This window comes from Streptomyces sp. NPDC012794 (genome assembly GCF_042901085.1).
GTDB lineage: Bacteria > Actinomycetota > Actinomycetes > Streptomycetales > Streptomycetaceae > Streptomyces.
On sequence record NZ_JBIBCI010000012.1, the window covers coordinates 1 to 57671 of the forward strand.

At 71.3% G+C, this 57671-nt stretch carries 34 protein-coding genes and 5 pseudogenes; 28 read left to right on the plus strand and 11 right to left on the minus strand.

The features are described from left to right. The first annotated feature begins 980 nt into the window (after positions 1-980). Complete coding sequence (locus ACFY7H_RS22030; RefSeq protein WP_388940396.1) at positions 981-1622, plus strand: hypothetical protein; 642 nt, start codon at positions 981-983, stop codon at positions 1620-1622. A 716-nt stretch (positions 1623-2338) separates the two neighbouring features. On the opposite strand, the gene ACFY7H_RS22035 is transcribed toward ACFY7H_RS22030, so the two are convergent. Continuing rightward, positions 2339-5035 carry a hypothetical protein gene (locus tag ACFY7H_RS22035; protein ID WP_388940398.1) on the minus strand — a complete coding sequence of 899 codons (2697 nt, stop codon included), beginning with the start codon at positions 5033-5035 and terminating at the stop codon, positions 2339-2341. A gap of 63 nt (positions 5036-5098) precedes the next feature. Here ACFY7H_RS22035 and ACFY7H_RS22040 point away from each other — a divergent pair, with 63 nt between their 5' ends. Continuing rightward, on the plus strand, positions 5099-5665 hold the full coding sequence (locus tag ACFY7H_RS22040; RefSeq protein WP_388940399.1) for a hypothetical protein: 567 nt from the start codon (positions 5099-5101) through the stop codon (positions 5663-5665). A gap of 6 nt (positions 5666-5671) precedes the next feature. Here the strand turns inward: ACFY7H_RS22040 and ACFY7H_RS22045 are convergent, their stop codons facing one another. After that, positions 5672-6739 carry a hypothetical protein gene (locus tag ACFY7H_RS22045; RefSeq protein WP_388940401.1) on the minus strand — a complete coding sequence of 356 codons (1068 nt, stop codon included), beginning with the start codon at positions 6737-6739 and terminating at the stop codon, positions 5672-5674. Positions 6740-6747: 8 nt separating this feature from the next. On the opposite strand from ACFY7H_RS22045, the gene ACFY7H_RS22050 reads away from it, so the two are divergent. The 4 genes from ACFY7H_RS22050 (at position 6748) to leuE (ending at position 10909) form a co-directional block, all read left to right on the plus strand. Further along, complete coding sequence (locus ACFY7H_RS22050; RefSeq protein WP_388940403.1) at positions 6748-7050, plus strand: hypothetical protein; 303 nt, start codon at positions 6748-6750, stop codon at positions 7048-7050. Positions 7051-7483: 433 nt separating this feature from the next. Beyond that, positions 7484-7702 (plus strand): hypothetical protein, encoded by a 219-nt coding sequence (locus ACFY7H_RS22055; protein ID WP_388940405.1) that lies wholly within the window; start codon positions 7484-7486, stop codon positions 7700-7702. A gap of 999 nt (positions 7703-8701) precedes the next feature. Continuing rightward, complete coding sequence (locus ACFY7H_RS22060) at positions 8702-10192, plus strand: B12-binding domain-containing radical SAM protein (protein WP_388940406.1); 1491 nt, start codon at positions 8702-8704, stop codon at positions 10190-10192. 60 nt (positions 10193-10252) lie between these two features. Further along, entirely contained in the window at positions 10253-10909 is a 657-nt protein-coding gene (leuE, locus tag ACFY7H_RS22065; RefSeq protein WP_388940407.1) for a leucine efflux protein LeuE, read from the plus strand. A gap of 931 nt (positions 10910-11840) precedes the next feature. On the opposite strand, the gene ACFY7H_RS22070 is transcribed toward leuE, so the two are convergent. Continuing rightward, the gene (locus ACFY7H_RS22070) at positions 11841-12008 is read right to left on the minus strand and encodes a hypothetical protein (RefSeq protein WP_388940408.1); all 168 of its coding nucleotides are present in this window, start codon (positions 12006-12008) and stop codon (positions 11841-11843) included. A gap of 769 nt (positions 12009-12777) precedes the next feature. Here ACFY7H_RS22070 and ACFY7H_RS22075 point away from each other — a divergent pair. The 4 genes from ACFY7H_RS22075 (at position 12778) to ACFY7H_RS22090 (ending at position 19895) form a co-directional block, all read left to right on the plus strand. Then, positions 12778-14709 carry an ATP-binding cassette domain-containing protein gene (locus tag ACFY7H_RS22075; RefSeq protein ID WP_388940717.1) on the plus strand — a complete coding sequence of 644 codons (1932 nt, stop codon included), beginning with the start codon at positions 12778-12780 and terminating at the stop codon, positions 14707-14709. Positions 14710-14781: 72 nt separating this feature from the next. Further along, positions 14782-16278, plus strand: a complete 1497-nt coding sequence (locus ACFY7H_RS22080) for an NUDIX domain-containing protein (protein WP_388940410.1) — start codon at positions 14782-14784, stop codon at positions 16276-16278. 631 nt (positions 16279-16909) lie between these two features. Continuing rightward, a complete protein-coding gene (gene ltrA / locus ACFY7H_RS22085; RefSeq protein WP_388940412.1) occupies positions 16910-18667 on the plus strand; it encodes a group II intron reverse transcriptase/maturase in 1758 nt (585 codons plus the stop codon). A gap of 187 nt (positions 18668-18854) precedes the next feature. Continuing rightward, positions 18855-19895, plus strand: coding sequence for a phosphotransferase enzyme family protein (locus tag ACFY7H_RS22090; RefSeq protein WP_388940414.1), 1041 nt, complete (start codon positions 18855-18857; stop codon positions 19893-19895). A gap of 267 nt (positions 19896-20162) precedes the next feature. On the opposite strand, the gene ACFY7H_RS22095 is transcribed toward ACFY7H_RS22090, so the two are convergent. Then, on the minus strand, positions 20163-22403 hold the full coding sequence (locus tag ACFY7H_RS22095) for a polyprenyl synthetase family protein (protein WP_388940416.1): 2241 nt from the start codon (positions 22401-22403) through the stop codon (positions 20163-20165). 239 nt (positions 22404-22642) lie between these two features. Here ACFY7H_RS22095 and ACFY7H_RS22100 point away from each other — a divergent pair, with 239 nt between their 5' ends. Together ACFY7H_RS22100 and ACFY7H_RS22105 are read left to right on the plus strand one after the other, a co-directional pair. Further along, entirely contained in the window at positions 22643-23251 is a 609-nt protein-coding gene (locus tag ACFY7H_RS22100) for an ABC transporter ATP-binding protein (protein WP_388940418.1), read from the plus strand. Further along, positions 23248-24099, plus strand: a complete 852-nt coding sequence (locus ACFY7H_RS22105) for an ABC transporter permease (protein WP_388940419.1) — start codon at positions 23248-23250, stop codon at positions 24097-24099. Before ACFY7H_RS22100 ends, ACFY7H_RS22105 begins: the two co-directional genes overlap by 4 nt. Before the next feature lie 208 nt (positions 24100-24307). Here the strand turns inward: ACFY7H_RS22105 and ACFY7H_RS22110 are convergent. The 5 genes from ACFY7H_RS22110 to ACFY7H_RS22130 all read right to left on the minus strand — a co-directional run bounded on the left by ACFY7H_RS22110 (position 24308) and on the right by ACFY7H_RS22130 (position 29606). After that, positions 24308-25125 (minus strand): IS5 family transposase gene (locus tag ACFY7H_RS22110; protein WP_388940720.1). Its coding sequence is split into 2 segments (ribosomal slippage): positions 24308-24777 and positions 24777-25125, totalling 819 coding nucleotides; the frame shifts between segments, so codons are not numbered across the junction. Between the two features lie 54 nt (positions 25126-25179). Beyond that, positions 25180-25473 (minus strand): hypothetical protein, encoded by a 294-nt coding sequence (locus ACFY7H_RS22115; protein WP_388940421.1) that lies wholly within the window; start codon positions 25471-25473, stop codon positions 25180-25182. Positions 25474-25733: 260 nt separating this feature from the next. Then, positions 25734-27128 (minus strand): MFS transporter, encoded by a 1395-nt coding sequence (locus tag ACFY7H_RS22120; protein ID WP_388940423.1) that lies wholly within the window; start codon positions 27126-27128, stop codon positions 25734-25736. A gap of 55 nt (positions 27129-27183) precedes the next feature. Continuing rightward, positions 27184-27927, minus strand: coding sequence for a 3-hydroxybutyrate dehydrogenase (locus ACFY7H_RS22125; protein WP_388940723.1), 744 nt, complete (start codon positions 27925-27927; stop codon positions 27184-27186). A gap of 251 nt (positions 27928-28178) precedes the next feature. Beyond that, the gene (locus ACFY7H_RS22130) at positions 28179-29606 is read right to left on the minus strand and encodes a 3-hydroxybutyrate oligomer hydrolase family protein (protein WP_388940424.1); all 1428 of its coding nucleotides are present in this window, start codon (positions 29604-29606) and stop codon (positions 28179-28181) included. A gap of 333 nt (positions 29607-29939) precedes the next feature. Between ACFY7H_RS22130 and ACFY7H_RS22135 the strand changes: the two genes are divergently transcribed. Both ACFY7H_RS22135 and ACFY7H_RS22140 read left to right on the plus strand, forming a co-directional pair. Beyond that, positions 29940-30305: a hypothetical protein gene (locus ACFY7H_RS22135; protein WP_388940426.1), complete on the plus strand. Its 366-nt coding sequence runs from the start codon at positions 29940-29942 to the stop codon at positions 30303-30305. Positions 30306-30478: 173 nt separating this feature from the next. Then, positions 30479-30943 carry a hypothetical protein gene (locus ACFY7H_RS22140; RefSeq protein WP_388940428.1) on the plus strand — a complete coding sequence of 155 codons (465 nt, stop codon included), beginning with the start codon at positions 30479-30481 and terminating at the stop codon, positions 30941-30943. Positions 30944-31229: 286 nt separating this feature from the next. Here the strand turns inward: ACFY7H_RS22140 and ACFY7H_RS22145 are convergent, their stop codons facing one another. Beyond that, a complete protein-coding gene (locus ACFY7H_RS22145) occupies positions 31230-31835 on the minus strand; it encodes a dihydrofolate reductase family protein (RefSeq protein ID WP_388940429.1) in 606 nt (201 codons plus the stop codon). A 359-nt stretch (positions 31836-32194) separates the two neighbouring features. Here ACFY7H_RS22145 and ACFY7H_RS22150 point away from each other — a divergent pair. From ACFY7H_RS22150 to ACFY7H_RS22160, 3 genes and pseudogenes are all read left to right on the plus strand, one after another. Next, positions 32195-32454, plus strand: a pseudogene (locus ACFY7H_RS22150) (IS630 family transposase); the annotation flags it as partial. Positions 32455-32465: 11 nt separating this feature from the next. Beyond that, positions 32466-32591, plus strand: coding sequence for a hypothetical protein (locus ACFY7H_RS22155; RefSeq protein WP_388940742.1), 126 nt, complete (start codon positions 32466-32468; stop codon positions 32589-32591). Between the two features lie 45 nt (positions 32592-32636). Next, positions 32637-33504, plus strand: a pseudogene (locus ACFY7H_RS22160) (IS5 family transposase). 172 nt (positions 33505-33676) lie between these two features. On the opposite strand, the gene ACFY7H_RS22165 reads toward ACFY7H_RS22160, so the two are convergent. After that, positions 33677-34180, minus strand: coding sequence for a hypothetical protein (locus ACFY7H_RS22165; RefSeq protein ID WP_388940431.1), 504 nt, complete (start codon positions 34178-34180; stop codon positions 33677-33679). Between the two features lie 358 nt (positions 34181-34538). Here ACFY7H_RS22165 and ACFY7H_RS22170 point away from each other — a divergent pair. The 11 genes and pseudogenes from ACFY7H_RS22170 to ACFY7H_RS22220 all read left to right on the plus strand — a co-directional run. Next, positions 34539-34916 (plus strand): annotated as a pseudogene (locus ACFY7H_RS22170) (helicase); the annotation flags it as partial. A 328-nt stretch (positions 34917-35244) separates the two neighbouring features. Continuing rightward, entirely contained in the window at positions 35245-35667 is a 423-nt protein-coding gene (locus tag ACFY7H_RS22175) for a hypothetical protein (protein ID WP_388940433.1), read from the plus strand. A gap of 61 nt (positions 35668-35728) precedes the next feature. After that, positions 35729-36028 (plus strand): annotated as a pseudogene (locus ACFY7H_RS22180) (transposase); the annotation flags it as partial. Between the two features lie 389 nt (positions 36029-36417). Beyond that, positions 36418-36982, plus strand: a pseudogene (locus ACFY7H_RS22185) (transposase). A gap of 473 nt (positions 36983-37455) precedes the next feature. Further along, the gene (locus tag ACFY7H_RS22190) at positions 37456-39390 is read left to right on the plus strand and encodes an amino acid adenylation domain-containing protein (RefSeq protein ID WP_388940435.1); all 1935 of its coding nucleotides are present in this window, start codon (positions 37456-37458) and stop codon (positions 39388-39390) included. Between the two features lie 11 nt (positions 39391-39401). Beyond that, the gene (locus tag ACFY7H_RS22195; RefSeq protein ID WP_388940436.1) at positions 39402-47288 is read left to right on the plus strand and encodes an amino acid adenylation domain-containing protein; all 7887 of its coding nucleotides are present in this window, start codon (positions 39402-39404) and stop codon (positions 47286-47288) included. After that, a complete protein-coding gene (locus ACFY7H_RS22200) occupies positions 47285-48640 on the plus strand; it encodes an MFS transporter (RefSeq protein WP_388940438.1) in 1356 nt (451 codons plus the stop codon). Before ACFY7H_RS22195 ends, ACFY7H_RS22200 begins: the two co-directional genes overlap by 4 nt. After that, a complete protein-coding gene (locus ACFY7H_RS22205; protein ID WP_388940440.1) occupies positions 48637-49692 on the plus strand; it encodes a threonine/serine dehydratase in 1056 nt (351 codons plus the stop codon). The genes ACFY7H_RS22200 and ACFY7H_RS22205 overlap by 4 nt, the downstream gene beginning before the upstream one ends. Then, positions 49679-56242, plus strand: a complete 6564-nt coding sequence (locus ACFY7H_RS22210) for an amino acid adenylation domain-containing protein (protein ID WP_388940442.1) — start codon at positions 49679-49681, stop codon at positions 56240-56242. The genes ACFY7H_RS22205 and ACFY7H_RS22210 overlap by 14 nt, the downstream gene beginning before the upstream one ends. A gap of 23 nt (positions 56243-56265) precedes the next feature. Next, entirely contained in the window at positions 56266-56499 is a 234-nt protein-coding gene (locus ACFY7H_RS22215) for an MbtH family protein (protein ID WP_388940444.1), read from the plus strand. A 9-nt stretch (positions 56500-56508) separates the two neighbouring features. Beyond that, positions 56509-57600 (plus strand): P1 family peptidase, encoded by a 1092-nt coding sequence (locus ACFY7H_RS22220; RefSeq protein WP_388940446.1) that lies wholly within the window; start codon positions 56509-56511, stop codon positions 57598-57600. Positions 57601-57671: the final 71 nt, after the last annotated feature.

Genomic DNA, 57671 nt, shown 5'->3' on the forward strand with positions numbered 1-57671 from the left:
GATCCGGAACAGGCGCCGAACATCGAAGCCCGCCCCGGACGACACCCCCCCCCCGGCCCCCCCCCCCCCCCCAGCCCCCCCCCCCCCCCCCCCCCCCCCCCGCCCCCCCCCCCCACCCCCCCCCCCCCCCCCCCCCCCCCGCCTCACCCCCGCCGAAGCCCACCGCACTGTGTGCCTGCTCCGCCCACCAGCCCCAGGGCATCCTCACCTCCACCTGGGAACGCACCACAACCCTCATCGCCCTTACCGTCACCACCGGCCACGGCCTGGCCCGCCTCCACCCCATGACCGTCGACGACCTCAACCTCGACCGCCCCTCCCCCGCGCCCGCGCCCGTGCCCGCCGCACCCTCGAAGCCGCCCACCGCCGCCTGGTCACCCTCGCCCTCGGCACCCCCCTCCTCCTCGAAGAGTTCTGCCCCACCGACCCCACCAGCCCCTGACACCCTGTATCAGGAATAGCCGTTCGGAGTGAAAGCGGCCCAGACAATGCACCGCGCATCGTCTTCCGTGCGACCGTCCCGTCATGAAGAACACCGCGATGCTGCTCTCACCGCTCGCCGCCGCGGTGCTGCTCGCGGGCCCAGCCACCCGCCCACACCGGGCCCTACTGGAACAAGGCCGTCAAATGCAGTGCGACCGATCCTGACGGCCGTAAGATCCCCACACGCCTGGGCAACGGGGACTTCGGCTGGAACCACTTCTCCGGCGCCCACAACATCAGGAAATGCCCCCTGGTCGACGTCCCGCTCCAGGGCAACGTCGACAAGGCGGACGGTGCCGACATCCAGTACTGGGGCTGGGCCACCAACCGCGCGTACGGCCGCGTCAAACTGGTCGTCAAGGCGCGCTACGCGCGCAAGACGGCGGACAAGCGGTACGACGCAGGACCCGGGAACGTGATCGGTGTGATCACCGCCTACTGCAACGGCATGCAGAAATGCCCCGACTGGGTCAACGAGTGAGCGAGCGAGGAATCCGGTGAAGAAAGACGACGACATCGGGGACTTCCAGGCGGAGGTGGCTGCCCTCCTGCTCGACCACGTCCGCGCGCCCCTGCTGAAGGACCAGCACGTGCGGGGAGTCCTGCCCGCCCCCGCCGGGGCGGCGGCGGTGCGGGTGGTCCTCGGCGACCGCGACGTGAGCGACCCGGCCCGCCTGACGGCGTACGAGATCCCCCGCGGCGGCGGCGAGGAACCCCGCACCGCCCACGACGTCGTCGCCCTGCTGCGCACGCTCCACACCGGGACCCACATCTACCCCTCGGACCGGGTCACCTCCGTCATGGGCATGGACCTCTACCTCGTCGACCCGGCGCAGGTGAAGAAAGCCCCCTTCACCACGGACGACTGGGCCGCCACCCTTCTGCGGTGCCTGGCGCAGTTCTCCCAGGAGCGGCCTCCGCCACGGCTGCGCGGATTCCTGTTCCGTCAGGGCGGCCTGCTGCGGCTCTACATGGACAGCGACGAGGTGCCGGGCGTGATCGCCGCCGACGTCAGGCCCGGAGGGGCCCTGACCGCTCTCCTGGCCGCACTGCCTTCCCTGCTCGGCGAGGAAGGGCAAACGCCCGGGAAGACGGAGGGTCCCCACTGCCGCTGTCTCGTGGACCTCACCCACTGGTGAGCGGGCAGGGTCACCGTCGCGGGGCCGGCCCGGCCCGCGCCCTCCTCCAGGGGGCGACAGCCGGACCCGGCTGGTGACCCGCACCGGGGCACCGGCCGGGCGGTCGGCACCAGGACGCCGGACCAAGGAATCCTTGCGAACCGGGGAGGTGACCACCGCCCTGATCGTGGCCGTCTTCCCGCCGGTGACCATGCAGTCCACCTCCGCCTCGGAGACGCCGGTGAAGTTCTGGTCGGGCATGGCGTGGTAGACCGTCACCTTGCCGCGCGCGTCGACCGGCATGCCCTGCGCGCCGCCCTGGGCCGGGAAGGGGCGGCTCCAGGGGGGCGGCCTCGGCGTCGACCGTGAAGCGGATGTCGTGCTCCTTGGGCACGTACGGGTAAGACACCGTCCCGCCGCCGTGCACCGAGGCGGCCCTGTGCGCGGTGGGAGTCGCGGGGGCCGGAGTGGCGGCGATCAGCGTCGCGACCAAGGGCGGCGGAGCCGGCCAGGGCGAGGGCGCCCGTACGGTTCTTCATCATGGACTCCCGGGGTGAGCAGGGTTTTTCGGTGACGGGTACAGCCTCACCGGGAGCCCGCCGACAGGGTGTTGGCCGCTGGACCGACATGTGCGAGGGCCCCTCCCCCGTTCGGGGGAGGGGCCCTCGGTACCGCGGACTACGGACCCGGGCCGGGCGAAGGAGAGCCGCCCTTGCCGATCCCCGACCCAGGCCACCTCAGTCCCCGTACCCGACTCCCGGCCCCCGCGGCCCGGCCTCCGGCGGCGGGGGCTGCGGAGCTCGCTCCGGCCCGGGCGCGGCCCGCGGCAGGCGCCCCCGCAACGGCGGTGCGCCGAGCGTCCACAGGTGTGCGTTGGGGGCGCCTCGGCCCGGAGGCGTCCGTTCGGGCGCCGGTACCTCGACCGCCGGCGCCGTGACCTCGGCGGGGGCAGGGGCGGGGCGCGCATGTTCCTGACGCTTCCAGCGGTCCGGTACGGACGGCAGCTGCCGGACCGCCCCCGCGTCCCCGTCCCGCTCCTGCGCGACGGCCCGCGCCCGCAGTGCGCTCTGCCTGGCGATGGGGGCGAAACCCGGTGCGGCGTTGCCGGTCTCCGGGGGCAGCGCGCGGGCACCCATCACGTTCAGTTCGCCCTGGAGCCCTTCCTCCGGCGGGAACACCTCGCGCGGCAGCTGCCAGGACGCGGCGCCGTCCACGTCGACGTGGTGTTCGGTCCCGTCCACGGCGAATCCGAGCCGGTAGCCGAGGTACTGGTCGTCCCGGTCGAAGAGGAGGCTACCGCTGACCCGCCCACTCCGGTCGCGGACCTCGTCCGCGAGCACCTGCACGGCGGCCGGCAGCGGATTCGTCCGGCCGAGGCACGCCACATAGCCGTCCGCCTCGACCGTCTTCGTCACCATGGCCCCGTCCTCGCCTACCGTCGCGTACGTCATCAGGAAACAGGTCCGCCCGTCCTCGCCGCGCACCGTCTCGACCTCTCCGACATCGGCCCTGCCGAACTCGAGGCGGCCGTCCCCCTTCTCGCGGCCGTACAGCTCCTCCATCGCACCGAACTGCACCTGGTGGCGCAGTGCGGCGGGAGGCTCGTTCCGGCCGATCAGGGTCACCCGCGCCCGCGGGTTCTTCCGGAGGATGATCTCGGCGTTGGCCGCCCCGGTCCCGCCTGATCCGGCGATGATCCAGTGATCGGCGTCGTTCGCGTCGAACCGGTTCTCGGCCACCTCGTCGCCCATCATGGTGCGGCCCGGAGCCTCCGTGCGAGCGGCCTCCCACTTCCGGGTCGCCTCCAGCGTGGTGAAGCAGTTCTCCAGGCGCACGGCGGGACCGCCGTCCGGGCCGGTGCGCAGGAGGTCCTTCAGCGGCGAAGCCTCCAGGGCACCCAACACGGCCTCGGTGTCCACGCCACCGCGTTCGGCCCCCGTCAGCACGTCACGCAACTGCGCCGCCCCGGCGACACCCTCCCCGTCGAGCTCCCGCAACCGGTCCCCGAGCAGCCGTACGGCCTCGGCGCGGCTCTCCACGCCGTTCCGGCCGCGGACCGCGCCCGGCACCAGCTCGGGGGGCAGCCCGGTCGCAACGCTGGGCGTCCCGTCGCAGGCCACCCTCAGCGGCCCGCCGCCCGTCACGGAGTTGATCTCCGCGAGCAGCTCCCCGCCGCGGCCCAGCCCCAGCCGTGCGTGGCCGTTCACCACGTCGCCCTGCGTGGCGAGCTGGTCCTCCCACACCCGGACCGCCTCGATCGGCACCCGGTCGCGCGGGTCGGTCACCGCCGCGTAGGGGTCCACCCCCATCCAGTACGCCAGATCCCGGTCCTGGTCCGCAGACTGGACGATCCCCTTGCCGGGGTCGAGGTGCCAGCGGCCCACCGCGTCGATCAGCAGGGCCTCCGGGTCCCGGCCGCTGAGACTGGCCCCGCCGCCGATCGCCACCTTGCGCCGCGGGGTCGTCCCGGCCGCGAGCTGCTCCCGCAAGGTGTGCTCGGTCCGCTCGTGGACCTGGTTCCGCCATGCCGCCCACTGCTGCTCGGCATCCGCCCCCAACGCGTCCCGGGGCAGCGGCAGCCCGTTCTGGTCGTACCCGGGCAGCGGCATGGTGACCTCCCGCCGCCCGAGGAACGCCTCGACCTGCCGCTGCGCCCGCATCGCGGCCTCCCGGGAGGCATGGAGCGCCGTGGCGTCGGCGGGGGAGAGCTGCTCGATGGGGCGGGCCAGGTCGCGCAGGAGGCGCTTCGAAACAGGGGACGCGGAAGGGTTGGTAAGCCGGAGCCGGAGGTCAGCCGCTTTTCTTTGGGAGAGATACGTTGCCTGGTCTTGCCGCGTCGCGGTCGGGCGCAGTCCGTACAAGTCCAGAAGAGCAGAGAACTCCGTGCGCGCGAATTCCTGTTGCTCCCTTGGCAGGTCGGGGTTCGAATGCTGTGCCGCCAGCCAGTCGAGTTCTGCGATGCGCCCCATGTCAGCGGCGGACAGCTCAAGGTCGGCCGGAAGCTCCGCGCTGTGGCGAAGAAGGTCCTCCCGTACCGGTGCCAGGCCCTCGGCTGCGCGCTCCCGCACGGCGGTGAGCTCACCGAGCTCACGGGCGAGTACCCGCTCCAGCATTGATTCGGGCAGGCGGTCGCTGATCCGGACGACGTAGTTCTGCGAGGTCGTGTTCGTCGCGGTGTCGGCGATCCTTCCCGCCTCCAGGGGAATGGCATCCAGCCAGATCGTCGCGTGCGGATCCTGGCCTTCTCCAACGGTGAAGAACTGGCGGCCGTCCTGGTCACGTCCCGCCCGGAGGGAGCCCAGCCTCTCCCGCAGCACACGCGCGGCCACCGGTCCCATCTGCCGTTCCGCAACCGACACCAGCTGCTCCCCGCGGCCCTGGTGGTAAGGCGGAAAAGCGCCGGGCGCCGCCCACGGGTACATCGACTGGTCCATGTGATGCCCTCTCCCCCGGGCCGCTCCATGGGCAGGCCGCATAACCGACCTTATGATCATGGCATGTTGAAAGCCCGTTCCTCCTTGGAAGCGCACCTGTACATGGACCTGCACCCGTGCGAGTGCGGTGGCAGCGGCGGCTTCGAGCGCCGGCACCATCTGGAGCAGCATGGCGAGGACCTCGTGGCGGTGTACGAGGGGACGTGTCGTGCCTGTGGGCGGGACAGGCGCTTCGCCTTCGTGATGGACGAGGAGATGCCGCCCCCTCCGCCCGCCTACGGCGGGGCCAAGCCGTCCCAGATCATCGATCCGGGTGAGTTCGCGGAGGTCGCCTTCCGATACGGCCGCTGGGCCTCGCTCGGGGCGCTCAACGCTCCCGAGTCCGAGCGTTACAAGTACCGGGGTGCGATGGTGGCTGCGCTGGCCGCCGAGGAGGAGGTGCTCAAGTTCATTCCGGAGGGCCAGGACGCGGTTCCTGCCTCCGCCTTCACGTCCCAGCGCGGCAGGGCCCTTTACGAGAAGGAACCTGAGAACTTCAGCCGGGACATCCTTGAGTTCGACCTGGAAGTCACGCAGAGGGCCCTCGCCGCGATGGAGGGCGACCCGCCCCCGGCCGCCGGCGAGGAGTGACGACCGCTAGAAACCGCCGCCTGAGCGGGCCCCTCTCGGCGTTGCAGGTCCGGGCCGCGGACCGGGATGTGAACTCGGAGGCGTTCGCCTTGTCCTTGAGCCAGCCCTGGACGTCCAGCTCGTACGGCTTGGCGGCGACGGCCTCGGTGGCGGCCAGGTAGTAGGGACCGTCGTGAAGCATGAGGCGGGCGAGGGATTGCGCGGCCAGGACAGGTCCGGCGACTGCGGTATCGCGTGGCCGGTGGCGCCGTGGCGGCCGTCCTCGCGGACGCGTCGCTCCCAGTAGCGCTCGTACCAACCCGCTGCGTCGATTTCGGGGGGCGGTGACTGGGGCGCATACACCTCGAAGCGCATGCGCAGCGTCAGGGGCCGGGCGACCACCTCGCGGACGGGCAGCCCGCGGACCGCGGCCTCCAGCAGTACGCCACCGCCTTCGCCCGGACGGTGGGTGGGGCCGCGGGCAGGTAGTGCGGGCAGTACGTGGGCGCGCTCCAGATCCTCGCCGCCGCGGAAGTCGCCCGTGTGGAAGACGACGTCGGACGGCGTCCTGCCCAGGAGGTCGTGGAGGGCGGCGCTGTCGCGCGTACGGCAGGTCGGGGCGAGCGGTATGCCCCGTTGCTGGCAGACGGCGACCGCCCGGCGCAGCACGCTGCGGCCGCCCGCGGCGTGCAAGAGCAGGTCCGCGGTATCGAGCAGTGCGATACAGCCGGGTTTCAGGCTGAGCTCGAAAGACTCCAGGAGCTGGTCGCCCTCACCCGGGGTGAGCAGCTGCTCGGCCCTCAGCAGGACCGGCCGGAGCTCCGCACCCGCACGGAGCTCGTCCGAGGGAAGGCCGGTGCGCGTCTCGGCGGGCGGGGCCGCCGCCCGACGGCCGTCGAGGAGGCCGGTCAGGTACCAGAGCAGGCTCGACTTGCCGGTGCCCGCTTCGCCCAGCACCACCTGGACGGGCTGGCCCGGGCTGCCGGCCAGGGCCTGCTGCTGCAGGACGCGCGCCAGGCGCTCCTTGGTGCCGCGGCGGACGTACCGTCCCGCAGGGGTACGGGCGGGGCGTCCGCGGAGCCGTGGTCGAGACACAGCATGTCGTGACGGGCCCGTTCGCTGATCTCGTCGGCCAGCTGCCGGTGCGCGCTGCCGTCGTCGCCGGCCCGTCGGGCGGCGAACAGCCACAGCTGCCGCGCGGCCCTATCCAGTCCGAGGCGGAGCCCGGACGGCAGCGTGCACTCGGGCTCACCGAGGTGCGCCAGTGCCTCGACGGCCCCCTGTCGGTCCTGGGTGATCGGCCTGTTGAGGAAGACGCCGGCCGGTGGAACTTCGTGTACCGGTCGGGCGCCGTACTCGCCGCGGCCCGCAGGTCCCGCTCCGTCTGGCGGGCGGTCCGCGCGTGAACGTGCCGCCACAGGGGGAGTCTGCCGGCCGCCTGCGCGACTCGCCGGAGCGGGGCAGCGGCCGTCCGGACTCCCGTCAATCCTTCAGGTCGCAGAGCAGGCACAGGGCCCGGTGCAGGTACGTCCGCACTTCCTGCGCGACAGCTTCCTCGGCCGCATCGGCCCCTCCCCCAGTGACGGATCGACAGGCGGCTCAGCGTAGGGCACACGGCCGGGCCCCGTAGTCGTCCCGGTCCGCCTTCGTAGCAGACGAGACCTCGCGGGAGTCCTGCACGAACCGCCTCTGCCCCGCGGTTCCGCATTCCTCTCACCGGATCTCACGCAGGAGTTCGGGGACCCCACCGCACCGGACGAATCTGACTGCGCACGCCGGCAACCCCGGGCGCGGGCCCGCACCTCACCCGTCTCGAGAACGGTGAGGTGTCACCACACCATGCGTCACGTCCCTTCGGCGATCGACACCTTCATCGACCACGCACTGCACGCCACGGGCGCCGCCCTGTCCTGGCATCCGAGCCCCGAGGTCCACTTCCTGGGCCAGGTCGTCCACGACCTGGCGTCGAGCGAAGCGGTACGTCTGTGGGTACGCACGGCCACCCGCGTGCACTGGACCCGTCTCACGGCCCGGCTGAGGCGCGGGCACGATCGCTAGAACTGCCCCCTCCCTGGTCCCGTCCGCCGGTGGCCGGCCCGTGGATGAACGGCTGCCGGCCGCTGGATGCCCTCCAGTCCCCACGCCGTACGAGCCGTAGTTATCCTCATCGGCCCGGTACCTCTTCCTCCGCTGCCCGACAGGTCTGGGTCGCGAGGCCGGACGGGCCACCGAGGTGGAGGAGGCCACTGGCTCCGGTCACCAGACTTCGCCTACCTCGGTCCTCGGCCGGAGAAGAAGGCCGCCGTTCCTCCGCCCGTACCCCGGCGCCGGAGAACACTCGGGACACCCGGGTCGTGGTGCCGCCGCATCGCCGAGGTCGCCGGCTTCCGCAGCTCTTTCAAGACCGCCGTCGGCCAGCGGGGCGAGGCGCTGAAAGTTGCCTGCCGCGAGTGCAGGCGCCTCTACGACGAAACCAGGGGCGACGACTGCGCCGAGAAGATCGACAACCGACACCTCATCGGCGGCGGCCGGTCCACCCGCGCCAAGCGTATGGTCGTCGCCCTGCCGTCCTGCACGTCAATCCCGAGATTGCTTGGCCTCCGGACCTCGAAGCCGAACGCATGCAACGAGCCGAGGCTGAAGGAACTGAGCGGCCGCGACACGGTTGCCGGCGCTTCCGGCGCCACCAAGCAGGTTTGCCCTGAGCCCAGGCCTGCTCTGGCCCGCTGGCGCAGTCGGCCGAACACCCGCTTGAGATCCAGACTGGGGCTTAGAACGTCTTCGCCAGCGCCTGGTGGAGGGCGGAGCCTCGTTGGGCGTGGGCACGGTGTGGAGAGGGACTGCGCTGCATCACGCGACACCGCGTCAGCGTCCGGTCGGGAAGCCCGTCTGTACAGAAGCTCACGGTCAAGAAAGTCAGGATGTCCGATTAGAGCGCCACGCTGGCCGATTGGTGCCTAGTACACGCACATCACCCGTGCAAATCTTCATGATCCGTACGGATGCGCCTCCGTCGGCCGTCCGTGTCGATCCCCTGCATCAGGTGGTGGAATTCCCATGAAGCTACTGCTCGCGAACGCCCCCAACCCCACGGAAAACCGCAACGCCTCCAACTACGCCTGCTACCCTCACATCGGCATCGTGCAGCTGGCCACGGCCACACGGGAGGCATTGGGCGACCGCGTCGACATACGAGTGGTCGACGGCGGCATCAGCAACACCGAGACCGTCCAGCAGACCGTTCGGGATTTCGCACCGGACATCGTCGGCATCAGCGCCTTGACACCCACCTACTCCGAGGCGCTGAAGATCGCCGAAACGGCCAAGGCATGTGGTGCGCGGGTTGTCATCGGCGACGATCATGCGATCTTCTTCCCCGAGATGATTCTCCGCAACCGGCCAGAGATCGACTACGTCATAGCCAATGACGGCGGCGAGATTCCGTTCGTGGAGCTGATGCGCGCCTTGCTCTCCAACAAAGGAAACTTAACGGAGGTTTCCTCTCTCGCCTACCGGGACGGCGCCGGGATTCGCATCAATCCTGCCCCGAAGTACGCGCTCTCATTGCGCAACACGATTCCTGACCTTTCCTTCATCGACAACGTTCTCGACGTCTACGCCGAGAACTACCGAGCCCAGTTCGGCCACCTCCACGGACACCAGGTGCGACCGGTGACCGTGAACAACGCACGCGGCTGCGAGAACGGCTACAAACGCTGCACCTACTGCTCCATCGCGGACCTGACCGTCAATACAGGAGACCCCCGAGGGTTCTGGAAGACGATCGACCAGTACAACCGCGACCACGGCATCAACCTCTTCTTCGAGGTCTATGACAGCTTCACCGCCAGCCCCCGTTACGTGGACGCCCTCATCGACTCCACCCCACCCCACCTGAAGCGCCGCATCGACGACGGCGAGCTGCAGGTCATGGTCTACGCACGTGCCCTCGGGCTGACCAAGCGCAACAACGTCGACAAGCTGCGGCGACTCGGCGTCACCCGTGCCAACATCGGGCTGGACGCCGCCGATCCCGAAATGCTCGAGGCGCAGCGGAAGAACAAGACGACCGGCGAGACCAACCTCGAAGCCATCCGCATGCTGAACAAGGCCGGCATCTCGGTCCATGCCTCGTACATCGCCGGCGCTCCGGGCGAACGGCCGGAGACGCTGGACCGCACCATCGCCGGCATCCGGCAGATGCTGGGCGAGGTCGAGCTCTCCTCGGTGGAGTTCTCCCGCTTTATTCCGTTGCCGAACAGTCCCGCATGGGATCTTCTGGTCGACTACGAGCAGCCGAACTTCTTCAAGAGCAGCGAGGAGATCGACCGCTATCTGACTGCGCTGGGCATCACCCCGACGCGGGACGACAGGGAGGAGATGTTCGCCAGGTTCGGCGATCAGGACTTACTCGACATCGACGAGCTGGGCGCCTTCTGGGCAGACAACTTCACCCACATCAGCGAGAAATACGCTCTCGAGCGGATCAGTGAAGTCGACGAGATGGTAACCGCGCACAACGTGCGCACGGGGAACAACGTCGGATAACCGCGCTCCTGCAGTGCGGTCGCCCCGTCGCGCAGGGGCGGGGGAAAGAAGGGTGCCGAAATGCTGGGAGTGCAGAATCTAACAACCTACGCGGTGGGAGCGCTGCTGATCATTCTGCTACCGGGGCCGAGTTCTCTGTTCACGCTGTCGATCGCCGCACAGCTCGGGGTCAAGTCCGGCTACCGCGCCGCGGCCGGGATGTTCCTGGGGGAGACTCTGCTGATGGTGGCGACGGCCGCCGGCCTGGCATCGCTCCTGCAGGCCAACGAGCTGGTGTTCGCTGTGGTGAAGTACGCGGGTGCCGGCTACCTGACCTGGATCGCCGTAGGCATGATCCGGGCGGCCTGGGCCATGTGGCGACGCCGGGACGAGAAGGCTGTGGAGGATGCCCCGGCCGCTTCAGACCTGCCGAAGGGCGGAAGGCTGTTCCGGCGGTCACTGGTGATCACGGTCCTGAACCCGAAGGCAATCTTGTTCTTCCTCTCGTTCTTCGTCCAGTTCGTCGACCCTCAGTACGCGTATCCGGGGTTGTCCTTCGCCCTGCTGGCCGCCGTCTACCAAGTCATCAGCATCGCGTACGTCACCGTACTGATCTTCAGCGGAACGTATCTCGCCGCCCAGTTCCGACGCCGCCGGAAGCTGTCTGCAAGCCTCACTACAGGGGCAGGAGCCGTATTCCTTGGCTTCGCAGCGAAGCTGGCCACGACGAGCAATTGAGGGTGTTGGCCGGCCCAGGGATTCCGGGCAGGTACCGAGGGCGTCGAGCACCGTGCGCAGCTCGGGACCATCCCCGTACGAGCCGGCCGCCCAATTGCCTGACCCCGTCGCCCCGCCCTCGTAGGGTTACGTCTACGTGATCATCGGCGGCAGGAGCGCGGCGGAGTGGGCTCGTGGGGTACTGCGGGCGGGCGGTTGAGCTGTTCAGCCCGCAGAAGGTGCCGGGGCTGTCCGTACGGGAGCGGGTGTACCCCGTCGAGGCGGACCGGCCCCTGCACCGGGACTCGGGACATCCCCTGCGGTCCGGCCCCGCTGGAGCCGGGGTACGGCTGGCAGCACGTCGTCTACGGCGGGACGCTCGCCCTCAGTGCCGTACGCGACACCCTGTTGCGGGTGTTCGGTGAGAGCGGCGAGGACCACGACGGCCGGATGGACGGCGAGAGTGCGCTGTTCGCCCTCACCGTGAACGACGAGGGGCGGCTGCTGCTCGAGTCCGCCCGTCTTCTCCTCCAGCGCCTGGGCCACCGGCCGTACGATCCGCCCCTGCCCCGGCCGCCGGGGCCGGCTCGACGGGTTCGTGGAGGAGGCCGACGCCTGGAGCGCCCGGGCCGCCGCGCTTGGCGAGCCTGACGGGTCCGCTCCGGACACGGGTGAGGCAGAGACCGACGAGGAAGAGGCGGCCCCCGTCGGGGCGGGGGTGGTCACCGCCGTGGGGTTGCTGGAGTTCACGCGTGAGCTGGCCGCCTCTTGGGGCGTGGCGGTAGCGCTGGATCCCGTCGGGGTGCGGGTCCGCAGCGTCGCCGTGCGTCTCGACCACGCCGGTGCCGCCGACCAGCAGGACTTCCTCAACAGCTTCATCGCCGCCGGCCTCGATAGAGCGTCGACGGCGCGCTCGCGCGGCAGGACCCCGGGCCCGGGCTCGCCGCCTACCTCACCCCCCGGGGCGGCCTTCGGCCAGGCCCGCCGCGTCGACCTGCGACTGCGCCCCGAGGCCGCCCTCGCGGGCGTGGCCCCAGCCCGTACCCCGGCGGGCCGCTGGCCGGCCGAGGCGGAGCACCCGCTCGCGCTGAGCCAGCAGTTCGCGGTCAACGCCGTGCACACCGAGCTCGCCCCCGCAGCCGGGCTGTTCGCCGTCAGCGGCCCGCCTGGCAGTCCGAGGCCCCGAGGCTGGCTGAGCCGGGGCAACTGGGACTTGCCCACGGGAGGGCCCTTCGCGCCGCCCTCGTCGTCACGAGGAACCACGAGGAACAAGGCACTGCTGGGCCACCTTGGGCGCGACCGGTTCGAGCCGATGGCCATGACCGGCGATCCCGTCGACGAGATTGTCATGCTCCTCTACGTCTCCTCCTCGCCGTCACGGACGCCCCCCTTCGAGCAGTCCGCGCGCCACCACCAGCCCGCGCACACACCCCCACGCCGTCCGTGTGCTCGCCTGCGGCTACCACCAGGAAGCCCGCGAAGTGGGGCTGACCGGCCATGCGGTTATGACGCTGGGCCTGGGCTGCAGTCCACCCCAGGCGGACAGGGTGATTCCCCCGGCACGAGCTCTGGCTGACCGCTTACCCCCCGCAGCGCCCGAACGTCGGCGTTTCGGCCAACGGCCGTCGAGCGCGTGCCCTTGCGCGGCAAGGGTCGGTGCACCGCGCACCTTCGGAAATCCGCTGAATCACAGGGTGCACAACCCGTCCGAAAGGAACAGGTGCTCGAAATCGTGCGGCGTCGTTGAACACGTCGACGCCACCACCACGTCCACAAGGGGGAACACGTTGACGACAGCCGGACCAGACAACGGCAAGACCGGGAGCGGCCCGAAGGCCGGGGCCACGGACAACATCTCGGATGCCGAGCGGGAGCTGTACGGGGGCAGGCTGCGCTACGACCAGTCCTTCGTTCGCCACGAAGGTCCGCTGACCAGGCTGAAGTTCGGGCATATGGCAGCCGCGCTGCCGCGGATGGTGGGCATGGTGCTGCGCACCGGCTGGAAGGCGGACCGGCGCGCACTGATGGGGGTCGTCGCGGCCGAGCTCGGGCAGGGCGTGACGGCCGGGTGGGGTCTGGTGGCGGTGAACGGCGTCCTCGCACAGTTGTTCGCAGACGGCCCGACCGTGGACAAGCTCCGCGACGCTCTGCCGTCCCTGGTGGCGCTCGCGGTTGCGGCGGTGGCCGGCGCCGTCCTGTCGGCCTGGTCGACGGCCATGTCCGGCCGGCTGGAGCCCCAGGTGGAGCGGGCCGTCTCCGCCCGCTACTACACGGCCGTCACCGGCGTGGAGGTGGAGGCGACCGAGCGGCCGGAGGTCCAGCGGATCCTGGAGGCGGGGAAGTTCGGCACGGACTCGGCCCGCAGCATGCTGCGGCTGTCGGTCGGCGTCGGCAATGTGGTGATCGGCATGGCGGCAGCCGCGGTCGTGCTCGCGGCGCTGCACTGGGCGCTGCTGCCGATGCTGCTGGCGATCGCCCTGCCCAAGGGGTGGGGCGCGGTCCGCTCGGCCCGCCGCGACTATCTCTCCCGGATGGCCTGGGTCGATCACCGCAGGGCGATCGCGTCCCTGCTGGCCTACCTGACCCGCCCGCACGCTGCCGGTGAGCTCCGCGTGCACGCCGCCGGCACGAAGCTGCTGTCCAGCTACGAGGAGATGTCCAGGCAGACGGAGGCCGAGCAGCGGCGTCTGGCCCGGGCCCAGGCATCGACGGACCTGGTCGCGGGCGGGTTCGCCGGCGCGGCGTCGCTGGCCTGCTACGGGGTGCTGTGGTGGCTGTTGTCGAGCGGCGGTCTCCCGCTCGCCGTCGGCGGGACCGCGGTGATCGCCATCCGTACCTCGACGGCGCGGCTCACGTCGCTGGTGCAGCAGGTGAACCGGCTGTACGAGGAGCTGCTGTTCCTCACCGACACCGAGGACGCGATCAAGGTCGCCGGGGAAAACGCCATCCCCTCTTCCGGTGCGCCGCTGCCGGCCCAGGTGCGGGAAGTACGGGTGGAGGCGGTGTCTTTCACCTACCCGGGCGCTGATGGCCCCTCCCTCAAGGGTGTGAGCGTGCGCGTGCCGCGGGGGAAGGTGACGGCCCTGGTGGGCGCGAACGGGTCAGGGAAGACCACACTCACGAAGGTGCTGGCCGGGCTGCTGCTGCCGGCCGAGGGAGACGTGTGGTGGGTGGGTGAGTCGGGCGAGCGGGTCGGGCTGCGTGAGGCGGACCGCGCCCGGGTTTTCGCCGAAGTCGGTCTGCTGGCTCAGGACTTCCCGCGTTGGGAGATGACGGCGGCCGCGAACGTTGCCATCGGCGCCGGTGACCGCCCACGGGACATGGACCGCGTCCGCAAGGCCGCCGGCGAGGCGGACGTGCTCGAGCTGGTCGAGGGCCTGCCACATGGCTGGGACTCGATCGTGTTCAAGGGTTACGAGCGCGGTGTCCAGCTCTCGGGAGGCCAGTGGCAGAAGCTGGGGACGGCTCGCACGAGGTACCGGCAGGCGCCGTTCCTGCTGGTCGACGAGCCGACCAGTGCGCTGGATCCCCATGCGGAGATCGCCGCGTTCGAGGGGCTGTGGTCCCTGGCCGAGGAGGGGCACGCGGTCATGCTGGTCACCCACCGGCTCGCCGCGACCATGCACGCCGACCACATCTACGTCCTCGACAAGGGGAGCGTCGTCGAGGACGGCACCCACCAGGAACTCATGGCCCGCGAGGGCGGCCTGTACCAGGGCATGTTCACCGCCCAGGCCGCCCAGTACGGAATCACGCCGGCAGCCGACGGCGTTCCCCGCCCCCGCGGCGCCCAGCCGTCCGGCCACGAAACGGCAAGCTGATCCACCGGAGCGGCTTTCCCCCAGCCCGGCCCGCCACCCGGCCCCCACTCCATCGAAGGCGAGGCACCGCCCATGCCACCCAGCTCCACCGCGATCCGCACGACCGTCGAGGCGTACCTCGGCAGGCACCCCGGCGAGCGTGACGCCCTGGCCGCGCTCCTTGCCGCGCTGGGCCGGCCCGTCGACGCGACCGCCCGGACGACGCTGCCCGGGCACGTCACGTGCAGCGCCGTCGTCATCGACCGGCAGGGCCGGGTCCTGCACATCCGGCACCGGGCCACCGGCGGCCTCGTCCTCACCCCCGGCGGCCACATCGAACCCGGGGACCGCACGCTGCTCACCGCGGCGCTGCGGGAGGTGTCGGAGGAGGCCGGGATCGCGCCGGGCGCCCTGTGCCTGACCCGGCAGCTGCTCGGCTCTCCGATCGACATCGACGTCCACGACATCGACGCAAGCCCGGCGAAAGGGGAACCGGCCCACCGGCACTACGACGTCCGCTACGTCTTCTACCTCGCCGGGGAGGAGCCGCCCGCGATCGTGCTGCAGGACGAGGAGGTGTCCGCCGCCCAGTGGCTCCCCCAGCCGGAGGTCACCTCGCCGACACTGCGCGCGAAACTCCTCGCGGCGCGGCTGGACGGCCGGCCCGAGCCGGTGAACGCTTCCGCACTCATCCACGACGGGGCCGGCCGCTACCTGCTCCATCTGCGCGACCACAAGCCGGGCGTCATCTGGCAGTCGGGGGCGTTCGCTCTTCTCGGCGGAGGCCGCACGCACGACGACCAGAGCCTGGAGGACACGATGTTGAGGGAGCTGTCCGAGGAGGTCCCCGACCTCAGCCTTGAGGACGTGAAGCCCTACGCCGTGGAGGCCGCCACCAGCGTCGACGGCCTCAGCGTCCCCGTCCGGGTCTTCGCCGGCCGGTGGCGTGGCAACCCCGACCGTCTCGCGCTGCACGAGGGTGTGCTGCTGCGCTGGTTCACACCCGATGAACTGGACCGGCTGCGCCTGAGCCCCGCCACCCGGGACCTGATTCGCCGGCACGCGGCCGAGAACCCTCCGGACAACGGGCCGGACGCGGCTCCCGCCGTGTGGGATGGGGGCAGCCGGACGGTGCTGAACGGCATCGGAGTCCACCTCCACCTCGAAGACGCCGAAGGCCGGGTGCTCCTCGGGCTGCGTCACCCGGACTCGAAGTACGCGGGCGACACCTGGCACTACCTCGCCGGGAGGTGCGAGCAGGAGTCCGCCCTCGCCTGCCTGGTCCGAGAGGCGAGGGAGGAGGCCGGTCTCGTCATCGACCCCGTGGACGTGGAGCTCGCGCACGTCGTCCACGTCGTCGACACCGCAGGCGCGCTGCCGTTGATGCAGCTGGTCTTCAAGGTCCGCCGGTGGGAGGGAGTACCGAAGGTCCTTGAGCCCGACAAGTGCCTGACCTGGAAGTGGTGGCCGCGGCATGAGCTGCCGGACAGGATCGTCCCCTACACGCGAACGGCCATCGCCTCGATCGCCGAAGGCCGCCCCTACTCCCAGTTGGGCTGGGTGCGACACGAGGTCGCTCACGACAAGTGAACTCTCTGCTGAGGAAGGAAGGTTGAGCAGGCAGTTTCGGACCAGTGTCCAAGGTCCGTCCCCACGTCCGCATGCTCCGCTGGTAACGGCGGGGTGTGAAGCCGGACGGGTCAAGCCCAAGAGCGGCCCACGCCATCGGGCGGCAACAGGCGAAGGGGAAGACTGGCCGGGCTAATGCGAATGAACTCCCATTGACGCCTCGTGATCTGGACCCTTCCGATGGCGAGAAAAAACAGGAAGGACAGGACCTGTGTTGCAAGACACAAAGTGGCTCCGGGATTCCAGCCGCCCGGAGCAGGACACCACTGGTCCCGGGGTAAAGGGAGAGCCCAACACCAGTCGCATCTTGTCGGAGCGGAACGTGGAAACCCCGTCAGAGTCCGGACGGTCGTCCGGTAAGCCGGAGGCAACGAAGGCCCAATTCTCTGGCGGGAACAGGATGGTCCAAGAAGCGAATGCCGACCGGGCGAAAGCCCAGGGGAAACGGCAGGGAACCTCGACCCTGCCACATAACCCGTCGGATACGGGTGGATGCCCGGCTCGAAAGAGAGCTGACGTGGACCAGGTGGACCTGTGAAGAAGAACAGCAAGGACGCCATCACCAAAGGGCAAGTTAGACACGGAGGTGAGCGTGACGGCAGTATATGAGACGGCGGTGGCGATCACCGACGTGAACGGACCGGAGGGCTCCGCTGAATACTGGAACAGCATCGACTGGTCCTGTCAGGAGGCGGCGGTACGGCGACTGAGGCAGAGAATCTTCACGGCCTCACAGGAAGGGGACCTCAAAAGGGTCCGCAACTTGCAGAAACTCATGCTGCGCTCGCACGCGAACACGCTGGTTAGTGTGAAGCGGGTAACGCAGCAAAGCCAGGGGCGTCGGACGGCCGGGATCGATCAGGAGACGGCGCTCAATCCGCGGGAGCGGGGAAAGGTGGCGATGGAGATTGCCACTGAGCGGGATCCTGGAAGAGCTCAGCCAGTTCGACGCGTGTACATCCCGAAGGCCAATGGGAAGCGGAGGCCGCTCGGTATCCCTGTGATTCGCGACCGGATCAGGCAAGCCCGAGTCAAGAACGCATTGGAGCCAGAGTGGGAGGCCCGGTTCGACCGGAGAAGCTACGGCTTCCGGCCGGGGCGGGGCTGTCATGACGCGATCCAAACCATCTACAACGTGCTCCGGAAGAAGACCTCCCGGCGCCTGTGGGTGCTGGACGCTGACCTGACGGCGGCTTTCGATCGCATCTCACACGAACACCTGATGACAAGCCTCGGCGCCTTCCCAGCCAGGGAGGCGATCCGGGGGTGGCTGAAGGCCGGCGTGATGGAGAACGGTCGTTTCGCACCGACTCTTGAGGGGACTCCTCAAGGCGGTGTAATCAGTCCGCTTCTGCTGAACATTGCTCTGCATGGCATGGAAGCCTCTGCTGGCGGCACCGATGAAGGCACAAGTTACCGTGCCCGAAAGGATGCGCCAATCCTCGTCCGCTACGCAGACGACTTCGCAGTGTTTTGTCGCAGCGAAGAAGAAGTATGCGAGGCAAAGGAGCGGTTAGCCCGCTGGATGGAGGGCCGAGGGGTCGCCTTCAACGACGAGAAGACATCGATTATTCACGTCGACGAAGGGTTCGATTTCCTTGGCTTCAATGTCCGTCGGTACAACGGCAAGCTACTTATTAAGCCAAGCAGAGAGGCCATCAGGAGGGTCCGGGAAAGGCTTCGAGCTGAGGTCCTGGCACTACGCGGGTCCAACGCTCGGGCCATCATCAGGAAGCTCACCCCGATCATCAGGGGATGGGCAACCTACTACCGGACGGTGGTTTCAAGCAAAGTATTTTCGAATCTGGATCACTACGTGTGGACCCTCACATGGAAATGGGCCAGGTTCAGCCACCCGAAAAAGTCGTCGTACTGGCTCAAGGACAGGTACTACGGCCAGTTCCGCTTGAATCGGATGGACAGGTGGGTGTTTGGCGACCGGGAAACCGGCGCTCATCTCTACAAGTTCCAGTGGACCAAGATCCAAAGGCACGTGCTCGTCAAGGGGAGTAATTCTCCGGACGACCCCGCGCTTGTCGACTACTGGTCCAGCCGCCGACGCAAGTCGGTCCCAACGACGCTCGACAGTACGTCGATCACGTTGGCCGCCCGCCAGAAGGGGATGTGCCCGCTATGCAAGCAGGCGCTGATCTCCGGGGCCGAGTACGAACCCGACAGCCCACGCGAGTGGGCCACCTGGTTCTCGGCCGTGTCGAAGACGCTGCACAAGCACCACTTCGTCTATCGGCGGGACGGTGGTTCCGATCAACGGACCAATCTTCGCCTCGTACACGCTGATTGTCACCGCCAGCACCACGCTGGCGATCACAGGAGGGCCCAGCAGTTGTGACCTTTCATCAGGGCCATAAGGGTCTGCTTGAGCCGGATGCCGCGATGAGTGGCATGTCCGGTTCTGAGGGGGCCGGGGTGCGGCAACGCACCCCGGCTACCCGACTGAGCAGGGTGAGCACACCTGCCGGGAGCGGGCGGCGAAGCCAGTCCGTCCGCAAGCCGGCACTGTCAGGGGCGGCGGTGAGATGAGTACCGAGTCCGACGCCATGGTCGTGGCCGGGGTCCTGGCGCTGCTGTACCGGATCACGCCGGCCGCGGTCGGCGAGGGCCCGGCGGGAACGGCGACCCGTAACTACGTGGCCGAGGACGGCGAGGGCCGACGGTGGTTCGTGAAGGCATACCCCCGTGGGACCGACCTGGAGGCGGAGCGGCAGGCATTGGCCCTGGGTGAGGCGGCCAGGGCGGCCGGGGCTCCGGTGCCGGCCGTGCGGCAGACGGTGACGGGCGAGATGATCGCGTCGGCCGACGGGCTGGGGGTGTCCGTGATGGAGTACATCGCGGACGCGGAGACGGCCGAGGGCGGGTTGTCCGGCGGCCGGTGGAATGCGGTCGGCGAGGCCGTCGGCCGACTGCACCGGGCCCTGGCCCGCCACCCTGTCGGACCGCCACACCCGGTGGCAGCCCGCGAGGTGTGCGACGTCGAGCGGGCCGAGCGGCGGCTGGAGGAACTCCTCGCACGATGGGCCGCCGCGCCGCCTGCCCCGGGAGGATTCGCCGCCTGGGCGTACCGCACCGCGGCGGGGCGTCTTGCCGCCCTTCCCGAGGTGGCAGCCCGCCTGGAGAAGCTGCCGGCCACGCTGACGGCGCAGATCGTGCACGGGGACCTGGCCTCCCCCAACCTGCTGCTGCGCGGCGAGGAGGTCGCCGCGGTGATCGACTTCCGGCCACCGGGACATCGCAGTGCCGTCTGGGAGCTCGGCCGGATCGTGCTGGACCCTCGCACCGTGCTGGCCCGCCCGGACGAATGGATCCCGGGCCTGGCCCGCGCGGTTGATGCCTACCGGGCGGCGAACCCGGAGCTTCCTGTCGAGGACCTCCTCGCCGTGCCGCGCGTCGCCGCCGGGTACCTGGCGTGCTCGGTCTATCCCCTGTCCGAGCCGCTGGACGACCCTGCCTGTCTCACTCCGGCCCTGGAGGCGTACGGGCGCGCCCGCCAAGGGGCCGCGGGCGTGCTGTGGGAACGCCTGGAGGAGGCCGAGGAGGTGCTCCGTGACGTCCTGCGCTGAGCCCACCGCCACACCCGCTCCGCGCCGCGAGCGCTGCGGCACATGCCGGACCAGCCGCCACGCCGCGCCCGGAGCAGTCGGCGACCCCGTACCGCCGCCGCCCCCACTACGGAGGGCTCCTGCGGCGTACCCACGCCCCCACGTACGGAAGGCGCCCGTCACGACCGCTCACCCGGTGGCACCGGCGGAACCGCGCGATCGGCCTGTCGCCGGAGTGCCGCCGCGAACGGCGCCCAAACTGCGGCGGCTTTCGCGGCGGACTCGCGGTCAGGCGCAGCCGGAACCTGGTGTGGGCCGCTCGGTCGGGATGTGATCGTTTCCGGGACCGCGCTGGGCGGTGTACCAGCCGAGAGCGCGCACCATCGCCTTGTGCAGCGTCTGCGGGAGCAGTGGGTCAAGGGCGCCCCAGGCCCGGTCGACCAGGTCCCGGGCTTCGGTGAGGCAGACCTCCAGGGCGCCGCTGTCCATGAGGAGTTCGGCCGCCTGGGCGGCATCGGCTTCGGTGCGGGCGTGAAGGGCTGTGGCCAGGCGTCGGCGGTCGTCAGCGTCGAGGAGGGCGAGGGCGTGGGCCACGGGGTAGGTGACCGTGCCGTTGGCCAGGTCGCGGGCGGGCGTGCGCACGAAAATGCCCTGCCGGTAGTCGTCGGCGGTGGACATGCCGTACAGGTCGGCGACATCGTCGCTGATCTGGTAGGCGACGCCGATCGTCTCGAAGTACCGGCAGATCGCCGTGAGTTGTGCGTCGTCTGCGCCCGCGAGAATCGCTGTGATCTCGGCGGTGCTGCGCACAAGCATGCCCGTCTTGAGGCGGTGGGTGGTGCGGATCTGTTCGAGAAGCGCGCCCGGGTCCCCGCTTGTGGCGGCGCTGTCGAAGGTGGTGCGGTATCCGGCCAGGTCGAGGGCCTGTCCGGCGTGCGCGGCGCGCATGGCGCGCAGGTAGACCTGGTAGATGCGCAGCATGGTGGCCGCATCGGCTTGGGGAACGCGTTGGAGCAGGGGGTCGAAGGTGTAGTAGCCGAGCGTCCCGGCGGTGATCGCTGCGGGAATGCCGAAGACCTCGTGGACGCTGGGCAGTCCGCGCCGGGTGGGGGAGCCGTCCTGGATGTCGTCGATGATCAGTGCCGCGGTGTGGAGGATTTCCGTGACCGCGGTGAGCGGGCGGTAGGGCTCGGGGTCGGTGTCCAGGAGACACAGGACCGACGTCGCCACGAAGGGGCGCCAGGAGCGTCCCGAGGTGTTCAGCAGGTGCAGGACGGGCGCGGCGAGGGCCTCGTGGAGCCGGGCGTGGGCCGTGGCGTCCAGGAGTGTGCCGTCGTGGGTGCCCGAGAGGAGATCGACGCCGACGGTGTCGGCCGGGGTGGCCGGGTAGACGGCTGCCGCTTCCGCGCGGGCGATGCCGTGGCTGCGGCGCATGTAGCGCTCGATGTCACCGATGGTGTTGTCGGGCAGGGTCTTCAGGACGGCCATGGCGCTCACGGAAGCGCCCTGCATGGTGCCGCGCGCGGTGGCGGGGCTCTCCCAGAAACCGCGGCCGACGGTGAGGGTGCGGATCTCCCGCGCGGCGGCGGGCGCGGTGAGCTCGACGTCCAGGTCGAGTGCCGGAACGTGAACCCGTACCGCGGTGGGATAGGTGTTGTAGGTGGCCAGAGAGGTCCAGTGCCGGGTCGGCTGCCAGGTCAGGTCGTGGTGGCTGACGCTGCCGTCCGGGGCGACGGCGATCGCCCGCGCGAGGACCGAAGGGCAGGCGACCGAGCTGGAGCCACCGGTGCTCATGTGAAGGACGCTGATATCCCAGCCATTGTCGAGGTGCAGGCCGGCCCACCCCCAGTCGAGGTTCGACGGACCCAGCGTCTGCGCGCCGCCGGTAGGGATCGCGCCCCAGCCGTGCTGGAACCAGGCTCGGCCCGCTACCCTCTTCGCCGTCCCGTCGCTGGTGAGCAGCGTGCCGCAAGCCTCCAAGCGAGGCAGGACGGACGAGGTGAGCCCCGCCGGGCCCTCTGTGATCGGGGGCGCGCAATCGAACTGCGGCACCACCGGCTTGAGGGGAGTAAGCAGCAGGTCGAAGTGTGCCTGCTCCTTGAAGACCAGGTGGAAGCTCCCGTCGCCCTTCCGACGCAGCGCCATCACCTCGCCCGCGGTGAGATCCAGCGTCCCGGACTTCTCCGTCACCGGCCCCGGCAGCAAGCGGTCGGGAAGAAAGGGGCCCTGCGCCAGGGCCTCGGTCATCGCCGCGCGGACCCGCGGATCCATGCTCTGATCCGAGCTGATCGCCTGGCGGAGCGCCTTGAGGGCAGAGGGCGTGATCCATGTGCCGTACGACAGGCCCGCCGGGCCGTGGTGCGCCACGTACACGCAGTGACCGGGCCCCGCGGCCGGGTCCTGCGTGTCGTGATGGCGCAGCACGCCGGCCGACCAGGTATGCGCTTCGCCGTCCTCGTCACGCAGGTGCCCCGTCAGGTGCCAGGTCTCGACACCGGCCGACATGCGTGCGCTGCCGAAAGGCAGCACTTCAGCGATGGGACGTGGTGCCGGTGCGGGCACCTGAGATGTGGGGGTGGAGACAGAGCGGGTCATTGCAGCGAACCTAGAGGCTTTCTGACGCCCGACCGGTAGCGATCACACTGCTATCCACTGCATTGGATGAAATATGAAAACGATCACGACCGTTGGCGTGTCTTCCCACTTCACAAGGCGTTGGACGAAGGCCAGTTCGTCTCTGCGTTCATGACACCGGGAGGAAGCCCTCGATGGAGGTCCGCGATGTCCGCCACGCCTACCGCAGCCGCGTGGTGCTACGGGGTGTCGACCTCGACCTGCCCCGGGGAACGCTGGCCGGCATCGTCGGTGAGAACGGTGCGGGCAAGACCACCTTGCTGAAGATCCTCTCCGGTGAACTCCGCCCCGACCACGGCGCGGTCCATCACGGCGGCAGGTTCGGCTACTGCCCCCAGAGGGTCGTCCTCAACGACGCCCTCACCGTCCAACAGCACCTTCACTTCTTCAAGGCCGCCTACGCCCTCCCCGACCTCCGCCGGGCCGAGGAGTGCATGGAAGTGCTCCACTTCCGCGAGTACGCCGATGAACGGGTCAGCGTCCTGAGCGGCGGAACCCGGCAGAAGCTGAACCTGACGCTGGCCCTCATGCACGATCCGCAGGTCCTGCTGCTGGACGAGCCCTATCAGGGCTTCGACTGGGACACCTACCAGCGCTTCTGGGACCTGGCCACACGGCTGCGCGAGAACGGACGCTCCGTCCTCGTCGTATCCCACCTCGCCTACGACACCGAACGCCTCGACGTCCTGTACCGGCTGGACGACGGACTCCTGCACGACCGGGCCAAGGAGCGGGCCTCATGAAACGCCCCACGAGCCGTCACCGGACACTCTTCGCCACCGCCACCCGATACGCGCTGACCGAGCACCTGCGCAACCGGTTCGCCATGGTGCTCGTAGCCCTCTTCATCCCGGTCTGGACCGCGCTCGCATTCCTGTCCGTCCCCAGCACCAAGGTCCGCTTCCAGCTACGGGCGACGGGCGAGACGCTGATGCCCGGCGGCAACCAGCTCACCGAGATCACCGGAGCCCTCAACGCTGTCACCCTGATCATCGGCTTCATGATGTTCGCAACGTCCTTCTCCAGCGGACACTTCGACCGACGGCTCGCCATGGCCGGCTACCCCCGCGCGCACCTCATCCTCGCCAAGATCACTTCCCTCGCTTTGGCCTCCGGCGTGGTCGCCCTGTACGCGACCGCCTTCACCTGCCTGTTCCGCATCCCCGACCAACCCATCCTCTTCGCCACCGCACTGTTCTGCGTGGGACTGACCTACGGAGCGCTGGGCGTGGCCTTCGGCTCCCTGCTGCGCCGCGAGGTCGAGGGCATGTTCGCCATCGTCATGATCAGCGTCATCGACCTCGCCCTGCAGAACCCGCTCTACAGCTCCGGGTCCGACAGCCCCATCGTGCGCTACCTCCCCGCCTACGGGTCCATGCAGGCCAGCACCGGCGCCGCCTTCTCCGACGCCCCGCTCACGCGCTACCTCGCCATCCAGCTCCTGTGGTTCGCCGCGGCAGCCCTGATCGGCCTGCTCGCCTTCCACCGCCGCACCCGCACCACCCTGCCCCCAACCGGGCAACCCCAGCTGGTCCCCCCTCAGCAGTCCCAACCCACACAGCAACCGGAGCGCACCAAACCCTCGGCCTGACACCCGACGGCGTCGGAACGTCGGGCACCGCGTCACCATCAGGAGGGCGACCGGTACGCGCCTGACACGCCCGGGCGAGCACCACACACCGGACGAACGCCTATTCGGCGGGTGATCATTCGTTTCTTCTGTTGCTCGGCCGGCGTTCTTCAAGTGAGCAGTGGTCTGCACCGAGTCAGCCGCTCACCCGCCTCGCTTAGACCGTGTCCTATGTGGTGAGGCGGACGAGTCGCTTGTAGCAGCACAGGGCAGCCGCGAGGCCGAGGAAGGCCAGGTAGTGGTGAGGTTGGCGCTCGTAGCGGTGGTTGAGCCGGCGGTAGCCGGTCAGCCAGGACATGGTCCGCTCGATCACCCACCGGCGCCGCCCGAGCCGCTCGGAGGACTCGATTCCCTTGCGGGCGATATGGACGCCGATCCGCTTGCCGCGGAGCCACTTCCGCAGTTCAGGGACGTCGTAGGCCTTGTCGGCATGTAGACGTTGGGGCTTGAAGTGACGCCCGCGGTGGGGGTCGTGTCTCGTTCGGTTACCGAGCACCATGGGCTTCAGCGCCTGGCTGTCGTGGGTGTTGGCGGCCGAGACGCCGACAACGAGGGGCAGTCCGTTCGCGTCCGACAGGACGTGCATCTTGGAACCCGCCTTGCCCCGGTCCACGGGGCTCGGACCTGTGAGTTCGCCCCGTTTTTCGCGCGGACATGGGCAGAGTCGAGGACCGCTCGGGAGAGGTCGAGGAGGCCCGCGTCGTCGAGCCGGTGCAAGATCTCCTCGTGCAGCCGACCCCAGACTCCGGCCCTCGACCAGATCAGGAACCGGCGATGGGCCGTCGACTTCGATATCCCGAGGCAGGGCGGCAGAGCCCGCCAGGCGCACCCGCTGACCAGGACGTAGATGATTGCGGCGAACAACGTCTCGTCAGGCGTGTCGTGCGTTCCACCGCCCTGCGGCCGCACTCTCGACGGAGGGATCAGCGGCTCCGCGATCTCCCACAACCCGTCCGGCACAATCCAACTCCAAGTACCCTGCCCGATACCGAGGCCAACGATGCCTCACCACATAGGACACGGTCTAAGAGAGGGCGGCATTCACCATCGGCCGACACCGGAGCCAAGGCCGGGGTGTGCTGGGTAGCGGCCATCGGAGCCGTAGCGTTCGGCGAGCAGCCGCTTGCGATGGCGTCTGCGGCGGATGGCGGTGACGAGGATGGTGACGGCGCCGATGCTGAATCCGAGCGTTGGGAGAAAGACGGCCAGTACCAGCCAGCCTGCAAGCGCGACAAGCCCTCCGGGGTCCCCGATGGCGTACCGGGAGATTGCTTGGGACGAGCAGGTGACCTTGTAGTCGCCTGCCCGCGGCACGTCGACGGTGTAGAGCGGCACCCAGGTGCCGGCGTGACGCCGAGCGCAGCGAGCCGGGGCTGCTTGGCGTTCAGCTGCGCCGCTCTCGAATGCCCATGGGGCCCACGATGGTGGCGGTAAAGCCCCAGCCCGTGCCGCCGTTGGACAACCTTTCGACCCGGTGTGTCCGGCCTGGCCGCCTGTGAGGTGCGGATTTCGTGTGAGGTGCGGCTGCAACCGAACGTGCTTCGGCCGCTGCCCGCCGCGTTCCTTTCGGCTGCGGCGGGCGGCGGTTCGTCAGCTCACACCGTGTCCGTGCCGGCCGCTGCCCGCTCCGGCCGACGCGCCTCGCGTGGGGACCCGGCCGCCATGTCACGGGCGAGGTCCCGCCCGCGGGTCTCCCTGGCGAGGGCGACGGTCACTGTGGTGATCACCGCTGCCAGGCAGAGGTACAGGGCCACGGGGGTGGCGGAGTCGTACTCCCTGAGGAGTTCGACCGCGATGATCGGCGCCAGTGCGCCGGCCACGATGGAGGCGAGCTGGGAGCCCATCGACGCGCCGGAGTAGCGGACCTTGGTGTCGAACATCTCGGAGATGAAGGCGGCCTGCGGACCGTACATGGCACCGTGCAGCAGCAGGCCGACGGTCACCGCCAGGGTGATGACGGTGAACGACTTCGAATCGACCAGGGTGAAGAAGGCGAAGGCCCACAGTGCCATGCCGGCCGAGCCGATCAGGGTGACCGGCCTGCGGCCGATGCGGTCGGAGAGCGCGCCCCACAGGGGGATGGTGACGAAGTGGACGGCGGACGCGATCAGTACGGCGTTCAGCGCGGTGCTCTTGGGCAGCCCGAGGTGGGTGGTGACGTAGACGAGGAGGAAGGCGGTCAGCACGTAGTAGGAGATGTTCTCGCCGAATCGGGTGCCGATGGCGGTGAGGACCTCCCTCCAGCTGCGGCGGAACACCTCGACCACCGGCGCCTTCTCCTTGATGCCCCGGGCGGCGTCGGCCTGGGCCTTGGCCTTGGCGGCGAGGAAGACAGGGGATTCGGAGACGGACACGCGGATCCACAGGCCGATCAGGACCAGGACGCCGGAGAGCAGGAACGGGATGCGCCAGCCCCAGGAGGTGAAAGCTTCCTCCGACTGGACAGCGGCGAGCAGCGCGAGGACGCCGGTGGCCAGCAGATTGCCGCCCGGGGCGCCCGCTTGCGGCCACGAGGCCCAGAAGCCGCGCTGCTTGTCGCCTCCGTGCTCGGACACGATGAGCACCGCGCCGCCCCATTCGCCGCCCAGGGCGAAGCCCTGGATCAGGCGGAGCACGGTGAGCAGGATCGGCGCGCCGATGCCGATCGTCTCGTAGGTGGGCAGCAGGCCCATCGCGAAGGTGGCCCCGCCCATCATGAGCAGGCTGATGACGAGCAGCTTCTTACGGCCGATCTTGTCGCCGAAGTGGCCGAAGACCACTCCGCCCAGGGGCCTGGCGGCGAACCCGATCGCGTAGGTGATGAAGGCGATCAGAGTGCCCACGAGCGGATCGGCGGTGGGGAAGAAGAGCGTGTTGAACACCAGCGCGGCGGCGGAGCCGTAGAGGAAGAAGTCGTACCACTCGATGGTGGTGCCGATCAGGCTCGCGCTGACGATGCGGGCGATCCCGGGCGAGCGGCCGGGAGCGGCGGTGGCCGGGGCGTCGGACATGTGTCACCAGTTTCGTGTGCGGGAAATGGCGGGGGGCGGAGTGGGGGGCAGCGGGTCAGTTCGCTCCCCAGCCGCCGTCGAGTGACAGCGAGGTTCCGGTGATGTAGCTGGTGTGCGGTCCGCACAGCCACAGTGCGGCGGCGGCGACCTCCTCGGCCTCCAGGAGCCGCTTGACCGGGGCGCGGGAGAGCATGACGCCGGAAAGGACATCGCCGGCGCTGATGCCGTGCGCCGCCGCCTGGTCCTGGATCTGGCTCTCGACCAGAGGAGTACGTACGTAGCCGGGGTTCACACAGTTGCTGGTCACGCCGTGCGGAGCGCCCTCGATGGCGGTGACCTTGCTCAGGCCCTCCAAGGCGTGCTTGGCCGTGACGTAGGCGGACTTGTACGCGCTGGCGCGCAGTCCGTGGACACTGGAGATGTTGATCACGCGGCCCCACCCGGCGGCGTACATGTGCGGCAGCACGCGTCGGATCAGCAGGAACGGAGCGGTGACCATCACCTGCTGCATGAGCGCGAAGCGCTCCGGCGGAAACTCTGTGAGGGGAGCGACGTGCTGCAGCCCGGCGTTGTTGACGAGGATGTCGATCTGTGCGGGCAGTGTGTCGATGACGTCCGGGTCGGCCAGGTCCGCGGTATGCGCCACCCCTCCGATGGCGGCGGCGACGGTCTTGGCCTTCTCGGCGTCCAGATCGACCACGTGGACGTCCGCGCCGGCGGCGGCGAGGTCGGCGGCGCACGCCATGCCGATGCCGCTGCCGCCGCCGGTCACCAGTGCGGCACGGCCGGACAGGTCCACGCCCCCTGCGGCCGAGAGGGTCGAGGCCACCGGCGCCGACGAGTGCGAGGATGCAAATTCCCTGGTCATGGCCGGAAACAGTAGAGTCACCTTCACTGGCTCTCCTATGGGAACCACCACCACAATGGCCGGCCGGAAGGTGGCGGTCACTCCCACGCCCACGCTTGAAGTGGGGGTTTTGTCCACACCGATCGGTATACCTGGCCCCTCCAGGGCCCGCTGGAGGCGTCGCTCGCGGCGGGCGTGGTGTCTCAGCGATCGAGGGGGCAGGTCGTCAGGAGCGTCGCCGCGTCGGCCGTGGGAGGACGGGCCACGGTTCGGCTGGCCGGTGGCAGCGGGGAGTGGGCGAGCCAGCCCTCCAAGGCGGTGAACGCCGAGCGGTGACACGGGACCAGCGGCCGCAGCCGGTCGGGGAAGGTGTCCACCAGGGAGTCGGTGTGGGTGCCGCCCTCGATGCGGTAGTAGCGGTGCAGTTCGCCGCGGCCGGTCTGGCGCACCATGCGGGCGTACACGTCGGAGTCCTGGGCGATGGGCAACAGCACGTCCAGGGTGCCGTGGACAGTGATCAGGGGTTTGCCGATACGGCCGGTCAGGGCGATCCGCGCGACGGCGCGGTGCACCTCGGCGGGTCGGGAGGCGTAGTCGTAGTCCGCGTCGCAGGCCGGGCTTCCCGGTGCGCAGTACGGGGTGCCGGCTTCCGTCGGGCCGTCGAAGCCAGGGTCGATCTCCTCGCGGTAGATGCGCTGGGTGAGATCCCAGTACACCTTGTGGTGATAGGGCCACAAGAACTCCGACCCGGCCGGATACCCGGCGGCGTGCATGGCCCTTCGCGCCGCTTCGGCGCCGGGCCCGCCGGCCGCGTACGCGGGGTGGTGGCGCAGGGCGGGCGGCAGGAACGTGAGCAGGTTCGGCCCGTCGGCACGCCAGAGCGTGCCCTCCCAGTCCACGCCGCCGTCGTACAGCTCGGGATGGTTCTCCAGCTGCCAGCGCACGAGGTAGCCGGCGTTGGACATCCCGGTGGCCAGGGTGCGGGCGGGCGGGCGGTGGTAGCGCTGGGCGACCACGGCGCGCGCCGCGCGGGTGAGCTGGGTCAGGCGCGTGTTCCACTCGGCAATGGCGTCGCCCGGCCGTTCGCCGTCGCGGTGGAAGGCGAGCCCGGTGTTGCCCTTGTCGGTGGCGGCGTAGGCGTAGCCGCGGGACAGCACCCAGTCGGCGATGGCCCGGTCGTTGGCGTACTGCTCACGGTTGCCTGGGGTGCCCGCCACGACCAGACCGCCGTTCCAGCGGTCGGGCAGGCGGATCACGAACTGCGCGTCGTGGTTCCAGCCATGGTTGGTGTTGGTGGCGGAGGTGTCGGGGAAGTAGCCGTCGATCTGAATTCCGGGCACGCCGCTCGGGGTCGCGAGGTCCTTCGGGGTCAGTCCCGCCCAGTCGGCGGGATCGGTGTGACCGGATTCCAAGGTGCCCGCCGTGGTCAGCTCCTTCAGGCAGCTCGCCCGCTGGTACGCGGCCCCGGGGACCGTGACTCGCGCCGGACCAGTGCAGTGATGGTCACGTACGGGTGCCGCGCTGGACGGCATGGCCGTCGCCGTCGGCGCGAAGGACAGTGAGGCCAGGAACAGGGCGGCGATGGTGGTGCGAAGACGTGGGCACGCTCTCGTGGTGAGGGGCGGGGCCATGGAGTACCTCCGTTTGCGGACAGGCGACGGGCGGAGGCTAGGCGGCGGCGACACCGAGCGGATACGGGTGCGCCCGCCATGATCAGGCGCGGGAGGAAGGTGCTCACCGCCATACAGCGCCCGCACGCCGAGGCTGCAGCCGGAGAGGTAGCTGTCGGGTGCGCATCGGCCGAGCCTCGTTCTACGGCGGAAGAGGCGGCCGGATCTGTGAGCGGCTTCGGAGGCTTGACGGGCGCCGGCGTCCACGAGATCGCCTCGGGGGCCGCGGGCGCGCACCTGACCATGCCGGCACTCGGGCAGCGGGGAGCGAAGCCGCGTAGTGATACTGGGCCAGTGAGCGACATCACGGCCGAGTACAAGGCCAGTACTGTGGAGTTGAAGCGAAGGGTCTACCTCGGTCTGCGCGAGGACAACCTCAACCCGCTGGATGTCGTCGCTCTCGCCCGCGATCTGCTCGACTGGTTCCCCTACACCGATTCCATCCTGACGGTCGTCGAGCGGAAGCCAGCCGACATGTCACCGGCGGAAATGACCGCTCTGGCCCGGCGCATCCTGGACGACGTGGGTTTCGATCCCGGCTTCGACCTCGCCCCCGAGCGTTTGGAGACGTTGCGCGCCGCTACGGCAAGGACCTCTCCGCGACCGGCTTCAAGGGCTACACGCGCATCCAGCGCGTTGATGACCTCGCTCGACGGCTGATCGGCCGCTTCCGCGCCCTGATCACAGCACGACCCTGAAGAGGCGGGCAGTGGACACCATGTTCACTGCCCGCCCCTTCGCGTTCGCCGGTGCCGAGCCGCGGGCCAGGGGAGAGCTGAACGCGTTCAGGAATTCTGCTGAACATGTTCAATTTTGCGGGTACGCTTCCTTACATGAGCGAGAGAAGCGCCCTTCAGCGGCGGATCCGTGCCTGGCTGATCCTGTTCCTCATCTGCCTGGTGTTGAGCGGTCTCACAGCCTTCCCCCTGGTCAGCGAGCTTCGCTGGGCCAACACACTGGTGGACAACGAGTGGCTCCGGCGGGTCGGCGACGGACTGGAGCGGGCCGATGCCGACTACCCCTTCCTCCTCTACGGGACCGACTGGCTCGCCTTCGCCCACCTCGTCATCGCCGTCTTCTTCTACGGCGTCCACCGCGACCCGGTACGCAACATCTGGATCGTCGAAGCCGGCATGATCGCCTGCGCCGGCATCATCCCGCTGGCCCTCGTCTGTGGCCCGATCCGCGGGATCCCGTTCGGGTGGAGCGTGATCGACATGTCGTTCGGCGTCTTCGGCGTGATTCCGCTTCTGGCGCTCCACCGCATGATCAAGCGCCTTGAGGCGATGCCCGCCTAGTGATCTGGTTCGGGAAAACCTGTCGCAGTAGCGGCAGAAGCGGTCGAGGATCTGGTCGGCGGTCCTGGTCCACTTGAATGGCCGGGCATCGTCGTTCCAGACCTTGATCCATTCTTCGAGTGCGGTCTTGAGGTCATGGGACGCCTCACGTGGCGACCCATGACCTCAAAACCAGATCACTAGGTGGACCGGGCGTCCTGACGTTGTCCGTTCGCCCCCAATTTGGTCTTGCTCCGCACCCGCCGGCGCCGGCCTGGCGGGCGTCCTGCCGGCGGATGGGGCGACGTCACGCAGGGACGCCGAGCGGCGGGTGCTCGAGTACACGGGGCTTGTACTCGACCAGCTGGATGCGGCCGTCGAAGGTGCGGTGGTCGATCATCTCGAGGGCAACGTCCGGATAGCCGTCGTAGATGCGTTCTTCGCCCGTGGCCCCGGTGATCACCGGGAACATCACGACCCGGAAGCGGTCGACGAGTCCGGCTCGTAGCAGGGACCGGCACAGGCTGAGGCTGCCGATTGTGCTGAGGAGCCCCGAGCCACTGGACTTCATGGCGCGGACCGCCTCGACGGCGTCGTCGCGGACGAGCGTGGAGTTGGCCCACGACAGTGGCTCCTCGAGTGAGGAGGAGAACACCACCTTGGGCGCTTGCGTGAGCTCGTCGACGGACGCCTCTTCTTGGGGCCTGAACTCGTCTTGGCCATTCGGGACCTCGCCTGCAGCAAAGCCCGACATAAGGCGGTAGGTGTTCGCTCCCATCAGGTAGGTGGCCTGGGGCTGATCCCCGAGCCATGCGAGGTACTCCGGGCCTTCGAGGCCCCAGAAGCCGGGCCATCCTTCTCCCGATGCGTAGCCGTCGAGGGAGGTGATGAAGTCGACGAGAAGCTCCGACATGGCAGTGTCCTTTCCTGGGGGTCTCACGAGCTTGGACCGGCCGGGGGCCACAAACTCATCGGCCGCGCTGCGGAGTAACGAGACAACCCATGACGCTGCAGCCGATCAGATTGGCGGAGCGCCACCCGCGAATGGCCCGGGCCACCTGTCACGCTCAGCCGGGCCCAGTACAACGCTCGGGCGTCAACTGAAACGCTGAGTCACAATACGTAGGGCGGCGACCCCCAGGACATCGAGCCGCAAGCCGCGGCGGCCGCGCTCGCCGCCCACCGGGTGACCGAGACCGACCACGAGCGTTGAGCCGGTGACGGTCACCAGCCCCCCTCGGGCTGCACCCCATGCTGCTGCCGGACCGGAAGACCGCACACCAGCGGTTTCACCTGCACTTCACGCCGACCAGTGCGTCGTGGCTGAACCTGGTGGAGCGGTGGTTCGCTGGGCTCACGCAGAAGAAACTCAAGCGCGGCGCCCTCCGCTCCGTCCAGGCCCTCGAACGCGACATCCGGGCCTGGCTGACCGACTGGAACGACCAGCCCAGGCCCTTCGTATGGACGAAGCAGCCGACGAGATCCTCGACAAAGTCGCCGCCTCCTGCCACCGAATCTCTGACTCAGGTCACAAGGAGCAGGCGTGGACATCACCGGCGTGCGCGGGGTGGAGGCGATCTGCTTCGCGGACACCCGCGGCCCGCAGGTCGAGATCGTCCAGAACATCGGCCGAGCCCTGCGGCTTACTGATCGTTTCAGAATGAGTTGAGCTGTGGGTCTTGCGCTCGGCGATCTTGGTCGGCAGGGTGTCCGGGTGCGTGCTGATCTTGTTCCGGACGACCTATGGGAGCGGGTGGCTCCGCTGCTGCCACCCGCTCCCGAACCGCGCTACCGCCATCCCGGGGGCTCCGCGTCCCGGACAGGGCGGCCCTCGCGGGCATCATGTACGTGCTGCGAACCGGTGCTGCCTGGCGCGACGTGCCCACCGAGACCGTGGGCTGCTCCGGCGTCACGGCCTGGCGCCGGCTGCGGGACTGGACCGAGGCCGGCGTCTGGCCGCGGCTGCACTCCGCCCTGCTGACCGAACTGCGCCGCGCAGACCTGCTGGACCTGGACGACTGCGCCGTGGACGGCTCACACGTCCGGGCCCTCAAAGGGGGGATCATGTCGGCCCCTCGCCCGTTGACCGCGCCCGCCCCGGCTCCAAACACCATGTGATCGTGGACCGTTGCGGCACCCCGCTCGCCGTGACACTCACCGGAGGCAACCGCCACGACGTTACCCAACTACTGCCCCTGCTGGACGCGATACCGCCGATCCGCGGACCGCGAGTGCGCCCGCGGCGCAGGCCCCGACGGCTGTTCGCCGACCGCGGCTACGACTTCGACAAGTACCGCCACCTGCTGTGGAAGCGGGGCATCAAGCCGATGATCGCCCGACGCGGCGTCACCCACGGTTCCGGACTCGGCAAGGTGCGCTGGGTCGTAGAGCGCGCCTTCGCCTGGCTCCACCAGTTCAAGCGCCTCCGTACCCGCTATGAGCGACGCGCCGACCTCCACCAGGGACTACTCGACCTCGCCTGCAGCATCATCTGCCTCCGGCGCCTTCGAAAGTCATTCGAAAACGATCAGTTAATGGTCGAGCCTGGAAGTCCTTCGGGGGTTGACATTGGAGTCTGCTAGGCGCCGACGCTCAGCGAGCGCAAGCCCGCCTCGCAGTGACACCACGACGACGTTGGCCTGTCACCTGGAGTTGTGGCCTGTCCGGATGGAGCGGCCGAGGAGGGGGGCCCAGGCCGCTTCGCCAATCAGATCAGGCTGCGGCGCTCGGGCGATCGCCCCCCTCGTGTGGGTGTCAGCAGCCGCTGGCCCTGACCTCGACGTCGGGTACGGTTCCGTTCCCTCGTGAGTACCCGCCAGGCTGGATCTCCTTCGTCTCGAGGTTGGTGACCTTCACCGTGTAGAATGAGCGGCCGTCGCAGGCGTAGTCATACGCCGCCGCTGTGTGCCCGCTATGGATCGGGTCGGTTCCGTACATGACGGAGCCGCTCTGGAGCTCGATGGGGGTGAAGACCATGTTCTTGGCGCTCAACCGCGAAAGTGTGTACTTCCCCGTGACCCGGCAGCGGACCTTGCTGTAGAGCGCCAAGGACTTGTACTGGCAGTCCGTGTCGATCTTGATGACGGGCCGGCCCTCATGGCTAGTGAGGCAGACAGTCACCTTGGACCACCACCCGGGTGTCCCGTATGCCTCCTGGGAAGCACACGCCTCTGGAGGGGCGGCGGCAGACGCAGGAGAGACGCCCATGGTGGTCGTGAGGAGGGCACCCGCCGCTAGGGAAAGCAGGAAGCGGCGCAAGCGCCTCGAAGAAAATCGCTTCATGCGGCGTCTAACGATCGGTGATGACTAGCGAAACGGCCTCTTGGTCTCTACGAGCTCGATGCTGGCCCCCCGGGTCCGGCCCGGACGACGCCTGCCAGTCACCGGTCGAGACCGGAGTGCCGCTGTCGCGCTGGTCGTGCCCGGACCTGGCTCGCGAGGTCATGGCGCGGGGCATCGCCGCGTTCGTGTCGGCCTCCACCGTGCGCCGCTGGCTCGACCATAGGACACGATCAATCCCTGGCAGCGCACCCGCTGACCTCCACCTCGGCCTGCTCCAACTCGCCTGCAGCATCGTCTGGCTGAGGCGACTCCGAACCTCATTCTGGAATGATCAGTTAACCGCAACGGCTCCACGAAGGTCGCCCGGATCATCGTGCCGTGTTCCTAGAGCCGGGTGAGGATCCGACCGGCATGGTCGCCTCCGCCAGCTACAAGCCGCTTGTAGCGGTCCTGCGGGGCCTGCGCAGCCACGCCGAGCGCCTTGTCGAGCAGCTCGCCTCACGGGCCCTCACCAGCGGGAAGCGCCGGGTCCACATCCGGTGCGAAGAGGACGGGCAGATCGTCGGGGCCGACGGCGAGGACGAGGAGCAGGGCGCCACCGACGCCGCCGCGGAGTCTGTGCTACTGCTCTTCTCCAGCCCCCGCGACGCGGCCACCATCGCCGCATTCCTGCGCACCCCGCGTCTACCGGCCCGACAGCCTGATGTGGCTCACTCCTTCCCGACTCTCCTGGGATGCAGAGATTACCGACAAGCTTCTAAACGATCTGTTTGGGTGAATGTTGCGCGAATAATCTCACTGCCACCCGAACGAGGCAGTACCGGGATTCTCGGCCCGCTGGAAAGACAAGCGGCGGTCCACGGAGGTTCAGCGCCTGCCCGCCGACGATCTCCCTCCCAACTCATCTCAGCGATGCCAGGTCAGAAGTCGTTCTCTGTCGATCACGGTGGCCGTGAGTTCGAATGTGACTGCTCGGCTGGGTGATCTTTCCACCATCTGGGTATCAAGCCAAGGATGACCGGCGAGCGGGGGGACTTCGAATGGGGGCAGCGGACGAGCAGGACCTTGAGGACGGGGAAGGCTGGCTAACGAAGGCCGAAGTCCGTGACATCTGGCCGCAGATCAGGCCGAGCAGCATCAGGGCGGTGGCGCGGGCCAACAGCGTACGTACCTCGGGTGCGCCCTCACCGGACCTGACCCGCGAGCCGACCTACCACGCGGCCGACGTACGCCACGTGGCAGCGCGGATCGCCCGGGGTGAGGCCGATGTCGCGCCCTGGCAGCGCGCCGACTCCGACGCTGCTCGCGACGACGCAACACCCAGCCCACCGGTTCGGCAGCCCGTCAGTTGGGGGCCCGACACCGTGTCGGGGCTGATCCTGCTGGCACTCATCGTGGGGCTGATCCTTTGGGGCCTGACCTCTCCCGACAACCACGGCACGGTAACGAACTTCGTGCGCTGAGTGCGCTTAGTGGCAGTTGCTCTATCGATCTTGGTAACCATGAGTCCGGAACGACGCCCCCGCGGCAGTGGACTGGCTGTGGCAGGCATACCTGCGGCGCTTCGACATCGAGCACACCTTCCGCCTGTTCAAACAGCCCCTGGGCTGGACCTGCCCGAAGATCCGTTCACCCGAGGCGGCGGACCGCTGGACCTGGCGCCTCGCCGCTTCCGCCCAACCCCGCCCTGCTCGCCCGCAGGCCGCCGACATCCGGCGGCCCTGCGACGGATGCCGTGCCGGCGGCACACCTCGGCGACGGCGGCGCACTGTACTGGGCGCCCCTGTCGGTGTGGAAAAACGACGCTGTGGACCCGGCCGCCCCATGCCCTGGCACGGGGACCGGCAGCTCCGCGAGGAGCTCGTCGCCGGTGAGCTCGTGAACGGCGGTCTTGATGACCATTACCCCGCAGGGCGTCGGCCAGGAGGTGGCGGGCGTCGCGGTCGACGCTGTAGGTGCTGATGAGCGGGCCGCCGTAGAAGTCGTCCCAGTCGGAGGTGTACTTGGCGCGGCCGTCGAGGACGACGGCCATCTCGGGGTCGGCCTGCCAGGCGGCCAGGACCGCACGGGCGCGCTGGCGACATCGGCGGGCGCCAGGAGGGTCCTGGTGGTCACCGGGTTTCCCTTCGTCGAGGTGGTGCTCGGGCGGGGTGGTGCTGCAATGCTGACTAAGGGCCTGTTGCAAGAGTGGATGTTCGTTGATGGTCACTCTTGTGGGGCGTGGGGATCTGACGAACGGCCAGTGGGCCGGCTTGAGCCCTTGCTGCCACGGGGCATCAAGCCGGGTCGTCCGCAGGTGTGGGCGCGGCGGCAGTTGATAGACGGCATACGGTGGCGGACCCGGACTGGCGCCCCGTGGTGGGAGGTGCCCGACGGGACCTGGGCCAGGATTCTTACGCAGCTCCAGGCCGAGGCGGGCGGAACCGCCCGGTGGTGTCTTCGTCGAGCCGGCCGACCACGGCCTCGGGCGGTCCCGCGGCGGGCTGACCAGCAAGATCCACCTCGTCGTCGAGCAGGGGCAGAAGCCGCTGTCGGTGGTGATCACGGCAGGGCAGCGGGGCAACTCCTCGCGGTTCGAGCCGGTCCTGGAAGCGCCGCCTGGCACGCGGATCGCGCGGCGGACGGCCGCCGACGTTCGACCAGGGCGACTACGAGCAGCGGCACGCGGTCGAGAGCGGGATCAACCGCCTCAAGCGCCACCGGGCCGTCGCCACGAAATACGGCAAACTCGCCGCCCGCCACGAAGCGACCGTGCTGATCGCAGCAATCAACGAATGACTGTGACCAGCACTTTCACAACAGGCCCTGGACGCCGGACAGCCAGGCTCTCCGCAGCCCAGCCCCGGCAACCACAGACGCACTTCCACGCCCACCACCAGCCAAACGACCTGAATACCCCCAGGTCGGAAAGCCAGACCGCGCATTACACCAATGGCCCGTCATAGCCGTGGCCGAAACCACGGGGGCCTCGTGGCGACAGTGTTGCACGGATGTGAAGTGGTCACCGCTGAGCGGACGAGAATCTGTCAAGTACGGGGACGATGTCGTGATTTATAGCCGGTTAAGGTACGCGATGAGGTGTGGATTAAGAGCGGAGTGATCTATTCCGTGAGAGTGCTTTGAGTCATTCACTGGCGACAAACCTGCTGGTACGGCCCGGATTGCGAACCGTAGCTTGGCGCACTGTTCCCCCTGCGGAACCCGACCAAGGGATGCGGAGTAGAGCAATGGCTGGGAAAACCCTGCGGCAGATGAAGAACCTTTCCCTCGGACGTTCGGACGCCGACGCGCTGGCCGACCGGATCAACGCGACGGACAAGACCTTCCCGCAGGCCGGTGAGACACTGCACGGCCTGTTCCTCGCCCAGGTGGCCAGGAACCCCGACCGCATCGCCGTCGCCCATGGTGACGGGGAGATCGACTACGCCGGACTGGCCTTACGCGCCACCGTCCTCGCCGCCGGTCTCCGTGCGCGCGGGCTGGAGCCCGGCGAGCCGGTCGCCATCGCCATGGAGAAGAGCTGGCGCCAGGTCGTCGCCGTCCTCGCAGTCCTCCAGGCCGGGGGTGTCTTCGTGCCCGTCGACCCCTCGGTGCCCGCCGACCGGCTGCGGCACATCCTCGGCCACGCCACCGCACGCTTCGCACTGACCCGGCCCGGGCTGGAGCACGCCGGGCAGGGCCTGGCCTGGCCCGAGGACGTACAGGTGCTGACCGTCGACGACGTGGCCCCGGAGCCCGGGGACCTGTCCGCCACCGAGGCCGCCGTGACCCGGCAGCCGGACGACCTCGCCTACGTCATCTACACCTCGGGCTCCACCGGCCAGCCCAAGGGTGTGATGATCAGCCACCGCGGCGCCGTCAACACCGTCCTCGACATCAACGACCGGTTCGGGATCGGCCCGCAGGACCGCGTCCTGGCGATCTCCTCCCTCAGCTTCGACCTCGCCGTCTACGACATCTTCGGTGCCCTCGCGGCCGGCGCGACCGTCGTGATGCCCGAGCACACCCCCGTGCCCGACCCGGACCACTGGGCCCGGGTCGTCCGCGACCGGCACGTGACCGTCTGGAACTCCGTGCCCGCCCTGATGGAACTGGTCACCGCCGCGGCGGCACCGGGCGACCTGGCCTCCCTGCGCCTGGTCATGCTCAGCGGGGACTGGATCCGGGTGGGCCTGCCCGCCGACCTCGCCGAAACCTGCCCGAAGGCCCGGGTCATCAGCCTCGGCGGCGCCACCGAGGCATCGATCTGGTCGATCCTGCACCCGATCGAGCAGGTCGACACCTCTCGCCCGAGCATCCCCTACGGCCGCCCCATGGCCAACCAGCGCTTCCACGTGCTCGACGCGGCCATGGAACGCTGCCCCATCGGTGTCGCGGGCAGCCTGTGGATCGCCGGCACCGGCGTGGCCCTCGGCTACTGGCGCGACGAGGAACGCACCGCCCACAGCTTCGTGGTCCACCCCCGCACCGGCGAACGCCTCTACCGCACCGGCGACCGGGGCCGTCTCCTGCCCGACGGCGACATCGAGTTCCTCGGCCGCGACGACTTCCAGGTCAAGGTCCAGGGCTTCCGCGTCGAGCTCGGCGAGATCGAGGCCGTACTGCGCCGGTTCCCCGGCGTCGAGGACGCCGTGGCCGTGGCGGACAAGGACGCCACCGGCGCCGCCCGCCTTGTCGCCTTCGTACGCACCGACGGCGAGCCGGACCTCGGCGCCCTGCGCACCTTCGCGGCCGGCCGGCTGCCCGCCTACATGCTGCCCGCGGACCTCGTCCGGCTGCAGTCCTGGCCGCTCACCGCCAACGGCAAGGTGGACCGGATGGCCCTGCCGGTACCCCGGCCGGCCGGCCGGACCGAGGACTCCCCGGAACCCGAGGGCGCCCTCCAGCTGCTCCTGACCGAACTGTGGGCGGAAATCCTGGAGACCGACGCGGTCGGGGTGCGGGACGACTTCTTCCAGCTGGGCGGGCACTCGCTGCGGGCCACCCGCCTCGTCACCGCCTTCAACAGCCTCTTCGGCACCGAGGTCCCGGTGCGCGCCGTCTTCGAGGCGAGCACCGTGGAGGCGTTCTGTGTGTGGCTGGAGCAGGCGCCGGACATCGACCGGGCCCGCCTGGAACTGGAGGCGGAAGCCGTACTGGCCGGAGAGCCCGATGCCGATGCCGCTGTCGACGGCGCGAACGCGTGAGCCGCCCGGACATGAGCGAGACCGCCCCCGCCCCTGCTGCGGACACCCCCGCCCCGGCCGCCGGTGCCCGCCGTTCCCTGCTGCGCGCCGCGCTGCGCCGGACGCAGGCCGCCCGGGCCCAGGCCCCCCAAGGCCCGGGCCGGCCCGCGGCCGACCGGTCCGAACCCTCACCCGGCCAGCGCCGGCTGTGGTTCCTGGACCAGCTGGTCCCCGGCAACACCGTCTACAACACGCCCTTCGCCTACCGGCTGCACGGCCCCCTTGACCTCCCCGCCCTCGGCGGGGCCTTCGGCGAGCTGCTGCGCCGCCACGAGGTGCTGCGCAGCAACTTCACCGAGGCCGACGGGGTTCCCCGTACGGTGGTACGCCCCTTCGAGCCGCTGCTGCTGGAAGCGGAGGAGCTCGCCGCGCCCGCCGCCGGTGCCACCCCCGGACCGGCGGCCGAGGCCCGCTGGCTGGAGGAGTGCGTCCGGCAGCCCTTCGACCTCGCCCGCGACCCGCTGATGCGGGTGCGGGTGGCCCGTACCGGGCCCGGGGAGCACCTCCTCTCCATCGTCGCCCATCACACCGTCTTCGACGGCTGGTCCCAGGATGTGCTGCTGCGGGAGATTCGTGCCACGTACGGGGCGGCAGTGGCCGGCGAGACCCCGGACCTGCCCGAACTGCCCGTCCAGTACGCCGATGTGGCCGGCCGCACCGACCCGGCCGCCGAAGCGCGGGACCGCGCGCACTGGAGGGGCGTGCTGGCCGGCGTCCCCGGCCCGCTGGAGCTGCCCACCGACTTCCCCCGGCCCACCGCCCCCTCGCTGCGCGGCGGCAGCGTCCGCTTCGCCGTGGCCGCCGACACCGCCCGCCGGCTGCGCGCTCTCGCCGAGGAACGGCACGCCACCCTGTTCATGACCCTGGTGGGAGCCTTCCAGACGCTGCTCGGCCGGTACGCCGGGTGCCGCGACGTGGTCATCGGCACCCCCATGGCCGGGCGGAGCGGCCCGGCCGCGGAGGCCCTCGTGGGCTTCTTCGTCAATACCGTGCCGCTCCGCGCCGACGTGGGCGGCGACCTGCCCTTCCGCGCCCTGGTCGACCGCTGCCGGGACATGACCCTGGCCGCCTACGAGCACCAGCACCTTCCCTACGAGCGGCTGGTGGAGGACCTGTCCGGCGGCAGCCGCAGCGGCGGGCACGACGCCCTGGTCCGGGCCATGTTCCAGATCGACACGCCCGCTGAGCCCTTCCACTGCGGGGGCCTGCGCTGGGAGGCCCTCGACGTCATCAACGGCTCCGCCGCCTTCGACCTCGCCCTGTCCGTGGAGGACCGGCCCGACGGCCGCCTCACGGGCGAACTCCGTTACGCTGCGGAGCTGTTCAGCCATGAGACCGCCGAACGGATGGCCGCCCACCTGTGCGTGCTGCTGGACGCGGTGGCCGCCGACCCGGACCGGCCCGCCTGGCGGGTCCCCCTGTGGACCCCCGCCGAGCACGCCCTGGTGGCAGCCGCCAACGCCACCGCCGTTCCCCTCTCCGGGGCCCCCGCCGCCCTCCACGAGGCGGTCGCCGCGCAGGCCGCCCGTACCCCGGAGGCCGTCGCCGTCGAGGACTCCGGCCGACGGCTCTCCTACCGCCTGCTGGACACCCGCGCCAACGCCCTGGCCCACCGCCTGCGTGCGCACGGCGCCCGGCCCGAAACCCTGGTCGGGGTGTGCCTGGAGCGGTCCGCGGACCTGGTGGTCGCCCTGCTCGCGGTGCTCAAGTCGGGTGCGGCTTTCGTGCCACTGGACCCCGACTACCCCGCCGAACGGCTGCGCCACATGGCCTCCGACGCCGCACCCGCGGTCGTGCTGACCAGCCGTGACCTCGCCGACGGGCCACTCGGCGCGGCCCTGGCCGGCGCGGCGCGCCGGCCGGCCCTGTGCCTGGTCGACGCCGCCACCGCGGACGGCCACACCGCCAACGGCGACGGCCGAACCGCCACCGCGGACGCCCCGCCCGCGGCGGGGGCCGGCCCCGACCACCTCGCGTACGTCATGTACACCTCGGGCTCCACGGGACGGCCGAAGGGCGCGATGAACACCCACCGGGCCGCCCTCAACCACACGCTCTGGATGGCCGATGCGCTGGGCGCCGAGGCCACCTCCGCCGTCCTGCACAAGACCCCGCCGGGCTTCGACCCGTGCCTGTGGGAGATCTTCGTCCCCCTGGTCACCGGCGGCCGCTGTGTGATCGCCCGCCCCGGCGGCCACCGGGACCCCCGCTACCTCGCCGGGCTGATCGGCTCCGCCGGAGTCACCTCCGCCGACTTCGTCCCCTCCATGCTCCAGGCATTCCTCGACAGCGAGGGCCCCAAGGCGCTGGCCGGGCTCCGGGCCGTGGTCTGCGGCGGCGAGGCCCTGCCCGCTGCCCTCCAGGACCGGCTGCTCGGCTTCTTCGACGGCGAGCTGTTCAACATGTACGGCCCCACCGAGGCAGCCGTCACCAGCACCTGGTCCCGCTGCCGCGCGGGGGAGGCCCCGCACATCGGCCGGCCCGTGTGGAACACCACCGCCCACGTCCTCTCCCCGGACGGCGACCCCGTCGGCTTCGGCCTGCCCGGCGAGCTCTGCCTCGGCGGCACGGCCGTCGGCCGCGGCTACCTCGGCCGGCCGGCCCTCACCGCCGACCGGTTCCAGCCCGATCCCGGCGACCCCGCCTCCCGGCTCTACCGCACCGGCGACCTGGTCCGCTGGGCCGGCGACGGACGGCTGGAGTACCTCGGGCGCACCGACCACCAGGTGAAGATCGGCGGCCAGCGCATCGAACCCGGAGAGATCGAGGCGGCCCTGCTGGAACACCCGTCCGTACGCGAGGCCGTAGTGGGCACCTTCACCGACCCCTCGGGCACCGTCAAGCTCGTCGCCCACCTCACCACCGCCGCCACCCCGGCCGGCGCCGCCCTCGGCACCGGGGACGGCGCCGCCGCCGTGCTCCGCGACCATCTCGGCCGCCGCCTCCCGCACGGCTGGATACCACACCACTTCCTCGTGCTGGACGCCCTGCCGCTCACTCCCAGCGGCAAGTTGGACCGCAAGGCACTGCCCCTCCCCCGCCCCGGGGACCGGCCTGCCGTCGTCCCCGCCGGCCCCGCCCCCGGCACCCCGGCCCAGCGCCGGATGGCCGACATCTGGTCGCAGGTCCTCGGCGTCGCCGAACCCGGCATCCACGACGACTTCTTCGCCCTGGGCGGCCACTCGCTCCAGATCACCCGGCTGGTGGTCCGGATCGAGCAGGCCACCGGCGTACGGCTTTCCGTGCAGAGCGTCTTCGACCACCCCACCATCGCCGGGCTCACCGAACTCGTGGCCGCAGCCGCGGACACCGGCACGGACCGCTCCCGGCCCGTCCCCGCCCCGCGTCCCGCCAGGCACGGTCACGACCCCGTCCCCCTCTCCCACGGGCAGCGCCAGCTGTGGTTCGTCGACCGGATGCAGCCCGGCGGCACCGCGTACAACGTGCAGGAGGTGCTGGCCCTGCCGGGGGACGTGGACGCCGGACGGCTGGCCGGCGCGCTCTCCGCGCTGGTGCGCCGGCACCAGGTGCTGCGCACCGTCTTCGAGGAGGAACTCGGCGAACCGGTCCTGCGGGTGCTGCCCGCAGCGCCCGTCCCGCTGCCGGTGACCGACACCGCCCGGCACCCGGGAGCGGATCCCGCGGAGCTGCTGCGCACCGTCGCCGACGACGAGGCCCGCACCCCCTTCGACCTGTCCACCGGCCCGCTGCTGAGGGCCCGGCTGCTGCGCCTGACCCCCGAGGAGTCCGTCCTCGTCCTCACCCTCCACCACATCGTGACCGACGGCTGGTCGATGGACCTGATGGTGGACGAGCTCACCGAACTCCACCACGGCACCGAACTGCCCGAACCCCCGCTCCAGTACCCCGACTACGCGGCCTGGCAGCGCAAGCTGCTCGCCGGGCCGCTGCGGGAGGAGCAACTGGCCTTCTGGCGCCGAACCCTGGCCGGCGCCCCGCCCACCCTCGACCTGCCCACCGACCGCGTCCGGCCCGCCGTGCCCAGCGGAGCGGGCGGCGTCCTCCGCTTCACCGTGGACGCCGAGCTGACCGGCCGGCTCCGCGAGACCGGCCGGCAGCACGGCGCCACCCTGCACATGGTGCTGCTCGCCGCGTTCACCCAGCTCCTCGCCCGGCACAGCGGCCGCACCGACATCGTGGTCGGCACCCCCGTCGGCGGCCGCACCGCCCCCGGACTGGAGCGGATACCCGGCTACTTCGTCAACACCGTCGCCCTGCGCACCGATCTGTCCGGCGACCCCGACTTCCTCGAGGTGCTCCGGCGGGTACGGGCCACCGCCCTGGCCGCCTACGCACACCAGGACGTCCCCTTCGAACAGGTGGTCGCCGACCTGCACCCGGTCCGCGACCCCGCCCACCACCCCGTCTACCAGGTGGTGTTCGAGCTCAACAGCGCCCGTCCGGCCGCCTCCCGGCCCTGGGCGCGCCCCCTCCCGGTCGGCGTGTCCAACGACACCGCGAAGTTCGACCTCACCCTCTTCGCCACCGAGTCCGGCGACGCCCTGGACTGCGGGCTGCGCTACGCCACCGACGTGTTCTCGGCGGAGGCGGCCGCCCTGCTGCGCGACCACTGGAACGCGCTGCTGACCGCGGCGGCCACCGCGCCGGCCACCCCCACCGGCGCCGTCCCCCTGGACGGCGCAGCCCGGCGTGCCCTGCTGGCCGCCGTCAACAACACCGCCGTCAACGACATCGTCACCGACACCGTCGTCACGGAGACGCCGGACCTGCCCGCCCACCTGCTGGTACGCCGCCGCGCCCGGCTCCACCCGGACGCCGTCGCCGTCGAGTGGGCAGGCGAGACCCTCACCTACGGCCGCCTCGACGAGCGCGTCAACCGGCTCGCCCACCGGCTGGCCGGGGCCGGAGCCGGCCCCGAGAAGCTAGTCGGCGTCATGCTGCCGCGCGGGCTCGACCTCGTGGTGACCCTGCTCGCCGTATGGAACACCGGCGCCGGATTCGTCCCCCTCGACCCGGAACTCCCCGCGGCCCGCCTGGACGCCGTCGTCACCGGCTGCCGGCCCGTGCTGCTGGTCACCACCCCGGGGCTCACCGCCCCGGCCGGCCCGCCGGCCCTCGTGCCCGTACCCGACGGGCGCGAGGACGGGGCGGGGCCCGCCACCCCGCTCGACGTCACCGTCCACCCCGACAACCGCGCCTACGTGGTGCACACCTCCGGCTCCACCGGCACCCCCAAGGGCATCGAGGGCACTCACCGAGGGGTCGTCAACTACTTCGCCGACCTCACCGAACGCGGCTGCACCGCCCCCGGCGACCGGGTCGCCGCACTGACCACCATCTCCTTCGACGCCTTCCTGCGCGACCTGCTCCACCCGCTCACCGCCGGCGCCCACGTGGTGATCGTGCCCGGCGGCGGCAGCGACCTGCGTGCCCTCGCCCGGATCCTTCAGGAGCGGCGGATCCAGGTGCTGCCCGCCCTCGTCCCCTCCCTGCTGCGGGCACTGACCGACGAGCTCACCGAGAACGGCCGGATCCTCCCGCACCTGCGGACCGTCCAGGTCAGCGGCGAACCCCTGCACCCGGAGGACGCCGCCCGGCTGGCCGCGGCCGCTCCCGCCGCCCGGCTGGTCAACATGTACGGCCCCAGCGAGACCACCATGACCGCCACCCGCCATCCGCTGCCCCCGGCCCCGCTGCCCCCGCAGCGGCGCATCCCCGTCGGCACGCCCATCCGCAACACGGTGATCGAGGTGCTCGACGACCGGATGCGGCCGGTGCCCACCGGCGTACCGGGCCGCGTCCACATCGGCGGCGCCGGCCTCGCCCGCGGCTACCTGGGCAACCCCGCCCTCACCGCCTCTGTGTTCGTTCCCGACCCGGCCCGTCCCGGACGCAGGCTGTACGACACCGGGGACCTCGGCCGCTTCCTCCCGGACGGCACCCTGCAGTACCTCGGCCGCACCGACCACCAGCTCAAGATCAACGGAGTGCGGATCGATCCCTCCGAAGTGGCCGCCTGCATCGCCGGCCATCCGGCGGTCGCCGAGGCCGCCGTCACCGGCCACCAGGCCGGCGGCACCCGGCAGGTCCTCGTCGGGTACCTGGTCACCGCGGCAGGCCACCCGGCCCCGACCACCGCAGAGCTCCGCGCCCACCTCGCCGGACAACTGCCCGCCTCCCTCGTCCCGGGCCTCTTCGTCACCCTCGACAAGCTGCCCCGCACGGCCACCGGAAAGATCGACCGCAACCGGCTGCCCGCACCCCCGGCCGGGGCGCTGACCGCCGGCCGGGCCGCCCGCACCACCGCCGAGGAACTGATCGCCGGCATCTGGTGCGAGGTGCTCGGCACCGTCGAAGTCGGCGCCACCGACGACTTCTTCGCGCTGGGCGGGCACTCCCTGCTCGCCGCCCGGATGGCCGCCCGCGCCGGGGAGGCGCTCGGCATCGAGATCCCCCTGCGCACCGTCTTCGAACACCCCACCGTCGAGGCGCTCGCCGCCTGGGCCGACGGCCACCGGTCCGACCCCGCCGCCCAGCCCGTCCCCGGCGCCGGCCGCCCCGCCGACCTGGCCGCCAGCCAGCGCCGGCTGTGGAACCTGGAACAGCGCACCGGCCGGTACGCCATCTACAACGTCCCGGTCTTCCGCAGGCTCCGGGGCGACCTCGACACCGATGCCCTCGGCGCCGCACTCTCCGAAGTGGTACGCCGCCACGACGCCCTGCGCACCGTCTTCCCCGCCGCGGACGGCACACCCGCCCCCCGGATCGAGCCGCCCGCACCCGTCCCGCTGCCCCTCACCGCACTCGGTGCGGCCACTCCGGACGCGGAACTCCACGACCGGTTGTCCGAGATCGCCCGCGCCCCCTTCGACCTCGCCCGGGGCCCGCTGCTGAGGGCCGGGCTGCTCAGGCTCGGACCGCGCGACCACATCCTGCACGTGGTCATCCACCACCTCGTCGCCGACGGCTGGTCGGTCGGCGTGTTCCTGCGCGAGCTCACCACCCTCTACCGCGCCTTCGCCGCGCGCGAGCCCTCGCCCCTGGCCGAACTCCCGCTCCAGTACGCCGACTTCGCCTCCTGGCAGCAGCGGATGCTGGAGGGTGGCGGCCTCCGGGCGGGCATGGACCACTGGCGGTCCGAACTCGCCGGCCTGCCGGCCCTGTTCCCGCTGCCCGACACCTACCCGGTGCTGGAGGGCGCGGAGCGGCCGCCCCGCGGCCGGACCCTGCGCACCCTGCCGCCCGCCCTCCGGGACCGGGTGGCGTCCCTCGGCCGGCAGCTGCGGGCCACCACCTTCATGGTGCTCGTCTCCGCCTACCAGGCCGTGCTCGGGCACCGGTTCGGCGGGGAGGACCTCGCCGTCGCGGTGCCCATGGCCAACCGGGACCGGGCCGCGCTCGACCCGCTCATCGGTTTCGTCGCCAACATGGCCGCCCTGCGCGCCCGTCCTCGCCCGGACCTGCCCTTCGCCGACCTGGTACGCGCCACCCGGGAACGCGCCCTGGACGCCTACGCCCACCGCGACCTGCCCTTCGAGCTGCTGCTCGAAGAGCTGGTGCCCGAGCAGCGGGACAGCCACGCACCGCTCGTGCAGGCCCTGTTCAACATGCAGGACTTCCCGCACACCGCCGTGCCCGTGCCCGGACTGGACATCGAGCACAGCGGCCTCAACGAGGTCTGGGTCCGCTACCCGATCACCCTGTTCGCCCACAACCGGCCGGACGGCATTCTCCTCGACCTGGTCCACGACCGGGAGCTGTTCGTCCCCGCCTGGGCCGAGGACTTCCTGGCCGACATGGAACGGCTGCTCACCGCCGCCGCCACCGACCCCGGCACCACCCTCGGCGCCGCCCTGCACCGGAAGGAGCAGCCGTGAGCCTGCTGCGCAACGGGCCGTTCGTCCGGCTGTGGACCGGCCAGACCGTCGCCGAATTCGGGTACAACCTCTCCCTCGTCGCCCTGCCGCTGGTCGCCGTCATGCAACTCGGCGCGGACTCCGTGCAGATGGGACTGTTCGTCGGTGCCGGCATGGCCCCGATGGCCTTCGCCTGGCCCCTCTTCGGCGTCCTCGTCGACCGGGTCGACCGCCGCAGGATCCTGCTCGCCACGTACGTGGGCCGCGGACTGCTGCTGAGCTGGGTGCCCATCGGGGCCGCCCTGGGCGTGCTCGACATGCTCCAGCTGGTCGCCGTGTACTTCCTGGTCAGCCTGCTCCAAGTGGCCTTCGAGGTGGCGGCGCCGTCCCTGTTGCCGCAGCTGGTCGAGGACTCCGACCTGGTACAGGCCAACAGCCGAATGGAGATGACCCGCTCCGGCGCGGTCATCGTCGGCCCCGCCCTCGCCGGCTTCCTGGTCGAGGCGATCACCCCGGCGAACACCGTGGCCATGGACGCCGTCTGCTACCTGCTGGCTTCGGGACTGATCCTCACCCTGCCCCTGGTCGGCCGACAGGCACACACCGGCCGTGGGGCAGCGCCGGCCGCCGGGGAGCCGGCGGCCAGGCCCGGCCACCCGGCCCCCGCCGAAGCGCCGGCCGACTCCGCGGCCCCGGCAGCCGCCCGCCCGGAGTCCTTCCGCCGGCAGCTCACCGAAGGCTGGTCCTTCGTCTTCGGCGACACCCGGCTGCGCGTCCTGGCCTTCTCCTCCGGGCTGATGAACGCCTTCTTCTACATCCGCACCCCCCTGCTCGCCCTGTTCGTCGTCCAGGAACTTCGCTTCTCCGGCGCCCAGCTCGGCCTGGTCCTCGCCGCGGCCGGACCGGGCGCCCTGCTCGGCGCCATGGCGGCCGGACGCCTGAGCCGCCGCTTCGGACTGTCCCGGACCCTCACCGCCTCGGCGTTCCTGGCCGGCGCGCCGGTCCTCGCCGTCCCCTTCGTACCGGCCGAAAGCATTCCCGGACTCGCCATGCTGATGGCCAGCACCTTCGCCGTCAGCTGCGGCGTCCAGATCTACGGCATCAACCTGGTCAGCTTCCGGCAGCTGATCACGCCCGACCGGCTGCTCGGCCGGGTCAACGCGACCTTCCGCTGGGCGGCCTGGGCCATGGCCCCGTTCGCCGCCGTGCTCAGCGGCTTCCTCGCCGACCTCCTCGGCCTGCGCGGCGCCATCGCCGTCGCGGCCGCCGGTCTCCTCCTGCCCGGACTGCTCCTTCTCGTCTCCCGGCTGCACCGCGCAGACCCCGCGCCCGCGCCCGGGACCACGACCACAGAATCAGGGATAGCGGCATGACCCTCCAGCGAGAGTTCCCGTACACCCACCAGGCGTACCACCGGCCCCTGCCGACCGACGAGTGGACCGAATACGACCTGCCCCTGCACCGCGCCGCCATAGACGCCGCCGCGGCCCGGATCTCCCGGCACATCCGGCGCACCGAGCCGGTCCGCTACCGGCCGGAGGTCTGGCTCAAGCCGGAATCCCTCCAGACGGCCGGGTCGTTCAAAATGCGCGGCGCCCTCAACGCCCTGCTGCGGTACGCCGGCCGCAGCACCGGCGTGGTCGCCGCCAGCTCCGGCAACCACGCCCGGGCCGTCGCCCTCGCCGGGCGCCTGCTGGACTTGCCGGTGACGGTGGTCCTGCCCGCCAACGCGCTGCCCGCCAAGGTGGCCGCCGTACGCGCCCTCGGCGCCGACGTGGTCACGGAGGGGGTCACCTTCCACAACCGCGACGCCCTCGCCCGCAGCATCGCCGCCGACCTCGGCCGGCCCTTCGTGCACTCCTCCGACGACTGGGACGTCATCCACGGCCAGGGCACCGTCGCCGCCGAGGTCCTCGCCGACCTGCCCGAGGTGAGGACCGTGGCCGTGCCCGTCGGCGGCGGCGGCCTGCTGGCCGGCACCGCGCTCGCCGTGAAGTCCCTCCGGCCGGACGTCACCGTGATCGGAGTGGAGCCGGAGCGCGCGGACGACGCCCGCCGCAGCCTCGCCACCGGCGTTCTGCAGCGCCTGGAGGCGCCCGCGGACACCGTCGCCGACGGAGCGAGGGTGGTCTCCCTCGGTGAACGGCCCTTCGAGATCGCCGTCACCCGCGGCCTGGTCGACGACATCGTCACCGTCGGCGAAGAGGCCATCCTCGGCGCCCTGCACCGCATGCGGCAGGACACCCCGGTACCCGCCGAGCCGACCGCCGCCCTGCCGATGGCGGCCCTCCTCGAAGGCAGGCTCCCGGCCGCCGGCCTCACCGTCCTCGTCGTCAGCGGGGGCAACGTACCCCCGGCCGATCAGCACGGCGACCACCCCAACCCGCAGGAACACCAGGGAGCCATACGCCGTGACGCCGCCTGAGCCGCCCGTCCGCGAGCCCGCGGAACCGTTGCCCGCACTGCTGGAACGGCAGGGCCGCCTCACCCCTGACGCCGTCGCCCTGTGCACCGACGACGAGGAGCTGACGTACGCCGCGCTCCACGAACGCGCCGACCGGCTCGCCGCCGTACTGCGCGGGGCCGGAGCCGGCCCCGAGACCCTCGTCGGCGTGCTGCTGCCGCGCGGCACGGACCTGGTGGTGACCCTGCTCGCGGTCTGGAAGGCGGGTGGCGCCTGGCTGCCGTTGGACCCGGAGTACCCGGCCGAGCGGCTGCGGTACATGCTCGCCGACGCCGCGCCGGCCGTGCTCGTGACCGACCGGGACGACGCCCCGGACGGCCCGCACACCGTCGTCCGGCCCACCCGGGCCGCCACGGACGACTCCGCGCACGGGACCGTGACCACGCCTCCGCACACCCCCGCCGCCACGTGGCCCGGGCAACTCGCGTACGTGCTCTACACCTCCGGTTCAACCGGCCGCCCCAAGGGCGTCATGATCGGCCACGGTTCCCTGGCCGCCCAGCTGGCCTGGATCCGCCGGGAGTTCGCCCCGCACGCCGACGAAGCCGTCCTCTACAAGACGCCGTTCAGCTTCGACGCCTCCGTGTGGGAGCTGCTGCTGCCCCTGACCTCCGGAGCCCGCCTGGTCGTGGCCCGCCCCGGCGGCCACAGGGACCCCGACTACCTGGCCGCGCTGATCGAACAGCGCCGGGTCACCACCGTGCAGTTCGTCCCCTCGATGCTGCGGCTCTTCCTCGACGCCGCCACCGCCCGCCCGGACGCCCTGCGCAGCCTGCGCCGGGTGTGCTGCGGCGGCGAGGCCCTGCCCGCGGCGCTGGCCGAACGCGTCACCCGGCTGCTCGACGTCGAGGTGGTCAACCTGTACGGGCCGACCGAGGCCACCGTCCAGGCCACGTTCGCCCGTCACCGCACGGCGGGAGAGCGGCCCGGCGACGCGGAGGCACCGGCCACGGTCCCCATCGGCCGGCCCGTCACCGGGGCCGCCGTCCACCTGCTCGACCCGGCGGGCCGGCCGGTGCCCCCGGGTGAACCCGGCGAGCTGTACATCGGCGGCACCGCCGTCGGCCGCGGATACGCCGGCCGCCCGGGGCTGACCGCCGACCGGTTCGTGCCCGACCCGGGGACCCCCGGCGGCCGCCTGTACCGCACCGGGGACCTGGCCCGCCTCGACGCCGACGGCGAACTCCACTACCTGGGCCGCCTCGACCACCAGATCAAGGTCAACGGGATACGCGTCGAGGCCGGCGAGATCGAGGCCGCACTCGCCACCCACCCGCAGGTCACCGGTGCGGTCGTCGCCGTCCGGCCCGGCCCGGACGGCACCGACCGGCTGATCGCCTGGCTGGTCCCGGCCGCGGGCCGCACCGCCCCGCCCGCCAACGCGCCCTCCGCCGGGTCGGCCGCCGCGTCCGCCCCGTGCGGCCGGGACCTGCGCGACCACCTGGCCCGCATCCTGCCCGCGGCCCTGGTCCCGCAGCACTTCGTCGTCCTCGACCGGTTCCCCCTCAGCCCCTCGGGGAAGACCGACCGTGCCGCGCTGCCCGATCCCGATCCGGCCGCCTCCGCCGAACCGCAGCCGTACGCCGCACCCGAGAGCGGCACCGAGCACCGCATCGCCGGGATCTGGGCCACCGTCCTCGGCCGCCCCCGGGTGGGCCGCCACGACCGGTTCACCGACCTCGGCGGCAGCTCCCTCCAGGCCACCCGGGCGGCCGTGCTCCTCGCCCGGGCCACCGGCACCTCCGTGGACATGCCGGAGGTGCTGTCCGCCGGCAGCGTCGCGGAACTCGCCGCCGCCCTCGACCGCCGCCCCGCCGCCGGCCGGCCGTACGAGCCACCGCGCGCCCTGCCCCGCGACGGCGGCCCGCTGCCGCTCTCACCGGCCCAGGAGCAGCTGTGGTTCATGGACCAGCTGGAGAGCGGAACCGCCGCCTTCCACGTTCCGGCCGCCCTGCGGCTGCGCGGACCGCTCGACACCGCGGCGCTCGGCGCCGCCTACGCCGGTCTGCTCGCCCGTCACGAATCGCTGCGCACCACCTTCCACACCGTCGACGGCCGCCCGGTGGCCCGCGTCCACGCACCGGCCCTGCCGCCACCACCGCTGCCCGTGGACGCCCCGGAGCCCGCCCACGAGAGCGGCCCGGCCGCCGACCCGGCCGCCGCCGGGGAAGCGGACGGCGTACGGCGCTGGCTCGCCGCACACACCACGGCCCCCTTCGACCTGGCCACCGGGCCGCTGTTCCGGGTCCGCCTGCTCCGCCTCGCCGAACAGGACCACATCCTGCTGATGGTCGGACACCACATCGTCTGCGACGGCCTCTCCCTCGGAGTGGTCGCCCGCGAACTGTCCGCGCACTACACCGCCCTGACGATCCCCCGGCCCGCCTCCAGGCCCGCCCCGGAGGACACCGCCGCACCGCTGCCCGCCCCCGCCCTCCAGTACGCCGACTACGCCGCCTGGCAGCGCCGTGCCCTGGCCGGGCGGCAGGCCGAGGACCGGCTGGCCTACTGGCGCGCCACCCTCGACGGAGCCCCTCAGGTCCTCGAACTGCCCTCCGAGCGGATCCGGCCCGCCGTCCAGCGGCTGCGCGGCGGAACCGTCCGCTTCCGGATCGACGCCCGCACCGTGCAACGCCTGACCGCCCTCGCGCGCGCCGAGAACACCACCTTGTTCACCGCCCTGCTGGCCGGCTACCAGGCCCTGCTGGCCCGCCACTCGGGCGGCACCGACATCCTGGTGGGCACCCCCGTGGCCGGTCGCACCGGGCCCGCCCTGGAACCCCTCGTCGGCCTGTTCGTCAACACCGTCGTGCTGCGCACCCGGCTCGACGGCGCCCCCGCCTTCCGGGAGCTGCTCGGCCGGGTCCGGGACACCTGCCTCGGCGCGTACGCACACGCGGACGTTCCCTTCGAACGCGTGGTGGAGGCCCTGGCACCGGACCGCGACCTGTCCCGCCAGCCGCTGGTCCAGGCCCACTTCGTCCACGAGACCAGCCCCGCCGCGGACTTCCGCGTCCCCGGCCTGGTCTGCGAGCCCGTCCCGGTCACCACCGGACAGGTCAAGGGCGACCTCCGGCTCGCCGTCACCGACCGCGGCGGCGAACTGGAAGCCGTCCTCGACTACGACGCCGACGCCTACACGTACGACTGGGCCGAGGAGTTCGCCGAGCAGCTGCGCCTGCTGCTCACCGGCGCCACCGAGCACCCCGACACCCCCGTCGACCGGATCGGCCTGCTCTCCGAGGCGGGCCGGCGGCTGCTCGCCGCGACCGGGACGGGCCCGCCGGCGCCCCCGCTCGCCGCCGACTGTGCCGTGCACCTGTTCGACGCCCAGGCCGCCCGCGCCCCCGAACGCACCGCGGTGCTCTGCGGCGACACCCGCACCACCTACGGGGAGCTCGCCGCGCGGAGCCGCCTGCTGGCCCGGAGGCTGGCCGCGGCCGCGGCCGGCCCGGAACGCCTGGTGGCCGTCTGCCTGCCGCGGGGAGCGGACCTGACGGCCGCGCTCCTGGCGGTGTGGCGGGCCGGCGCGGCCTTCGTCCCCCTCGACCCGGACCAGCCGCCCGCCCGGCTGCACGCGGTGCTCGACAGCGCCCGCCCCACGCTGCTGCTCACCACCGCGGCGCTGGCCGACCGGCTGCACGGCTCCGCGTACCCCGCCCGCCCGCCGATGCTCCTGGAGGACGTGTACGCCGGGACGGACGCGGACACGGACGTGCACCCCGGGAGGGGCCCGGCCGGGCCGCCCGGGCCCGACAGCCTCGCCTACGTGGTCCACACCTCCGGCTCCACCGGAGTGCCCAAGGGGATCGCCGGCACCCACCGCGGCGTCCTCAACTACTTCGCCGACCTGGACCGCAACGGCCACGTCCACGCCGAGGACACCGTCCTCGCCCTGACCACGGTCTCCTTCGACGCCTCCCTGCGCGACCTGCTCCACCCGCTCACCACCGGCGCCCGCACCGTGGTCATGCCGGACGGCGCCGCTGACCTGGTCGCCGTACGCGCGGCGCTCACCGCCCACCGGGTGACCGCCCTGCCCGCCGTCGTCCCCTCGGTGCTGCGCGTGCTCACCGCCCACCTCGCCGAGACCGGCACGGTCCTGCCCGCGCTGCGCACCGTCCTGGTGAGCGGGGAGCCGCTGCGGGCCGCCGACGCGGCCGCCCTGGCCCGGGTGGCCCCGCACGCGGCGCTGACCAACATGTACGGCCCCAGCGAGACCACCATGACGGCCACCGCCCACCGGGTCTCCCCGCCGGTCCCGCCCGCCGACCGGCACGTCCCCGTCGGCACCCCGATCCAGGGCACCCGGGCCGAACTCCTCGACGAGCGCCTGGAGCCGGTGGCGACCGGTGTCCCCGGTGACGTCTACCTGTCCGGCGCCGGCCTCACCCGCGGCTACCACCGCAACCCCGTCCTCACCGCGGACCGGTTCCTCCCGCACCCGACCCGGCCGGGCGAGCGGATGTACCGCACCGGCGACCGGGCCCGCCGGCTCGCCGACGGCAGCCTCCAGTACCTGGGCCGCTCCGACGACCAGATGAAGGTCAACGGCGTCCGCGTCGACCCCGCGGACATCGAGGCCGCGCTCACCGCGCACCCCGACGTGCGCCGGGCCGCCGTCGCCCTCCACCAGCCCGCGCACGGACGGCCGGTCCTCGTCGCCCACCTGGTGCCGCGGCCCAGCGGCACCCTCCCCGAGGCCGGCCGGCTCCGCACCCACCTGGCGGGACTGCTGCCCCAGGCCCTCATCCCGGCCGTTTACCTCGCGGCGGAATCGCTGCCCAGCACCGCGAGCGGGAAGACCGACCGCCGCGCACTGCCCGCGCCGCCCCCGGACGCGGCGCGTCCGCAGGGGCCGGGGACCGGCCGCCCCCCGGCCCCGGGACCGGAGCAGGTTCTGGCGGGCATCTGGGCCGAGGTCCTCGACGTGGATCCCGTCGGCGCCGAGGACAACTACTTCGCCCTCGGCGGCGATTCCATCCGCAGCATCCAGATCGTGGCCCGGGCCGCGGCCGCCGGCCTCCGCCTCACCCCACGCCAGTTCTTCCAGCACCAGACCGTCGCCGAGCTCGCCCGTGCGGCGGCCCGGACGGCGGCCGAGACGGCGCCCGGGACGTCGGCCCGGACAGCGCCGCCGGCGGGCCGGCCCTCCATCGGCGGAACCGGCACCGCGCAGGACGCCGCCCGGCGGGCCCGCCGGGCGGAACTCCTGGCCGCCGACCCGGAGGCACAGGACGCCCACCCGCTCACCCCCACCCAGGCGGGCATGCACTTCCACGTGCTGCACGAGCCGGGCAGCGGCCTCTACATCGGCCAGACCGGTTGGATGATCAAGGACCTCGACCCGGACGCCTTCACCCGGGCCTGGGCCGCACTCACCGCCCGCCACCCGGCGCTGCGCACCGGCATCCACACCGGTGCCGACCACGAGCCCTGGCAGGTCATCGCCCGGACCGCGCAGCCGCCCCTGCGCACGGTGGACGGCACCTCCTGGCCCGCGCACGAACGCTCCGCGCGGCTCTCCGCCCTGCTGGAGGACGACCGGCGGGCCGGCTTCGAGCTCACCCGTGCGCCGATGTTCCGGCTCACCCTCGTCGACCTCGGCGCCGGGGAGACCTTCGCCGCCGTGACCAGCCACCACCTGATCCTGGACGGCTGGAGCGTGGTACGGCTGGTGGACGAGTTCCTGAATGCCTACGAGGAACTCCGGGCCGGCCGCCGCCCGGCCCTGGAAACCGACCCGGGCTGGCCGGAGTACCTCGAATGGCTGGCGGGACAGGACACGGCGGAACCGGAACGGTTCTGGCGCGCCTACCTGGCCGGCTTCACCGGGCCGAGCCGGCTTCCCGCGGGCGCCGCCGGCCCCACGGCGGCCGGGCCGGACGCGGGCCACACCCAGCGGGAGCGCCTCTTCGCCCCCGAGCTCGGCGAACGGATCACCGCCTTCGCCCGCGCCCACCGGCTCACCGTCTCCACGGTGCTCCAGGCAGCCTGGGGGCTCCTCCTCGGCCAGTACGCCGGCACCTCCGACGTGGTCTTCGGCGCCACCGTCTCCGGCCGGTCCGGACGGCCCGGCATGACCGGCACCGTGGGCATGTTCATCAACACCCTCCCGGTGCGCGTGACCATTCCCGAGGACACGGAGGTCGTCCCCTGGATGCGCGACCACCAGCAGCGCTGGGCCGCCCTGCCGGCAGAGCACACCCCCCTGGTCGACGTGCACGGCTGGAGCGGGGTCCCCCGCGGCGTACCGCTCTTCGACACCATCCTCGTCGTCGAGAACTACCCGATGCGGGCCGGGCTGCGCGAACGCCTGGACGGCGCGGAGGCGGGCGCCGTGTCCGCCAAGACCTGGACCAACTATCCGTTCACGCTGGTGGTGACCCCGGGCCCGCCGTTCCGCGCGGAAGCCGTCTTCGACCTGGGCCGCCACACCCCGCAGACCGTCGACCGGATCCTCGAACACCTCGAATCCGTCCTGGCCGAGCTGGTCGAGGACGAGGCGTGAACCGCACGGAAGGAGCAGCACAGATGCAGGACACCGCGCAGGAGGACAACGTGCAGGAGGACACCGCCGTGTACCGGGTCGTCGTCAACGACGAGGAGCAGTACTCGGTCTGGCCCGCGGACCGGGAGGACCCGCCCGGCTGGCGCCGGGAGGGCTTCACCGGCCCGCGCGGCGCCTGCCTCGACCACATCGGCACGGTGTGGACCGACATGCGCCCGGCGAGCCTGCGCCGGGCCATGGACGGACCGGACGCGTAGGCGGCTCCCGTGACCGACCACCAGCCGTCCCCGGTCCCGTCCCATCCCCACCCTCACCCCGGCCCCCGCCCCCGCGCGCGGGACCTCGGCCTCGTGATCGGGCGGCTCCCGACCGGCCCGCACAACGCGATCACCGACGTACCCGGGGTCCGGGTGGGGCACACCACGCTCCGCCGGCCGCCCCGGGTGCACAGCGGGGTGACCGCGGTACTGCCGGGGGCGGTGGGGCCGGACCGGCCCCTGTCCGCCGGGGTGTTCACCGGTAACGGCTACGGCAAGTTGATCGGCACCACCCAGCTGGCCGAACTCGGCACGCTGGAAACCCCGTTGGTGCTCACCTCCACCCTCTCGGCCTTCCGGGCCGCGGACGCGGTGGTCAGCTGGATGCTGGACCGCCCGGAGGGCCGCCGGGCCCAGAGCCTCAACCCGGTGGTCGGGGAGTGCAACGACGGCTGGCTCTCCGACATCCGCGCCCGCCCGGTACGGGAGGAACACGTACGGGCCGCCCTGGACGGCGCGACGGGCGGGCCGGTGGCCGAGGGCTGCGTCGGCGCCGGTACCGGCATGGGCGCGCTCGGCTTCAAGGCGGGCATCGGCACGGCCTCCCGCACCCCGGTGGCCGCCGGCCGCCCGGTCACCGTCGGCGTACTGGTACAGGCCAACTTCGGCGGCACCCTGCGGGTGCTCGGCCACGCCGTCACCCCCGACACGCTGGGTCTGCCGGGTGCCCGGCCGACCGAACCGGTCCCCGAGACCGGCTCCTGCATGATCCTGGTCGCCACGGACGCCCCGCTCGACGCCCGTCAGCTCACCCGGCTCGCCCGGCGCGCGGTGTTCGCGCTGGCCCGCACGGGAGCGGCGTACGGCCACGGCAGCGGGGACTACGCCGTCGCCTTCGGCACCGCCCGGCCGGGCAGCGGCGCCGTACCGGACTCCGCCCTGGGGCCGGTGTTCGAGGCCGTCCTGGACGCGGTGGAGGAGTCCGTCCTCAACTCCCTCCTGACGGCGCAGACCACCACCGGTCTCCACGGCCGCACCCTGCACGCCCTCCCCGCCGACTTCCTGCACCGCCTGCCGCCCGGCCCCCGCCCTCCCGGGTGAGGGGGCTGGGGGCGGCTGCGTGAACGGATCGGCCTCCCGGCCGGGGCCTGGGTGGACCGGATGCGGCGGCG

Coding starts and splice junctions, on each gene's coding strand:
- ACFY7H_RS22035 (WP_388940398.1), bottom strand. CDS start 5,035: ATGGACCAGTCGATGTACCCGTGGGCGGCGCCCGGCGCTTTTCCGCCT.
- ACFY7H_RS22040 (WP_388940399.1), top strand. CDS start 5,099: ATGTTGAAAGCCCGTTCCTCCTTGGAAGCGCACCTGTACATGGACCTG.
- ACFY7H_RS22055 (WP_388940405.1), top strand. CDS start 7,484: ATGCGTCACGTCCCTTCGGCGATCGACACCTTCATCGACCACGCACTG.
- ACFY7H_RS22060 (WP_388940406.1), top strand. CDS start 8,702: ATGAAGCTACTGCTCGCGAACGCCCCCAACCCCACGGAAAACCGCAAC.
- leuE (WP_388940407.1), top strand. CDS start 10,253: ATGCTGGGAGTGCAGAATCTAACAACCTACGCGGTGGGAGCGCTGCTG.
- ACFY7H_RS22080 (WP_388940410.1), top strand. CDS start 14,782: ATGCCACCCAGCTCCACCGCGATCCGCACGACCGTCGAGGCGTACCTC.
- ACFY7H_RS22090 (WP_388940414.1), top strand. CDS start 18,855: ATGAGTACCGAGTCCGACGCCATGGTCGTGGCCGGGGTCCTGGCGCTG.
- ACFY7H_RS22100 (WP_388940418.1), top strand. CDS start 22,643: ATGGAGGTCCGCGATGTCCGCCACGCCTACCGCAGCCGCGTGGTGCTA.
- ACFY7H_RS22105 (WP_388940419.1), top strand. CDS start 23,248: ATGAAACGCCCCACGAGCCGTCACCGGACACTCTTCGCCACCGCCACC.
- ACFY7H_RS22120 (WP_388940423.1), bottom strand. CDS start 27,128: ATGTCCGACGCCCCGGCCACCGCCGCTCCCGGCCGCTCGCCCGGGATC.
- ACFY7H_RS22130 (WP_388940424.1), bottom strand. CDS start 29,606: ATGGCCCCGCCCCTCACCACGAGAGCGTGCCCACGTCTTCGCACCACC.
- ACFY7H_RS22140 (WP_388940428.1), top strand. CDS start 30,479: ATGAGCGAGAGAAGCGCCCTTCAGCGGCGGATCCGTGCCTGGCTGATC.
- ACFY7H_RS22145 (WP_388940429.1), bottom strand. CDS start 31,835: ATGTCGGAGCTTCTCGTCGACTTCATCACCTCCCTCGACGGCTACGCA.
- ACFY7H_RS22175 (WP_388940433.1), top strand. CDS start 35,245: ATGGGGGCAGCGGACGAGCAGGACCTTGAGGACGGGGAAGGCTGGCTA.
- ACFY7H_RS22190 (WP_388940435.1), top strand. CDS start 37,456: ATGAAGAACCTTTCCCTCGGACGTTCGGACGCCGACGCGCTGGCCGAC.
- ACFY7H_RS22195 (WP_388940436.1), top strand. CDS start 39,402: ATGAGCGAGACCGCCCCCGCCCCTGCTGCGGACACCCCCGCCCCGGCC.
- ACFY7H_RS22205 (WP_388940440.1), top strand. CDS start 48,637: ATGACCCTCCAGCGAGAGTTCCCGTACACCCACCAGGCGTACCACCGG.
- ACFY7H_RS22215 (WP_388940444.1), top strand. CDS start 56,266: ATGCAGGACACCGCGCAGGAGGACAACGTGCAGGAGGACACCGCCGTG.